The sequence below is a fragment of the Aquirufa ecclesiirivi genome, assembly GCF_011250515.1.
GTDB lineage: Bacteria > Bacteroidota > Bacteroidia > Cytophagales > Spirosomataceae > Aquirufa > Aquirufa ecclesiirivi.
The window spans coordinates 57,672-109,365 of record NZ_JAANOP010000010.1; the positions used below are offsets into that span (position 1 = coordinate 57,672).

The 51,694-nt window shown below is 39.2% G+C and carries 46 protein-coding genes (1 of these 46 running past the window's edge); 21 read left to right on the forward strand and 25 right to left on the reverse strand.

Translation table 11 applies throughout. The annotated features are described in order from the left end of the window. Positions 1-1,059: the 3' portion of a zinc-dependent metalloprotease gene (locus G9H65_RS12350; protein WP_166375644.1), read on the forward strand. Its footprint begins 1,326 nt before the window's first position; 1,059 of the gene's 2,385 nt are visible here — the last part of the coding sequence; the start codon falls outside the window, past its left edge; its stop codon occupies positions 1,057-1,059. Positions 1,060-1,225: 166 nt separating this feature from the next. On the opposite strand, the gene G9H65_RS12355 is transcribed toward G9H65_RS12350, so the two are convergent. From G9H65_RS12355 to G9H65_RS12440, 18 genes are all read right to left on the reverse strand, one after another. Then, positions 1,226-1,897 carry a TetR/AcrR family transcriptional regulator gene (locus G9H65_RS12355; RefSeq protein WP_166375645.1) on the reverse strand — a complete coding sequence of 224 codons (672 nt, stop codon included), beginning with the start codon at positions 1,895-1,897 and terminating at the stop codon, positions 1,226-1,228. Positions 1,898-2,094: 197 nt separating this feature from the next. Then, the gene (locus G9H65_RS12360; RefSeq protein WP_166375646.1) at positions 2,095-2,616 is read right to left on the reverse strand and encodes a hypothetical protein; all 522 of its coding nucleotides are present in this window, start codon (positions 2,614-2,616) and stop codon (positions 2,095-2,097) included. A gap of 13 nt (positions 2,617-2,629) precedes the next feature. Beyond that, the gene (locus G9H65_RS12365) at positions 2,630-4,057 is read right to left on the reverse strand and encodes an amidohydrolase (protein ID WP_166375647.1); all 1,428 of its coding nucleotides are present in this window, start codon (positions 4,055-4,057) and stop codon (positions 2,630-2,632) included. A gap of 19 nt (positions 4,058-4,076) precedes the next feature. Further along, on the reverse strand, positions 4,077-4,964 hold the full coding sequence (locus tag G9H65_RS12370; protein ID WP_166375648.1) for a hypothetical protein: 888 nt from the start codon (positions 4,962-4,964) through the stop codon (positions 4,077-4,079). A gap of 166 nt (positions 4,965-5,130) precedes the next feature. Then, entirely contained in the window at positions 5,131-5,496 is a 366-nt protein-coding gene (locus G9H65_RS12375; protein ID WP_166375649.1) for a hypothetical protein, read from the reverse strand. A gap of 139 nt (positions 5,497-5,635) precedes the next feature. Beyond that, a complete protein-coding gene (locus G9H65_RS12380) occupies positions 5,636-6,880 on the reverse strand; it encodes a glucuronyl esterase domain-containing protein (protein WP_166375650.1) in 1,245 nt (414 codons plus the stop codon). Positions 6,881-6,907: 27 nt separating this feature from the next. Further along, the gene (locus G9H65_RS12385) at positions 6,908-7,816 is read right to left on the reverse strand and encodes a substrate-binding domain-containing protein (protein WP_166375651.1); all 909 of its coding nucleotides are present in this window, start codon (positions 7,814-7,816) and stop codon (positions 6,908-6,910) included. A 1-nt stretch (position 7,817) separates the two neighbouring features. Then, positions 7,818-8,765, reverse strand: a complete 948-nt coding sequence (locus G9H65_RS12390; RefSeq protein WP_166375652.1) for an ABC transporter permease — start codon at positions 8,763-8,765, stop codon at positions 7,818-7,820. Positions 8,766-8,772: 7 nt separating this feature from the next. Beyond that, a complete protein-coding gene (locus G9H65_RS12395; RefSeq protein ID WP_166375653.1) occupies positions 8,773-10,266 on the reverse strand; it encodes a sugar ABC transporter ATP-binding protein in 1,494 nt (497 codons plus the stop codon). A 20-nt stretch (positions 10,267-10,286) separates the two neighbouring features. After that, positions 10,287-11,444: a Gfo/Idh/MocA family protein gene (locus G9H65_RS12400; RefSeq protein ID WP_166375654.1), complete on the reverse strand. Its 1,158-nt coding sequence runs from the start codon at positions 11,442-11,444 to the stop codon at positions 10,287-10,289. Positions 11,445-11,465: 21 nt separating this feature from the next. Continuing rightward, a complete protein-coding gene (locus G9H65_RS12405) occupies positions 11,466-12,497 on the reverse strand; it encodes a sugar phosphate isomerase/epimerase family protein (protein ID WP_166375655.1) in 1,032 nt (343 codons plus the stop codon). A 22-nt stretch (positions 12,498-12,519) separates the two neighbouring features. Then, positions 12,520-13,728, reverse strand: coding sequence for a class I mannose-6-phosphate isomerase (locus G9H65_RS12410; RefSeq protein WP_166375656.1), 1,209 nt, complete (start codon positions 13,726-13,728; stop codon positions 12,520-12,522). Positions 13,729-13,744: 16 nt separating this feature from the next. Next, positions 13,745-14,806: an aldose 1-epimerase family protein gene (locus G9H65_RS12415; RefSeq protein WP_166375657.1), complete on the reverse strand. Its 1,062-nt coding sequence runs from the start codon at positions 14,804-14,806 to the stop codon at positions 13,745-13,747. A gap of 14 nt (positions 14,807-14,820) precedes the next feature. Beyond that, positions 14,821-17,559: a c-type cytochrome gene (locus G9H65_RS12420; protein WP_235927513.1), complete on the reverse strand. Its 2,739-nt coding sequence runs from the start codon at positions 17,557-17,559 to the stop codon at positions 14,821-14,823. A gap of 14 nt (positions 17,560-17,573) precedes the next feature. Further along, positions 17,574-18,317 (reverse strand): 3-keto-disaccharide hydrolase, encoded by a 744-nt coding sequence (locus G9H65_RS12425; protein WP_235927515.1) that lies wholly within the window; start codon positions 18,315-18,317, stop codon positions 17,574-17,576. Positions 18,318-18,422: 105 nt separating this feature from the next. Then, on the reverse strand, positions 18,423-19,628 hold the full coding sequence (locus tag G9H65_RS12430) for an FG-GAP repeat domain-containing protein (RefSeq protein WP_166375659.1): 1,206 nt from the start codon (positions 19,626-19,628) through the stop codon (positions 18,423-18,425). Positions 19,629-19,691: 63 nt separating this feature from the next. Next, a complete protein-coding gene (locus tag G9H65_RS12435) occupies positions 19,692-21,203 on the reverse strand; it encodes a RagB/SusD family nutrient uptake outer membrane protein (RefSeq protein ID WP_166375660.1) in 1,512 nt (503 codons plus the stop codon). Between the two features lie 33 nt (positions 21,204-21,236). Further along, on the reverse strand, positions 21,237-24,344 hold the full coding sequence (locus G9H65_RS12440; RefSeq protein ID WP_166375661.1) for a SusC/RagA family TonB-linked outer membrane protein: 3,108 nt from the start codon (positions 24,342-24,344) through the stop codon (positions 21,237-21,239). A gap of 352 nt (positions 24,345-24,696) precedes the next feature. On the opposite strand from G9H65_RS12440, the gene G9H65_RS12445 reads away from it, so the two are divergent. After that, positions 24,697-25,926: a M24 family metallopeptidase gene (locus G9H65_RS12445; protein ID WP_166375662.1), complete on the forward strand. Its 1,230-nt coding sequence runs from the start codon at positions 24,697-24,699 to the stop codon at positions 25,924-25,926. 349 nt (positions 25,927-26,275) lie between these two features. Here G9H65_RS12445 and G9H65_RS12455 read toward each other — a convergent pair whose 3' ends face one another. Genes G9H65_RS12455 through G9H65_RS12470 form a run of 4 tightly spaced genes read right to left on the reverse strand, consistent with a single transcriptional unit; the run spans position 26,276 to position 31,431 of the window. Further along, positions 26,276-27,703, reverse strand: coding sequence for an ATP-binding cassette domain-containing protein (locus G9H65_RS12455; protein WP_166375663.1), 1,428 nt, complete (start codon positions 27,701-27,703; stop codon positions 26,276-26,278). Position 27,704: 1 nt separating this feature from the next. Continuing rightward, positions 27,705-29,612, reverse strand: a complete 1,908-nt coding sequence (gene acs, locus G9H65_RS12460) for an acetate--CoA ligase (RefSeq protein WP_166375664.1) — start codon at positions 29,610-29,612, stop codon at positions 27,705-27,707. Between the two features lie 18 nt (positions 29,613-29,630). Beyond that, positions 29,631-29,849 (reverse strand): DUF6814 family protein, encoded by a 219-nt coding sequence (locus tag G9H65_RS12465; protein ID WP_109322643.1) that lies wholly within the window; start codon positions 29,847-29,849, stop codon positions 29,631-29,633. Between the two features lies 1 nt (position 29,850). Continuing rightward, positions 29,851-31,431 (reverse strand): MFS transporter, encoded by a 1,581-nt coding sequence (locus G9H65_RS12470; protein ID WP_205753313.1) that lies wholly within the window; start codon positions 31,429-31,431, stop codon positions 29,851-29,853. Positions 31,432-31,575: 144 nt separating this feature from the next. Here G9H65_RS12470 and G9H65_RS12475 point away from each other — a divergent pair, with 144 nt between their 5' ends. Both G9H65_RS12475 and G9H65_RS12480 read left to right on the forward strand, forming a co-directional pair. Beyond that, positions 31,576-33,120 (forward strand): serine hydrolase domain-containing protein, encoded by a 1,545-nt coding sequence (locus G9H65_RS12475; protein WP_166375666.1) that lies wholly within the window; start codon positions 31,576-31,578, stop codon positions 33,118-33,120. A gap of 121 nt (positions 33,121-33,241) precedes the next feature. Continuing rightward, the gene (locus tag G9H65_RS12480) at positions 33,242-34,270 is read left to right on the forward strand and encodes a sugar phosphate isomerase/epimerase family protein (protein WP_166375667.1); all 1,029 of its coding nucleotides are present in this window, start codon (positions 33,242-33,244) and stop codon (positions 34,268-34,270) included. A 226-nt stretch (positions 34,271-34,496) separates the two neighbouring features. Here G9H65_RS12480 and G9H65_RS12485 read toward each other — a convergent pair whose 3' ends face one another. Next, positions 34,497-35,330, reverse strand: a complete 834-nt coding sequence (locus tag G9H65_RS12485; RefSeq protein WP_166375668.1) for an NAD(P)H-hydrate dehydratase — start codon at positions 35,328-35,330, stop codon at positions 34,497-34,499. Between the two features lie 107 nt (positions 35,331-35,437). On the opposite strand from G9H65_RS12485, the gene G9H65_RS12490 reads away from it, so the two are divergent. The 12 genes from G9H65_RS12490 (at position 35,438) to G9H65_RS12545 (ending at position 47,913) form a co-directional block, all read left to right on the forward strand. Beyond that, the gene (locus G9H65_RS12490) at positions 35,438-37,084 is read left to right on the forward strand and encodes a carboxylesterase/lipase family protein (RefSeq protein ID WP_166375669.1); all 1,647 of its coding nucleotides are present in this window, start codon (positions 35,438-35,440) and stop codon (positions 37,082-37,084) included. 38 nt (positions 37,085-37,122) lie between these two features. Further along, positions 37,123-38,172 (forward strand): Gfo/Idh/MocA family oxidoreductase, encoded by a 1,050-nt coding sequence (locus tag G9H65_RS12495; RefSeq protein WP_166375670.1) that lies wholly within the window; start codon positions 37,123-37,125, stop codon positions 38,170-38,172. Between the two features lies 1 nt (position 38,173). Further along, positions 38,174-38,815: a Crp/Fnr family transcriptional regulator gene (locus G9H65_RS12500; protein WP_166375671.1), complete on the forward strand. Its 642-nt coding sequence runs from the start codon at positions 38,174-38,176 to the stop codon at positions 38,813-38,815. 218 nt (positions 38,816-39,033) lie between these two features. Next, positions 39,034-40,428 (forward strand): OprD family outer membrane porin, encoded by a 1,395-nt coding sequence (locus G9H65_RS12505; protein WP_166375672.1) that lies wholly within the window; start codon positions 39,034-39,036, stop codon positions 40,426-40,428. Between the two features lie 720 nt (positions 40,429-41,148). Next, on the forward strand, positions 41,149-41,970 hold the full coding sequence (locus G9H65_RS12510) for a sulfite exporter TauE/SafE family protein (protein WP_166375673.1): 822 nt from the start codon (positions 41,149-41,151) through the stop codon (positions 41,968-41,970). A 48-nt stretch (positions 41,971-42,018) separates the two neighbouring features. Next, positions 42,019-43,437 carry an MBL fold metallo-hydrolase gene (locus G9H65_RS12515; RefSeq protein ID WP_166375674.1) on the forward strand — a complete coding sequence of 473 codons (1,419 nt, stop codon included), beginning with the start codon at positions 42,019-42,021 and terminating at the stop codon, positions 43,435-43,437. A 2-nt stretch (positions 43,438-43,439) separates the two neighbouring features. Beyond that, a complete protein-coding gene (locus G9H65_RS12520) occupies positions 43,440-43,721 on the forward strand; it encodes a rhodanese-like domain-containing protein (protein WP_166375675.1) in 282 nt (93 codons plus the stop codon). A gap of 58 nt (positions 43,722-43,779) precedes the next feature. Next, entirely contained in the window at positions 43,780-43,977 is a 198-nt protein-coding gene (locus tag G9H65_RS12525; protein ID WP_235927514.1) for a hypothetical protein, read from the forward strand. Then, the gene (locus G9H65_RS12530; protein ID WP_166375677.1) at positions 43,952-44,161 is read left to right on the forward strand and encodes a DUF6132 family protein; all 210 of its coding nucleotides are present in this window, start codon (positions 43,952-43,954) and stop codon (positions 44,159-44,161) included. Before G9H65_RS12525 ends, G9H65_RS12530 begins: the two co-directional genes overlap by 26 nt. A gap of 125 nt (positions 44,162-44,286) precedes the next feature. Beyond that, positions 44,287-44,850, forward strand: a complete 564-nt coding sequence (locus tag G9H65_RS12535) for a YeeE/YedE family protein (RefSeq protein WP_166375678.1) — start codon at positions 44,287-44,289, stop codon at positions 44,848-44,850. 68 nt (positions 44,851-44,918) lie between these two features. Beyond that, positions 44,919-45,365, forward strand: coding sequence for a DUF6691 family protein (locus tag G9H65_RS12540; RefSeq protein WP_205753314.1), 447 nt, complete (start codon positions 44,919-44,921; stop codon positions 45,363-45,365). A 1,354-nt stretch (positions 45,366-46,719) separates the two neighbouring features. Continuing rightward, positions 46,720-47,913: an NAD(P)/FAD-dependent oxidoreductase gene (locus G9H65_RS12545; protein ID WP_166375680.1), complete on the forward strand. Its 1,194-nt coding sequence runs from the start codon at positions 46,720-46,722 to the stop codon at positions 47,911-47,913. 50 nt (positions 47,914-47,963) lie between these two features. On the opposite strand, the gene G9H65_RS12550 is transcribed toward G9H65_RS12545, so the two are convergent. Continuing rightward, complete coding sequence (locus G9H65_RS12550; RefSeq protein ID WP_166375681.1) at positions 47,964-48,374, reverse strand: DsrE family protein; 411 nt, start codon at positions 48,372-48,374, stop codon at positions 47,964-47,966. Positions 48,375-48,408: 34 nt separating this feature from the next. Here G9H65_RS12550 and G9H65_RS12555 point away from each other — a divergent pair, with 34 nt between their 5' ends. The 4 genes from G9H65_RS12555 to G9H65_RS12570 all read left to right on the forward strand — a co-directional run bounded on the left by G9H65_RS12555 (position 48,409) and on the right by G9H65_RS12570 (position 50,605). Beyond that, the gene (locus tag G9H65_RS12555) at positions 48,409-49,011 is read left to right on the forward strand and encodes a class I SAM-dependent methyltransferase (protein ID WP_166375682.1); all 603 of its coding nucleotides are present in this window, start codon (positions 48,409-48,411) and stop codon (positions 49,009-49,011) included. Between the two features lie 74 nt (positions 49,012-49,085). Next, positions 49,086-49,388: a rhodanese-like domain-containing protein gene (locus G9H65_RS12560; RefSeq protein WP_166375683.1), complete on the forward strand. Its 303-nt coding sequence runs from the start codon at positions 49,086-49,088 to the stop codon at positions 49,386-49,388. Between the two features lie 25 nt (positions 49,389-49,413). Then, entirely contained in the window at positions 49,414-49,710 is a 297-nt protein-coding gene (gene trxA, locus G9H65_RS12565; protein WP_166375684.1) for a thioredoxin, read from the forward strand. 190 nt (positions 49,711-49,900) lie between these two features. Continuing rightward, positions 49,901-50,605 carry a thioredoxin domain-containing protein gene (locus tag G9H65_RS12570; protein WP_166375685.1) on the forward strand — a complete coding sequence of 235 codons (705 nt, stop codon included), beginning with the start codon at positions 49,901-49,903 and terminating at the stop codon, positions 50,603-50,605. Positions 50,606-50,710: 105 nt separating this feature from the next. Here the strand turns inward: G9H65_RS12570 and msrB are convergent, their stop codons facing one another. Then, positions 50,711-51,196: a peptide-methionine (R)-S-oxide reductase MsrB gene (msrB, locus tag G9H65_RS12575; RefSeq protein WP_166375686.1), complete on the reverse strand. Its 486-nt coding sequence runs from the start codon at positions 51,194-51,196 to the stop codon at positions 50,711-50,713. A gap of 296 nt (positions 51,197-51,492) precedes the next feature. On the opposite strand from msrB, the gene G9H65_RS12580 reads away from it, so the two are divergent. Further along, positions 51,493-51,694: transposase (locus G9H65_RS12580; protein ID WP_205753310.1), on the forward strand; the 202-nt coding region annotated here is incomplete at its 3' end.

A 51,694-nucleotide genomic window follows, 5' to 3' on the forward strand; every position in this document is an offset into this window, starting at 1 on the left:
GCATTTATTGGAAATGAAATTGATCTTTCTAAAGCCTATGACCGCAATATAGGAGAATGGGATAAGGTCTCTGTAGATTATGCTTATGGACAACATCAAGAGGAAGAACTTCCACTTATCTTAAATAATGCTTATGAAAAAGGTTTGAGATTCATCACGGATTTTGATGCTCGTAATCCAGGGGGAGCACATATATATGCCCATTTATGGGATAATGGAACTACTGTTGTCGATGAATTACAACGTTTGCTAGGAGTCAGAAAACAAGCCATCAAACAGTTTTCGGCTGATAACATGCGCCAAGGGGAAAGCTACTCAAAATTAGAAGACATGTTTGTCCCATTATATTTTATGCACCGTTATCAAACAGAGGCAGTCAGTAAAATAGTGGGTGGCTATGAGTATAATTATGCGGTCAAAGGTGGAAAAGAATTGGTACTCAAGCCCGCCTCCAAAAAACTTCAGCTTGCGGCTTTACAGCAAATAATGAAAACATTACAAGCCGATGAACTGGCCATTCCAAAAGATAAACTGAGTCTATTTCCCCCTCGAGCCTTTGGCTTTCCTAGAACTAGGGAATCCTTTAAAAGTAAAACGGGTTTAACTTTTGATGCCTTGGGAGCAGTAGAAACTGCAGCTGAATTCACGTTGGATTTCTTATTACATCCTGATAGAATTTCTAGAATTCAACAAAATCATGCGATAGATGTCTCCAATTTGGGCCTAAATGAACTCTTACAAAATATAAGCCAACAAACCATCGAAAAAAGCTGGTCGGACTCATATTTAAACGCAGCTCAAGAAACCATCAACTATAAAGTATGTGAAGCAGTAATAAACACCTTACAAGCACCCGCGTTGGCACCTTTGGCCAAGGTAGAACTCTACGCTAGTATCAAAAAGTGGCAGCAATTCTATGCACAAAAGGGAAAAACAAGTTCATTTGCTCTTTACATGCATCAATTCATTCAAGAATCTCTAGACCATCCCAAAGAATGGAAAGCTTTGGCTAGTCCCAGTATTCCTGATGGCGCTCCGATTGGAATGGATTGCTATTAATCAATAAAGCTTTATTTCCTGAAGATTAAGAGAAAAATAAAGAGGAAATAAAACCATTAATTATAGAACATAGGATTGCAATTAGCTCTTATTCATTGAATAAGAGCTTTTTTTATGTTCTTACAATCAAAAAATCATTCCCCTTTTTTGATAACGATACTTTGATCTATGATGATCTGGTTTTTAGAAATTCTACTAAATCCACTGATTCAAATTCTGCCAATCCTTTAGCCGTTAAATAGGGTTTATAAATTTCAATGGTTCCGGCTAAATAATTCGGTTTAACTTCTTGAAAACTTTTTCGATAATCGAATAAAAGATATGTATTCAACCAATGAACTCCCAAAACGGCATGCTGATGATAAAATATCTTAAATTTATTCTCATCAAAAATGGATTCCAATAAATATTTTTCTTGAATTAATTTTTCAAACAAACCAATCATACTTTTTTTCCGAAGTTTAAAAGATTCATGTATGACCAACATAAATGCTTCATTTTTAAAACAACCTGTCCAAATAAACATGATGGCACAACGATACTTAAATTGAATATCCATGATGTCGGAAAGAATTCCAATATAATCCTTCCAGGTAAATGGATCTGAAAAAATAATGGAATCAAAATATTGCTGAATATCACGGATGTAAAGCTCTGTAATGGCAATATATAAGTTTTCTTTCGTAGAAAAGTGATTGGTTATTTTACTTTTAGAGATTTCAGTATAACGGGCAATCTCATCAATGGTGATGGATGAGCCATAGGTATTTAGCACTTCTGATGCTTGTAAAATAATATTTTCACGACTTCTCTCCCCTTTTCTTTGGTATATATTCATGATTATATTATATTTTTTCCCTAAAATAAAAATATATTTTTTTTATTACAAATCAATGTATAATTTTGATACAATAATTAAAAAAAATACCTGACACCTAAAACAAAAACTTCAAAAGCATAGTTATTAAAGAAAATTATAGAACACAGGAATGTAATTAGCTCTTATTTTTTAAATAGGAGCTTTTTTGTTTTCCATCAATTCTTGGAAAATATGACTGTAGTAGACCAAATAGCCCAAGTCCTTCCTACTCGATCTTCCGAATCTGATTCTAATTTGATCCCCACACGAATAACATTGGACGATTTTACTTGAAGAGGTGGTAGTTTATACCAAGTCATCCCCCCTTGATCCCTTGATACGATTGCCTTTCTGGCATTTAATGCTTGTTCCAATTGTTGGATTAGATGGAGCTTCGTTGGTGAAAATATAAATTGAACTTGGTTCTTTTCCTTTCTAATCAATCGCAATTGGTTAATACGACTGCTTGGCGCTAAAAATTCTAGCTCGAAGCCGCGATGAAATTCTTGATAATGGAATTGTTTCATCAATTCTTGAAACCTCTCTATATCGGCCTCCAATAAAATTAATCCTGTTTCTAGATTGGGAATTAAATAGGTGGAATAATCATCTGATTCACGCTGCAAAGGCGGAATTGTTTGCGCCCAAATGGATTGACAATAACAAAAAACCAACAAGAAACCTGCCCAATATTTCATATACCATAAAGCATTAATCACGGTAATTCAATGCTGGGGGCCTATTTCCTAAAAGTGATTTATACACAAAATTAGGACCTCTTCTTTGATCAAATTCGGCTTTTGACTCTTTTACCCACTCAGGGTGCTTGAATAAATCGATGGCGGTAGAAGCTAAGGTTTTAGCAGCTACCATCATGCCTTTCCGACCAATGGAAGTACCTCCTGCCGCTACTGCTTGCCAGCTATGAGCACTGGTTCCTGGAACCCAGGCGGCTGTTCCTAATCCAATGGTGGGAACAGTCCAACTGACATCCGCTACATCGGTAGAGCCTGTAGCTAAATTATCAACTTCATTCAATCCCTTAATTTGATTAGTCGTAGCCAAATCCACTATTTCCATACCCTCCGACTGTTGGATTTGTTTAGCAAAAGCCAATTCGCTGGGATTCAAAGTATAACCACCCACGGCTTGTAAGTTCGCATGCATGATTTTAGCTAATCGATCATTCGGTAGCATTTCATACACCCCACCAATGACTTCCGCTTCATATTTAGTACCTGTTCCTAATGCTGCTCCTTTGGCAGCATTTTCTAAACGATCCCAAACGTCCAACACAATATCTCTTTTAGGGGAACGAACATAGTAATAGACTTCCGCAAAATCGGGTACAATATTGGGGGCTTTACCACCATGGGTAATAACATAATGCATACGGGTAGTCGAAGGAATATGTTCACGCATCATATTAGCCATGTAATTCATGGCTTCAACAGCATCCAAGGCTGATCTACCTCTTTCTGGTGTGGCGGCAGCATGTGAGGATAATCCGTAAAACCGAAATTTCCCAGCCTTATTAGCCAAGGAATTACTCATAGAAATTACATGTTGATTGTTGGGATGCCAGTGTAACATCACATCTGCTTGAGAAAACAAACCTTCTCGTACCATATACACTTTACCAGAGCCACCTTCTTCGGCCGGACAACCATACAACTTAATTGTTCCTTTTTGACCTGTTTCTTGCATCCATTCTTTCACGGCAATGGCAGCTGCAACGGAACCCGTTCCAAATAAATGGTGACCACAGGCATGTCCTGCCAAATTACCTAGGCTCCGTTTGGTAGGTATTGAATCTTGTGACATTCCTGGTAATGCATCGTACTCACCCATGATACCAATGACCGGTTTTCCTTGTCCAAAAGTGGCCACAAAAGCCGTCGGAATATCGGCCACGCCAGATTCAATGGTAAATCCCGCTTTTCTCAATGTTTCTTGCAAAAGCGATGAACTTTGCTTTTCCTTATATCCCACTTCCGCAAATCGCCAAATTTGATTGGCCAATTGTCCGTATTGATGCTCTTTTTGTTGTATCCTTTGAATGACTTTTTTCTTATCAGCCTCTTGGGCTAACATGGTAAAACATAAAATAAACAAAACACAGGTTAAAATAGGTTTCATAGGATTAGTATTGATGTTGTTAATTCCTCCATTTGGCTAACTCAAATTTCGCCATTTCCTCTTCCCTATCATACATATTTTTATCAAATAAGGAAGCATGTCCACAGTCCGTATCATTGGTCCAAGCATGTTTAGCAAATGGCATATAGGACTCATTGACCATTTTATAACCTTTTAAGGTCATCGCTTGAAACCATGGAATTCCATTGTCTAAGCTATTTTTCAATCCTATAGGAGGCACAGGCCCTAAAGGGCTTGTTAATGGACGTGCCAATTCTAAATTGATCAAAGCGGCATGTTCATTTAGTCGACATTCTGGCAATGGCCAGCTCAGTTGACCATCTACTACCAATCCATGTGAAATCGCTCTGCCATCAGGTCTAGCTTGGTATAAAGTTTTTAACTCATTCATTGATGGACGGTAGTCCCAATAACGATTCCCATCGCACAAGTCCCCAAAGGCAGGACAATTCCAACATTGTCCAACTTGACCTATCCCGACTGAATCTCCAATTTTACTCAAATAATGACCAATTAAATCATCATTAAAAAGCATATCATTGTGCATTAAAAATAACCAAGAAGCTTGACTATTTTCCCAAGGATACTGGCTTCGAATGGAATAGCGATAGTCCTTTACATGCAATAATATTCTATTAAGCAGACCTTTTCGCCTACCTTCCCACCAGCCAAAGAAAAATTTTGGGGTAAAGTATGTAATAGGCAGACCTTCCAAAAGAGACCGTAATAAGGATTCATCAAAACCCTCTGGCTGCCTTTTTTCTAATGTCACATATATTTGCTGGATATGCTTCCCAGAATTTTTCACTAATGACCATATACTTACCGCAGTTTGGTAAGGTTTTCCATACACATTAATGGCAACATCTACTTTTTGAACTAACATAGGCTTATAATTAGCGTAAATTTAGTGGTAAATGGTGAATGATTAATTGTTAATGGTAAATTGTTAATGGTGAATTGTGAATGGGACATGGTGTCTTGTCCTGAAATAGGTTGACTTGGGGTTTATTAATAACTCATTTTATAATTTATAATTCACCATTTACAATTTAAAATGGTTCATATTTAGCCTGAATGATATAATAATTTCCATTTTTGCCCTGAATTATGGAATTTCCTAGATCATCTATGTCATTGATTTCCAAAGTATCTTGATGGAATTTTGAGCCTTTGGGAAAACGAATACCTATCACAAAACAGCCTTCTATTTCCACGGCAATTCGTTCAAATACAGTAGAATCTTTCGTGATGGAATTCCTTTGAATTACTGTAGCAGGATATGCCCCATCCTCAAAAATGCAGGCATAAGGCAAATGAGCATTCTTTTTTTCAGGCAAAGGCTTTTTCTCCTTAGTCTGTTGTGAATAACCTAAAGTCGGGATCAATAAACCCAGAAATATAAGTAGACGAAGCAAAGCGGTTATTAAATGAAGAATGTAGATTGAAAAATGTAGAATGTAGAATGAAGAATGTAGAATGAAGAATGTAGAATGAAGAATTAGATATTAAAGGGGAACCCAAAACGATTAAAATTCACCATTTATAATTTATAATTTATTTAACTTCTTCTTTTCCAAATTTAATATACTGTTCCCAATCATATTCATTGATATCATGTTTTCCATCACGAATGTGGTAACGAATGTGCTTCCCGACTGGTTGATTTAGGCCAGGCATATCGATATTCCCTAAACCTTTTTTACCATACAAAGCATATACTTTTTCCATTTCTTTGGTACTTAAAAATTCCCCTTTAGGATCAGACCATTGATCTCCGAAAGCGGAAGCCACATAGACTGGTCGTGGAGCCATTAAGCTTAATAAAATATGCTGGTCAAATGGCAATTCATTTTCACGGTCAGCATAAGTAGCATATTTGGGTAAAAACCAATGCGGAAAGCTATTGGTAATACGCCAAATGGTTTCCCCATAAATCCTTCTACTTAAAGCAGCTCCGCCTTCTCCTGATTCATTGGAAATAATGGCGGCAAATCGACGGTCATTAGCGCCTGCCCATAAAGCTGCTTTCCCTAAGCGGGAATGCCCATGCAATATCACTTTCTTTCCATCAATTTCTTGGATACTTTGTGCCAAATCTAACATACGACTCAGACCCCAAGCCCAGGCTCCATTGGCAGTCCATTCTTCTGACTTAAGGCCTAATTCGCTTGCCAACTTTGTTCTAAGGCCATTTTTGTAACCCGTAGCAAAATCTTCCTCAAAATCACCACAAGCAGCTGTTATGGTTCCAAAACCAGCATCAATGACTTTTTCGATCTGCCAGCGACTAGCCCATTCTCCCCTTGATGCAGCTTGAGAAATGTTGTTAATGAATTTTGGATCATTGTTACAAACAACATATTTATCAAATATCGGAATCCCGTCATCTGTACTGATGGTTTGATTTCCACAAAAATTCAAGCCCATAAAGACAGGCGCCTTCTTGTTTGATTTGGGCAATATGACCACCACTGTGGCTTGAACTTTTCCAGCAAAATCCATTTTCCAGATCGACTGCACGGCTTTTCCTCCTAAAATTTCTTTCTGAGAAACTAAGGTGTTCGTTTGCTTAACAGATTTTTTAGGCATTTGACCATACATATGGTCTGCAAACAGCGTTAACCAGCTAGCCCTATTCTTCTCCCAATCGGCTTGGCTATTCATTTTCTTTGAACCAATAAGTAAAGGATCCGGTAAGGTAAATTGACCTACCTTACTTTCATCATAATTCGCTACAAAAGGTTTTTGTTGGGCCATCATCGTAGTACTTATCAAACAAAAAAAGAGAAATTTTTTCATCGTATAGATTTATTAAAAAGCTGTAAACTATTTTGATTTAACCTGAAAAGGAATCAAGACCTGTGTTTCTTTGATTGGCTTTTTGTGAATTAAATCCAAAGCCAGAGCAATCGCTTGGGCTCCTTGTTGTTCCGCATTTTGTAATATAGTTGCGTCTAATGTTCCTGCATCCACAGCTTTTAAGGCATCCCCAATTCCGTCCACACTGACCACCACCACTTGACCATTTTTCTTGGCATCCAACAATGCCTGCATGGCTCCAAGCCCCATTTCATCATTGTGGGCAAATACGCCTTGAATTTGATCACCATAAGATTGAATCCAATTCTCCATCAATGACATCGATTTGGCACGATCCCACTCTCCTGTTTGCGTAGCTAATAATTTCAAGTTTGGATAAGCTTTCAAAGCCTCTACAGCTCCGCGCTCACGATCTATCTGAGCGGCTTGTCCCATATAACCTTGAATGATCAATATATTGCCTTTGCCATTCAATTTCTTCGCCAAAAAGTCAATCGCCATTTTAGCTGATTCAGCGTCATCTGATCCAACCCAAGCATCCGGCTTTTCTTTAGTGGAAGAATTGACATTAACAATGGGAATACCCGCTTTTTTGGCACGCAAAACCGCAGGAGAGCTAGCCTCAAATTCAGCAGGATTTAAGATAATGGCGTCCACTTGCTGACTAATAAAATTCTCAACTTGTTCTACTTGCTTCAATGCTGAGCGTTCCGCATCCACCACAATTAATTCCACATCGGCGTCCTTGGCGTGTTTTTCTAAAGATGCACTTACTTGCTGAATGAACTCATTTTGTAAACTCAACATGGAAACCCCTATGACAATTTTCTTCTTTCCCCCAGATTCTTTACTTCCACAAGCCCAGACCAAGGCTACCACCAAAACTGCCCATAAAATGCGTAAACTAATTTTCATATCAACGTTTCATTTTTTGATAAACACTATCCAATACTACTGCTAATATAATGATTCCACCCATGACAACTTGTTGCCAGTAGGCAGAAACATTTAATAAATCTAGTCCATTATTAATTACTCCAATGAATAAAACACCCAAAAGCGTTCCAGTCATACTTCCTTTTCCTCCTCGCGTACTCGTTCCTCCAATGATTACCGCAGCTATAGCGTCTAATTCAAAGCCTAATCCAGCATTGGGTTGACCTGTGTTAATCCTGGCTGATAGTAATATGCCACCTAACGCAGCGAATATTCCGCTAAGCGTATACACCCACCATTTAACTTTGGCTACAGGAATACCAGCCACCCAGGCGGCTGTTTCATTACCCCCAATGGCTGTAACATAACGACCAAATACCGTTTGGGTCAACACAAAATGACATACGACATAGGTACCAACCAAGAATAAGATAGGAATAGGTACACCCAACAAATCACCATTTCCCAAATAATTAAAGGAATCGGATAAATCAGATACAGGTCTACCTGAGGATATGATCAATGCTGTACCACGAGCGATGGTCATGGTACCTAAGGTCACGATAAAAGGCGGAACTTTGGATAATATAACCGTAAAGCCATTCATGGCACCCATGAAAGCCCCTACTCCTAAAGCCGTCAATAAGGCGACAAACACATTTCCTCCATCTGATTTGGCAAATAGGGCTGCCACCACACCCGCTACCGCTAACATGGAACCCAAAGACAAATCGATCCCACCTGAAATTATCACAAAAGTGACACCAAATGCTAAAATGGCATTGACCGAAACTTGATTCAAGATGACCAAAAGATTGGTATCCGTTAAAAAACGAGGCGTCAAACTTGTGATTAACACACACATCAAAATCAAGGCAAGGAAGATTCCTCCCGACTGACTCCCAATAAGTATTTTTTTCAAATTCATGTGCTTACTATTTCATAGCATAAGACATTATCTCTGCTGGGTTGGTCTCTTCTTTGTTCAAAATCGCCGTTTGCTTTCCCTTAGAAACAACTAAAATACGGTCACTCATGTGCATCAACTCAGGTAAATCAGATGATATTAAAATGATGGATTTCCCTTGTCGACTTAATTCCGCCATCAAGGTATAAATCTCAAACTTGGCCTGAACATCAATGCCTCGTGTAGGTTCATCTAATATTAGTACTTCTGGAAGATGTTGCAATACACGGCCAAAAACGACTTTTTGTTGGTTCCCACCACTTAAATTCATCACCTGCTGATCTGCTCCTTTGGACTTAATCTTAAGTCGGGATATATGACCAACAGCTATTTCTTTTTCTTTAGATTTATCCAACATCCCCCAGCGTTGAAATTCTAATAAGGAGGACAAAGTCAAATTATTCTGAATAGAAAATTCGGGAATAAACCCCATCTCTTTCCTATCTTCACTCACATAGCCAATTCCCTGTGAGATGGCATCTTGTGGACTTTTAAACTTGACCGATTGATTCTTCCATAAGATATCTCCTGTTTGGGGAATCAACAAGCCTGCTAAAGCCTTACCTATATCTGTCCGACCTGCACCAACCAGTCCGCCAAAACCTAAAATTTCTCCTTGATGTAATTCAAATTCAATATCTTGAAACAAGCCAGGAATCCCTAATCCTTTAACTTTCAGGCAAATATCGCCCTTCATCACCTCTCGATGTGGAAAAAACTGATTCATTTCACGACCAACCATTTGTTGGACTACCTCCTGTTCTGTACATTCATCCCGATTTTGGGATGAAATCAAATAACCATCTCGTAAAACAGAGATTCGATCGGAGAAGCCAAATATCTCCTCCATTTTGTGGGAGGTAAATAAAATACTAACTCCTTCGTTTTTTAATTTATTAATCAGACGCCTAAACAAGGTTATTTCCTTTTCAGATAAAGATGATGTGGGTTCATCCATCAAAATCAAATGGGCCCGCTGAGAAATAGCCCGTAAAATTTCTACTAATTGTTGTTCGGCAATCGACAAATTCTTGATCAAAGTGCTTGGATCTAAGGGAATTTCGCAATCCGCCAATAATTCCAAGGTTTGTAATTGGGCATTTTTCTTTCTTTCCCAAGGCCAGAATCCCAATTCATTCTCTCTTCCTAAAAATATATTTTCTGCTACGCTCAATTCGGGAATCAGCATCAATTCTTGATGGATCATGGATATTCCCGCATCCATGATTTGTTTCAAACTTTGCTGTTCACGTTTTTGACCAAAAAAAATCACCTCCCCCTGATCGGGAGAGATGATTCCTAACAAAGTCTTCATTAAGGTTGATTTACCCGCCCCATTTTCCCCCACTAAAGCGTGGATTTCACCTGGATACAAGGTTAAATCAATGGAATGTAAAATGGGAGTTCCCGAATAAGCGATAGATACTTGTTTGAGCTCTAAAACTGGTTTCTCTCCTTCCACCCTACATTCCATTTAAAATATTAACAAGGCCACTCGACGTTGGTGTCTTTCCACTGCTTTTGCTTCGCTGAATCAATCACAGCCTCACATACTTTTTGTGTTTGCAATGCTTCACGGAAAGTAGGTGAACAAGGCTCTCCTGTCTCCAATGATTTCAAGAAATCAGCAGCTTGGTGTACAAAACTATGCTCATAACCGATGGATAATCCTGGAACCCACCATTTGTCCATGTAAGGTTGATCTCCATCTGTTACTAAAATAGATTTCCAACCACGTACAATCGACTCGTCCGCATGATCATACATTTCCAAGCGGTTTAGATCATGTAAATCCCAACGAAGAGAAGCATGCTCTCCGTTGATTTCAAAAGTATAAAGGGCCTTGTGTCCACGTGCATAGCGAGTCGACTCAAATAAGCCCAATGAACCGTTTTCAAAGTGACAATGAAACAAACATGCATCATCGATACCTACTTTTTGTACTTGTCCAGATTCAGTATGTACACGCTCTTTAATGAAAGTCTCCGTCATGGCAGAAACATCCGTAATTCCACCATTGATCCATAGGGCAGTATCAATGCAGTGTGCAAGCAAGTCGCCCGTCACACCAGAACCAGCAGCTTCTACATCTAAACGCCATGTTCCTGCTCCACCTTGAGGTAAATCAGGACTTATAGTCCAGTCTTGTAAGAAGTTAGCACGGTAATGAAAAATTCGGCCTAACTTACCTGAATCAACGATTTGCTTAGCTAAAGTAACGGCCGGTAAACGACGGTAGTTATACCAAGTCGTGTTTTTCACACCAGCGGCTTCAATTTCCTTCACCATTTCTTCCCCTTCAGCCAATGTTCTAGACAAAGGTTTTTCACAAAGAATCATTTTGCCAGCTTTAGCTGCAGCGATGGAGATTTCAGCATGTGTATCGTTTGGTGTACAAATATCTACCGCATCGATATCGTCACGGGCGATTAATTTACGCCAATCAGTTTCATAAGAAGCATAGCCCCATTGTTCAGCAAATGCTTTCACTTTTTCCTCATTACGCGAGCAAACAGCCTGCATCACAGGCTCATAAGCTAGGTTAGGGAAAAAGTTAGTAATTCGGTTAAAACCGTTGGAGTGGGTTCTTCCCATGAAGCCCGTTCCGATCAATCCTATTCTTAATTTTTTCTTTTCCATTGTCAAATTTATTTCAAAATTTTAAGACCAACCATGGGCATTTCGCACCTTTATCATGGTAGCTAAAATATCGTTCCAAGTTTTTTGTTGTAACATCACTTCATTGCTGAACATACAACCATCCCAACAAATGTGTTTGAATGCTTTGGTTAATTCCCCTTTTTCATCACGAAGCCAGAATCCAGCGTCTTCAGCCACCACTAATTTCCCGTTAGGATCAGTAGCTTGGCAGTGTCTACCTGTTTTGTCGTGGCTACCTGTTCCATGAACAGTACCATCATTTTGTGCTACGTGGAAGTCGATGGTCCAAGGACGAAGCGCCGCGGTAATTTGACGTAAAGCATCTTTCAATACTTCACGATCAGACCAATCATAGCCTTCTGGTAAAATACGATCTTCCGGAGCATTGTAACCCATGGTGTACAATAGAGTATGTGACATATCCGCTTGAAAACCGATGTTTTTACGATCTACCGCTTCTAATGTGGCAACCATGTGACGCCATGAGTGCATACCACCCCAGCAAATTTCACCTTCGGCAGCTAGGCTTTCGCCATAATCAGCCGCAACATCACAAGCGCGTTGGAAAGTCTCTACAATTTTTTTTGAATTAGCCACTGGATCTTTAGCCCAATCAGACACGCCGCTAGCGGAGTCAATACGAACGATACCGTTCGGACGAATGCCCATTTCACGTAATGTTTGACCAATTTCACATGATTTTTTCACCATGTCAACGAAAGTATCTTGGTCCGCTTTAGAACCAATAGCTGGTCCACCCCAGATAGGAGCCACCAAACTACCAATTTCTAAACCATGAGCAGCTACTTTTTCAGCCAATCTTTTCGCGCCTTCTTTACCTGAATTAATGTCAAAATGTGGATCAAACAAACCCACGTCAACTCCATCAAATTTCACACCATCCACTTCTGCCGCAGCAGTCATTTCAAGCATTTGATCTAAAGAAATAACGGGTTCTGAATCGGGACCCTTACCCACGATGCCAGGCCAAGTGGCATTGTGCAATTTTGGATAATGATGTATTTGTGTCATTTGTTCAAATGGTTTATATCTATTATAATTTTAAATCTGGGTTGTTAGGGCCAAAGTGCTTCAACATCACGATTGGGTCAGTAGAAGAGTGGTTTGTAATTACGACACCTTCTTGCGCAGCTTTTTCAGTCACGAAAAATTCATCATTGGTCAATTGTCCATAACGAATCATGGCAGGAGTTTCCACATTCCAAACACCCAATTTACCGTGACCTTGCATCATGATTAAGCCGTATGCGGCTGCATCTTTAATGGTCACCGTTTGACCAGGGAATACGGTTAATTCTTTTGCTGAGAATGCTTCTGAACGGTAGCAAACCCACTTCTCAGAATATCCTTCTTGAGCCATTTCAGCCTCATCCTTCACAGGAATTGGCGCCATAAAACGTGTTTCCAATAAATTGGGATTGGTATTCAAATCCCAGTCGATCACTTCCATCAATTGGTCATAATTACCAATTTCTTCTTTTGGAGTACCGTTCCACAATAATTCTTCTGGAATGATTGCTTCGTTCACTAAAGATTGATACATCGCAAAAACGTCAGAAGCTTTCTGAGGCTCGTAGGTACAAAGGCTACCAGGAGCATGTAGCATTCCCGGAGGCACATCCCATCCTGTTCCAGGAATTAAAGGAAATGCTTGTGAGAACATCGTAATCTTGTTATCACCTTTGGTAAAGTTCTGCAAACATTCTTTGATTTGCTCTTTGGTAGTACCTGGAGCTATTCCAAAGAAAGTATAAGGAAAATCTCCGCCATGGTTATTCAATTGAGGAGGGAAATAATAGGCTTCAGGCTTACCCAATTGACCTATTTTAGCTGCGTGCTCATCATTGTGGTGAATGTGGTGAGGTAAAGGTCCCATGTTATCAAAAAACTTGGAATACATAGGCCACGACTTATATTCATTCCAAAGACGATCTCCAATAATTTGGCCACCTAATTCTTCAATGACATCCTTTAATAGGATTTGTTCTTCCTTTCCACCTTCAGAATAAACGACAGCACTAAGACCTTCATTTTCGCCTGTTAATGGACCATTTTTAGCAGGGGTTGTAGATGATAACCAACGCTCATCAATTCCTCCTCGTACTCCACCGAGTACATAATAATCATCTGGATGCAATTTAATACGACGACCTGGAACACAAAATGATCTGGGTACCCAAGTTGGCGCTAAACGCAATATACCCTTTCCTTGCTCCAGGGCTTTTTCTGCTTTGTTTTTCATAAGAATAGGCAATCTTTTATTGTATAAAATTAGTTAATTTCTCTGGTTGTTTTTGTTGATCTAAGACTTCTAAAGTCACAGAAAAACGTTTCTTATCTCTAGGGGCTAAAAATAATAATGAGCCTTCTTCACGAGCTGCTTTTTGACCAATGGGTGGATTTGTTCCAGGTTCAATCCCTGTCACATATTCATCCTTTCCCCAATGTTGCCAATTGGTTAAGCTAGGCAATTCTCTTTTGTCGTACGACATCTTCACGCCTAGTCCTAGCTGTTCATTATAAAGTCCGCAAGCTACTTGATGCTGGGCATCAATGACTGCATCAATAAATGCGACTTCTTCACCACCTCCTAAATGGATATCCAATGGGGCTGGGCAAGTCTTGTAATCATTTCCTTCCTTGAAAATCAAGGCATCTTGAGTTCCCTCAAAACGGTATTTCCAAATTCCATCCGCCACAATCTTGGTTCCTTCGTCAACAAAGGGCCAGCCAAAATTAAAATGATATAATAACATCAAAGGGGCATCTGTATTGCCTTCATTGATAATTTCATCTTCAATTTTCAGAAATGCTTCACCTAATCGACCAGAAATTGTTCTTTTTAATGTCAAACATGGTCCAAAAATCACATGCTGACGAATAATACCTGTAATACTCATGTCTAATTGACCTGAATGAATATCAGGTTGTACAATGGAAGTAATTTCAGCGATTTGATTACTGATTTTTCCATGAATACCACGACTACCGAACTCATCTTGTTCTGGGCCACCTACGTGGTCTAGACCACAAGTGGTCAGCAGTCCTCCTCCAAAGGTGCGTAACCAGTGCAGCCCCTGATCTGACAGGGGCTGTGGACTGGTAATGCCTGCATGGGAAATCCATGCTAAACTTTTCTCTTGGTAAAAGGCCTCGGCAATATCCATACCGCGATCTAGTACAATTTTGTAGCGAAATCCCGCTCCCGTATCCATCCAAGCTATTCGAACGCCTCTACCAGCTCCGTTATCTAAAGTGGAGGTTTCAATGCCTCCGAGTTGCTTGTGATTGGATATTTTATCTTTCCAAGGATACGTCATCTTTTTCTATTCAATTATTTAGCAGCTGGTTTAGCAAACATGGCATTCGCCTCACTACCACCTGACATTAAATAAGCCATTAAATCTTTCAATTCTTCTGGATTCAAACTATTGATCAAACCAGCAAGCATAGGAGATACTCCTGAATACTTCACAGAAGTTACATTTTTCTTCAATACTTTTTCAACTTGATCTGGTGCATAAGGATTTTGAGAAACATAGAATGCCACTTTGTCTTGGTTGGTAATACGACCTACCACAGACGTTCCATTTCTCAACATCAACTGCGAAGCTGCATACTGATCTGAAACCGTTTTGTTAGGATCGATAATTGCTTCCAAAATATCCTTCTTAGAGAAACGAGTTCCTAAATTAGTCAAGTCTGGACCAACATTACCACCGCCATCAGAACCTACTGCGTGACAGTTTCTACATGTGGTAGCAGCAAACATCGATTTACCATTTTGGAAATCACGATTTGTTAAAGGGGCATCCAAAAGTGCTACGGCATCATCTACTTTCCAGTTTCTACCTGGACCTTTAGGAGCATTCACTTTCACTAAATCATTACCATTAGCTGTTAATAAATCAGCACCTGACATTTTATCGTATTTAGCACGTTGAGACTCAGCTACATTTTTCAAAGCTAATTTACGAGCACGGTCAATGAAACCAACATAACTACGTCCACCTTGAAACTCAAATCCTTTACGGAACCAAGCGAAATAACGATCGTGTAATTCAGGAGTCCAATTGTTCTTAGCTGCACTTAACATAGTAGCCAAATAAGTTTGTTGCGCTGGTGGAATTTTTTCCAACATACGTGCGATATCCGTTCCATACTGAGGGTTACGCATGATTAAGTCTGCAGAAGAAGTTGCCGTTTCAGCACGGTAAGCAGCTACTGAGGCAGTATCTTTTGTTTCTAACAATCTCAAGGTACGAGGAATGATGTTGGGTGCTTCCAAAGTTACCAAAATACGGCTCAATGAACGAGTTAAGTTCATTTGTCTTGCTGGATATAATGCATCAAACTTCGCAACAATCGCTGAGGATTGAGAAGCATCTGGCAATCCGTTTCTTAGGATATTCAATTCAAAGGCACGGATGTAATCAATCTGTAATGCTTCATTGAAACCTTTGTTATCAATTTTCAATAATGCTGCATTGATGGCATTTTTGTTTTCAGGCTTATCCATACGAATCAATCCAATCAAAGCATTAATAGCCGATACTGGATCTTTTTCATTCAATGCTTTCTCTTTCCAAGAATCAGCTGGATTATGTTCTAGAGCTATACGAGCTGCATAACGAACAAAGCGATCTGGGCTATTTAAATGTGGCCAAACTGTTGCCACAGCAGCAGGATTAGGACCATTGTGGAATACCTCTAATTTACGACGTAATTCATTCAATGGAGTAATCTGAGATACTACTTGCTTGGTAGAGGCTTCTTCAGGACCTGTGTAATACACACGGTATAAATCAGATTCCAAACGACGACCTCCAATCAAGAAATACAAGGCACCATCAGGACCAATTTGACCATCAGTCAATGGCAATGGAATACCTGATAAGAATTCTTCACGATCTGCAGAATATGACGAACCTTGTGGCTTCAACTTAATTAAGTGAGCTATACCAAATGTCCAGTCGAACGCCAATAATGATTTTTTGTATTTCGCAGGGAATTTAGCATCGCGCAATGATAATAAACTGGTGGGTGAACCTTGACCGATATTCAATACAGGAGGTAAGTTATCCGGTAAAGAGGGTGACCATTTGCTATTACCTGTTCTCCATCCATGCTCAGAACCTGAAGTTACATGGTTGATACGAGTTGGGCGGTACCAAGGTAAACCAAAGTCCCACTCCATGTCAGCATCATATGCGAATAAATCACCTACTTCATTGAAAGCAATATCAAATGCGTTTCTATATCCTGCACTGATTAGTTCCCATTTTTTACCATCTGGATCAATGTTTACTACATATCCACCTGGAGCATAACGGTCGTTAGCATGTCCTCTTGGATCTTTGATCAAAGGGAATAAGTTATCCTCATGCCAGTTTTTCGGCAAACGGTAAGCATCCATTGGAGGCACATCGGTGTGGTTACCATTGATTAAAAAGATGGATTTTTTATCAGGTGATAAAATGATCGAGTGAGGACCATGTTCTCCTTCACCTTTGAATTCTTTCATCAACGTGATTTTGTCGAATTGGTCATCTCCATCCAAATCTTGTACACGATACAAGCCACTACCACGAGGGGCATAGCTAGGTGCGAAGTTTGGATTACGGCCTGGAGTGGCTGCTGGGGGATTCACAGGAGCCACACGTGCATTCACCATGACGTACAAGCTATTGAACGCATACAGCAAACCGTGTGCATTGCCAATTCCTAAAGTATCTGCTCCTTTACCAAATTTCAATTTCTCAATTTTTGGCGTATTGTCTTTTGATCCAATCGCTGGAATAGTTAATCTAAACAATCCACCATATTGGTCAGAAGCGATCATTCTTCCCTTATCATCAAAACACATCGCTACCCATGAACCAATTTTGGCATCGGAAGGACTAAATAAATGTTCAACTTTAAATCCTGGTTGCAAACGAATCTTGTCCGTTTTAGGATTAGCCCCTTCTGCCAGGGCGGGTTGTACTTTGTGGAGTGAATTGTAGCCAAAACTGCCCAAAGCAATGACGGCTGCAAACACCATTCCAAGTTTAACTAGAGGTCTCATTTTCATATAATTAACTGTGTTTATTTAAGAGTTTTCAATCGAATGTTTTTGTATTCTACTTTCATGGGAGGTCCTACGTGTACTTGCATGCCTAACCAACCAGCAGCTTTTCCATTAATTTTATCTAAATCCGTTACATCACTCATCAAAACACCATTGATGTAATGCAACAAATGATTGCCTTTGGCCACAATATGTAGTTCGTTCCAATCTTCAGATTTAATCGAAGTTTTTAATGAATCGGAATGACCTAAAGATCCTTTTACTTGGCGTGCAGTCCAGTTATTTCTTTGCGCCAAGGTGCGTAAGTTATTTTTCAATTCTGGATCTGTTTGCTCATTGATCACGGATACTTCTCCACGGTATGCCAAGGTAGTACGCGCACGTTCTTCGTAATTTTGACCCGTATAGCGATTATTACCATCGATATCTGCTTGATAGCCCTTTAAAGCAAAGGGTAAATCAGGCAATAATTCTTCTGAACGGTAGTTTACACCCGTGTTTCCTGCTTTCGTAATTTTAACATCAGCTTTAAACTCAAAATCAGCAGGTTGTCCGCCTCTCCAAATTAAGAAATGGTTTCGTTTCAATACCGTTGCTGGAGTAATTTCTCCGACAATCGAGCCATTTTCAACACGCCAATAGGCTGGATCTCCCTCCCATCCTTTTAAGCTCTTTCCATCAAAGATTTTCTTGAATCCTTTTTCCTTAGGCTTGTCCTGTAGGCCTACCGAGGGATTGCGAAATGCAAAGAAAGGAAGCATTAGCCCCACGAGGCCTAGGTACAATAATTGTTTTTTCATAGGTAATAATAGATTTATGTAAAAATTAGTGAAAAAATCTGCATTTATATAATGTTTTATAGGGTTTTAAGCCTTTTTCTTCGAATAATGAAAAAAGACAAAAACTCCTTTTTTATTCGAAATGACAATGTCTTTCATCCCATCCTGATTCATGTCTTCAATCACGATATGGATACCTGCTCCTGAATCATCATCTATGTCATGACTCATCCAAGTTGGGGTTTTACCTGGTTTAAATTCATACCAACGCAATAGAGATTTTTCAAATTCTCCTGGATCTTTACCATTATGTGCCATAAAGCGCTTACCTACCACAAAATCAGGATGTTTATCTCCATTCAAATCGGCCAACGCCATGGCATGTGTTTGAGAAAGATCTTTTTGTATAACTTGTGTTTCTACACCCGTAGCTGTCCGGCGGTGCCACCAAATGCCATAATCATGTGCGGAGGAATTGAGCAAATCCACTAATCCATCTCCATCCAAATCCAATACCATAATGTGCGCACTATCAAAACTTAAAGCGAGTGGATGATAAGTCCATTCGTTAGCCAACACATCTTGTGGACATTCCCACCAACCTTCTTTGAAAATGATGTCTTTTCGACCATCTCCGTTCATGTCGCCATGACCTAAACCATGCGTGTATTTATGTGTCCCTAAACTTGGGTTGGAGGAAATCACGTGTGCTTTCCAAATGGTATCTTTTTTAGTGCTAGGTGCTTGTAGCCAAACCATTTGTTTTGATTTGGAATCATTGCCAATAATATCTTTTAAACCATCACCATTGACATCTTCAAATAGTGGTGATTCATTCCCGATAGAGGCATATAAAAAATGTCTTTTCCAAAGCTCAGCTTTGTTTTTGGGATTCTCAAACCAAAAAACTGCTTCACCCGGCAATCCCACTTTAATCAAATCAACCCAGCCGTCGTGGTTTACGTCCTGAGCAAAGTTTAAAAATGAATTACTGTATCCTTCATCCACTTTAAATATGTGGTCTTTCGGGAATACTTTTAATGATTTATCGTAACGAATATCATCGTCACTGATTACATGTTTCGTCCATTTGGGTGCTTCAAACCAAAAAGCACCGGCTAAAACGTCCTTTTTCCCATCATGATTGACATCTCCTACACATACGCCCTCAGAAAGGAAAGTTGAACTCAAAGTAACTTTCTTAAAATCTGGAGTATGAGAAGCAGCTATGCTTTGCCCGATAATCATCAAGCTCAACAGTATTGCCTTAGTTTTCAATGTAAACGTTTTCATGACGAAAGGAGAAAAAAATAGCTGTCCTGCTAATCTAGGACAGCTATTTTACTAATTAGAAAATTACTTAATATTAGGATTCAATGCTGCTTCATCAGCTGGCAATGGATAGTATTTCTCAATAACACTAAATGAGTTACTACGTAAGGTATATCCTCTTTCATAATAATGAGCAAATGGATCAGCTTTAATTGCATTTCCTTTGGCAGTTATTCTCTCTTTATATGTATCTGTACGAACTAAATCATGCCAACGCTTATTTTCGAAAGCTAACTCCCAACGACGCTCATTCATTAAAGCAGTACGGAATTCAACTTGTGAAGTAGCTGTCGTATTTGGTAAACCAGCACGCTTACGCACCATGTTCATGTAAGTAGCAGCTTCAACCGTTTTTCCTTGCTCGTTTAAAGCTTCCGCTAAGAACAATAAAACTTCAGAATAACGGAAAATAGGCCAGTTCATACCATGGTTACCATTTAATGAGTGTGTTCTCATAAACTTTTTGATGATTGGGTATGTTTTTCCTTGCCATAAAGTTGTGGAACAAGTAATATATCCAATGGATGCATCCTTACGCAAGTCTCCAGCTTCGTATGAATTAATTAACTCAGGCATAGGTGCATTATTCCCTTCACCTGTTTGAGGCTGAGGGTTTGAAGTACCTGAAAGCGTAAATAATTCAGCAGAAGTCATAGGTCTAGGTAAGAAATTATACATAAAAGAGCCTTGAAATCCATTAGCACCTTCTTGATACTGAACTTCAAAAACACTTTCTGCATTATTCTTATTACCTGTACTCGTTGTAAATGCATTGTTGTAATCAGGCATTAAGGAATAAGAGCCTTCAGCAATTACCTCTCGACATAACTTTTCTGCACCAGCCCAGTTTTTTTGAATAAGGTACAAGTTAGCTAAAAGTGTTTTAGCCGCACCAGAGGTAGCGCGACCCGGTTCTTGCGTTGCTTTTGGTTTTAACCCAGCAATAGCTCCAGTCAAATCACCAATGATAATTTTAGAGATATCATCAGCAGTTCCCAATTTGGCTGCAGCAGCCTCACGAGTCGTTACTGGAGTCAATTGCAAAGGTCCTTTATTGAAATATCGATAAATTTCAAAATAGGCAAATGCGCGCATGAATTGAGCCTGTCCTTTTAGATTTGCTTTAGTAGCAGCATCAAAATCAGCTTTATCGATCAATGCTAAAATTTGATTAGCACGAGCAATAATCAAATAATCTTGACGGTACTGATTTAAAACGTGTGTGTTGGTTGTTAAATTATTCGATACAGGAATCGAAAAATCTGCCAAATCCTCTTGTTGCTCTGTCGCACCAAATGCCGTATTACGATAGTAATAGGTATTGTCTGAGTGCATTTCAGATAACAAATACGAACGATCATTGTAAATAGTTCGTAATGGAACATAACAAGCATTTACTGCTTGAGTAAAATCGGCTTCAGTCTTAAAAAACGTAACTGAACTTAAACTTGTTTCTGGAGTAATTTCCAAGAAACTATCTGTGCAACCTGTCAATCCGACAGCCAGCAAACAGCTTAATATTATTTTATTTTTCATTGTTTCTAAAAATAAACGTGATTATCTGGCTAATTAAAAGTTAAAGTTGGCTCCCACTGTGAAAGTACGTGGAACTGGGTAGTTGGATAAATCCACACCTGGACTCAAGTTACCACCGTCACCTTGTCCGTTTCCTTGTGCACTTGTTTCAGGATTTGGTCCACCCCAATAATTAGTAAACACGTAAGCTTGTTGACATGAAGCATACACACGTACCGACTTGTAAACCTTGGTTGGCTTAGCAAATGTATAGCCCAATGTGATGTTTCGAATCGTGAAATAAGAAGCATCCGCTACAAAACGACTGTTCATCCAGTCACGCTCGATACCTGTTACGTTACCACCACCAACAGTAGTTCCATACATACCCATTCCTGGATTAGCCTCAGAACGGAAACGATATTTAGCACCGTCAACCATATTAAACACACCATCTAAGTTGGCAGTTGAATAGATATGGCGTACTAACAATTGGTTACCATAAGATCCAGAACCAATGATATTGAAATCCCAATTCTGGTATGTTACGTTGTTCGTGATACCATAAACGAAATCTGGGAATGGATTACCCATGATTGTACGGTCATCCGCATTTCCACCGTAATCTATAACACCGTTTCCATTGAAATCCTTAAGTTTAATACTTCCTACAGTTGAACGTCCTGGAACTTTAGGTGAATTTGCCAAATCAGCTGCATTTTTATACACACCATCAGCAATCACACCATAAAATTGACCAAATGGTTGACCTACCTTAGTGATGTGAAATGATCCATACACACGGTCAATACCAGGAGCTAAAGCTACTACTACGTTACGGTTAAATGAAATGTTCGCATTAGTAGTCCATTTAACTTTACCCGTTGTATTTGTTGTATTTAAAGAAAATTCATGCCCCCAGAATTTGATTTCTCCGATGTTATCATTGAAATTACCAAAACCTGACTCTTGAGCAATTTGTACTGCATATAACAAGTTGGTTGTATTCTTAGTGTAATAATCATATGCGAAATTGATACGGTTATTAAATAAGTTTAAATCCAAACCTAAATCCAATTGCTGAGTAGTTTCCCAACCTAAATTTGGATTAGCTAAGGAACTTACAGCAGCACCTGTGGCCACAGTATTTCCAAACACACCATTCACTGTATTGTTAATCAAGGCATATGAAGTATAGTTACCTAGGTTGTTATTTCCAATAATACCCCAGCTACCTCTTAATTTCATGAATGAAACAACTGGTAATTCTGACATAAATGCTTCATCAGAAACAACCCAACCAGCACCTACTGAAGGGAAAGTACCCCAACGGTTGTTAGCACCAAAACGAGACGATCCATCACTACGAATAGCCGCATTAAATAAATACTTTCCTTTGTAGTTGTAATTCAAACGGGCTAAATATGACGTTAATGACCACTCTTGTACACCAGAGTTAGTCCCACCTCTTGCGATATTAATCGCCCCCTGAATAGTAGGAAGACGATCATCAGCATAAGTATCAGCCTGAATACGAGTTGATTCCTGACGGAAATATTGGTTGGTATAACCTCCTAATAATTCAACTTTATGATCTTCATTGATAGTCTTGTTATAGGTTACTGTATTTTCATTCAACCAAGATAAATTTTCAAAATTCTCACGAATCGAAACTGCTGTAGTTGGAATAGGTGTATTAATCGCAGAAGTTGCATTGGAAGGATTAAAGAAGAAAAACTTCGTTCTCAAAATCTCACCATTCATGGATGATTTAAATTTTAATCCTTTGATAGGTTCAAACTCAACAAAAGCGTTTGATAACAAATTAGTAGTGGTTGTTTCATTGATTAACTCATCCGCTGAGCGTACCCAGTTGGCATAAGCAAAAATGTTACCCGTACTAGCTGGGAAGCGATTGAATTTGGTCAAAGTTTTTCCATCAGCCTCATAAATAGGCATGATTGGCCACGTGTGTAAGGCATTAAACAAAATACCTGTTCCACGATCGCCATCAGTTCTTGGTGTGTTATCATAGACCATTTGTGGTGCTACGTTAAAACCAATAGTCACTTTATCCGAAATATCATATGTTGAATTCAAACGCAATGAATACCGCTGATAATCTGTATTTCTAACTACACCTTTTTGTTGTAATACACCAGCTACTAATGAAGTTCTAGCACGCTCTTTATTTGAAGTAATAGATAAAGTATAACTAGAAATTGGTGCATCTTTATTTAGCAAGGCATCATACCAATCATTGTTTTTACCTTTATACTGGGCTGGATTTTGGAATTCAGCAGGAACAGGTTGCTTCGCATCTTCGAAAGATTCTTTCTTGAATTGTGCAAATTCCTCAGCATCCATCATATCTAAACGACCTTTCATCGGTACATTCTGCACACCCGTAAATGCGCTAAAACTTACATTCATTCCTGCACCTTTACCTTTCTTTGTGGTAATCAAAACAACACCATTCGCTGCACGAGAACCATAAAGTGATGTTGAAGACGCATCTTTCAATACGGAAATGTCTTCAATCTCATCTGGATTCATCGCACCAATCGATCCTGTAATCGGGAAACCATCTACTACGTATAAGGGATCAGAACCTGCCGAAACTGACAATTGACCACGAATACGGATGTTCATACCTTTACCAGGTTGACCAGTAGTTTGGTTGATTTGAACACCTGCTAATTGACCTTGTAATTTCTGGCCAATTTGAGTTACTGGCAAATCTTTTAATTCTTTGTAACTAATGGTTTGTACAGCACCTGTGATTTCTTTCTTCACTTGACTACCATAACCAACGACAATGATTTCATTCAAAGTCTTGTTATCCGCGGCTAAGGAGATATTCAAAGTCTTTTGACCAGAATAAACAACATCTTTGGATATAAACCCTACTGAACTAAATCGCAAAGTTTCATTGTTTTTAACATCGATGGCATAGTTACCTGAACCATCCGTAGAAGCTCCACGAGTGGTACCTACTATAGTAACGGCAGCACCAATTAAAGGCTCCCCGTCGGAACCACTTACTTTACCTCGTAGATTCTGGGCTTGTGCCATTGCTACCGAGGACAAAAAGAAAATCAGCGCTAGAAGCAAGCCTCCAGTCCGATTTCCCATTCGTAGGTCGTAAAATTTGTTTTTCATAAAGAAAAATTTAAAGGTTAAAAATGTGTGATTTTGATTAATTCAGAAGCTGAGTTTTAAAGCAACATGATTAATAACTATCGAAATTTAGAATATACCTCTACCCTAACCGTCCTTATCTATCCTTATGAAAAAAATAAAAAATTTCTAGATTTCATCAAAAAAGTACTATTTCATGTATTTAATGGTAATTAAAAATCTATTAAATAGCACTTTAACTGCATTATTTTGAAAATTTCCTACCCACTCTGTTTTATACTGACTTGACCTGAAAACTGATGAAAATCATCATTGAAATACGGACTTTCAAGAAAAAAGAAAGAAATTAGAATATACATTTCAATTCTATCCCATGATTCATCGACGACAATTTCTACAATCTTCCTCCCTAGCTTTATTGGCACCTAGTATATTAACCCAATCCAACCCTTCCTTACTTCCTCTCTCCTTTAATCCAATTGGTTTGGAAGAAAGAAAACAAAGGATAGAAAAGGCTCAAACTTTATTACTAAAAAATAAAATGAGGGCTTTGATTTTGGATGCAGGTACGAGCATGGAATATTTCACTGGAATTAAATGGTACCCTAGTGAAAGATCTTTGTTGGCCATCATTCCTGACCGAGGAGAAATAAGTTTTATTTGCCCGGCCTTTGAAGAAGATCGATTTCAAGAAATAAATGTCATTAGCCAACAAGTCCGTACTTGGGAGGAGCATGAAAATCCTTTCGCCATGACGATTCAATGGTTGAAAGATCAAGGAATTCGCTCTGGAAAATTAGCGATCGAAGAAAGAACTCGATTTTTCATCTTTGATGGATTAAGGAAAGCGGGGGCTACTTTTCAACTTGTCAGTGGTGATCCTATAAGTATTCCTTGTCGCATTATAAAGTCTCCAGCAGAAATAGCTTTAATGCAAAGAGCAAATGATATCACAGTGGAAGCAATCAAAGCTGGTATGGCAAGTTTAAAAGAAGGTATGACACCTGTGGAGGTTGCTACCAAAATTGCTCAAGTACACAGGAGCCAAGGGGCGGTACATGATTTTGCTTTGGTGAATATGGGTGTAGCTACTTCCTATCCTCATGGAAGCAATAAACCCCAAATTTTAAAACAAGGGGATGTCGTATTAATGGATGTAGGGTGTGTGGTTGGAGGATATAGCTCAGATATCACCCGAACTATTGTTTTTGGAAAACCGACCGAAAAACAAAGGAAAATTTGGGATTTAGAGAAAAAATCACAGGCTGCTGGTTTTGCTGCGGCACAATTAGGTCGCCCCTGTGAAGAAGTAGACAGAGCGTCCCGAAAAGTTTTGGAAGATGCAGGGTTTGGTCCTGGTTATCGACTACCGGGTTTACCTCATCGAACGGGACATGGAATTGGCATGAATGGACATGAATGGGGAAATATGGTAAAAGGAAATAAAGATCCATTGCAAGTAGGGATGTGTTTCAGTATTGAACCAACTATTGCCATTCCGGGTGAATTTGGGATTCGACTAGAAGATTGTGTGTATATGACTCAGGATGGTCCTCGCTGGTTTTCTCAACCTAGTCCGTCCGTTGATATTCCATTTCAATAATTAAACAATTTTCTAAGTAACTGTTTTATAAATATTGAGTTTTCTTTTTACTATAACCTATTTAGTATGAAAAGGTGTAGTATCTTGGGATTAATGAATTGATTGAGAGGTAGTTTGGGTTGGAAAAAATTAGGGTGAGGGTGAGGGTGAGGGTACGGTGAGGGTGACGGTGAGGGTAACGGTGAGGGTAACTGTGAGGGTAACTGTGAGGGTAACTGTGAGGGTAGATTTGACAACTTTCAAAAAGTTGTCAAATCTAAGTGGCAAACCTAAGTGTCAAATCTAATCCTCTCCCTCCAAAATCCACATGAATATCTTGATAATCTAAATCAATTGACTGATAAATAGACTAAAGCATATTCTTTCTTTGGGTAACACAGCTAGGCACATCCTGTTCATAATGAGAAACATATAGTAAGGTGAATTCGTCTTGTTCTGACATAAAGTCCAACAATTCTTTGACATGCCGTATTTGTTCTTCATCCAAGCCCTGACAAGGTTCATCCAAAATCAATAAGGGGGGATTCTTCACTAAGGCCCGGGTCAATAATACCAATCGCTGTTCTCCCGTCGAAATCTGTTGGAAATTCCTTTCACACAAATGCGCCAATCCCATTACCTCCATCCATGCCTCCACCCTTCCGCTTTGGTCCACACTCATTCTCTTCCCCAAGCCCATGATGTCAAATAACCCAGATGATATGACCTCCCTCACAGTACCCGGTGCTCGAAAATACAAATGCAATTCAGGACTTACATAACCTATGCGTTTCTTGATATCCCAAATACTCTCACCACTGCCTCGTTTCTTATCAAATAAGAGCAAGTTTTGAGCATAAGCCTGCGGATTATCCGCCGAAATCAAACTTAACATTGTGGATTTCCCTGCTCCATTTGGTCCCGAAATCAACCATTTATCACCTTGCTTTACTTCCCAATTAAATCCTGTCAAAACTAACTTTTCTCCGTACTTAACCCGTACATCTTTCATTTGAATGGCCCATTGGAATGAAGGAAAAACTTCTTTCGTCGTACTCAGCTCCTTTAGTTTAGCTTTCCAATCATCCACCCTAGATTTGATAAAAAGCTGTTTTCGCTGTTCATAAGCTTGTTTGTCCCCTTGCCAAATAGATTGCCCAGCCTCTAATACCATGATATGAGTCACCGTTTCGGGTAATTCCATGGCTGAACTAATCAAAATAAAATGAATACCTAACTCAGGTAATTTGGCCAAACACTGACTTAATATTTCTCGACCTTGAGCATCTAATCCTAAAAATGGATTATCTAAGATCAGCCAATCAGGTTGTTTTAATAAGGCCTTCACCAATTGCAATCGCTTATTTTCACCATTTGACAATTGAATCAAGGGCTTGTTGGCCAATGCTGCTAAATGAAAGACATCTAACCACGCATTAATTGCAACAGAATCTTCCTCTGCCAGCTCTTCCAAAATGGTATAGGCATCCTCTGAATCTTGTGAATTAAAGCGTTGCTGTAGATAAAAATCAGATACATTGCTACGGTTCTTAAAACGATGCTGCTGCTCAATCCAGTACACTTTTGAGCTAGGTGAGCCATCTTGAAAAAAGCTAACTGTTCCTTTTCGAAATAATCTACCTGTCAAGGCTTTCGCTAAAGTCGTTTTTCCAGCACCCATCGAACCAACAATAGCCCAATGCTGCCCCTCCAATACTTGAAAGCTAATATCACTCAATACTTGAGTACTCCCATAAGAAGCACTCAAATGTTGAATATCGGCTAAAATCTTTGCCATACTAAAGCCTCTCCTCCTTGATTTTGTCCACAACTGAAGGATCTAATAAAGTGGACGTATCCCCCAAATTATTGATATCTCCTTCCGCTATTTTTCGCAAAATCCGGCGCATGATTTTTCCTGAACGTGTCTTAGGTAAACCCGTCACAAATTGAATTTTATCTGGTCTGGCAATGGCTCCAATAATCTGACTAACCGTAGCCGCAATGTCTTTACGTGCCATCACAGGATCCTTGGGCGTTGAAGCCATAATGACATAAGCATAAATGCCTTGCCCTTTAATATCGTGTGGGTAACCCACCACGGCTGATTCAATGACATCCGTAAACATATTGATGGCATTTTCCACTTCAGCCGTCCCAATGCGATGGCCTGAAATATTCATCACATCATCTACTCGACCAGTAATGCGGTAATTCCCATCCTCGTCGCGCATACAACCATCACCCGTAAAATACAAGTTCTCATAAGTAGCAAAATAGTTGGTCCGACAACGCTCGTGATCTCCATAAGTAGTCCTTAAAATTCCCGGCCAAGGAAACTTAATGCAAAGATTTCCTGAAACACCATTACCTATTATTTCCTCCCCTTTTTCATCAACCAAAATGGGCTGCACTCCTGGTAATGGCAATGTCGCATAACATGGTTTAGTCGGAGTAATATTAGCCAAGGGAGAAATCAAAATACCTCCCGTTTCAGTTTGCCACCAGGTATCCACGATCGGACAATTCCCTTTTCCAATATGTTCATTATACCAATTCCACGCCTCCTCATTAATCGGTTCTCCTACCGATCCCAAAACACGTAAACTACTTAAATCTTTGTCTTTGACATAATCCAATCCAAACTGCATTAAGGAACGAATTGCCGTAGGAGCTGTATATAAAATATTGACATCATGCTTATCGACAATATCCCAAAAACGACCTGCATCTGGGTAAGTCGGAATACCTTCAAAAATCAAACTAGTTGCTCCCTGAATCAATGGTCCATAAACAATGTAAGAATGGCCCGTAATCCAACCAATATCTGCAGTACAGAAATACATTTCCCCAGGCTGATATTGAAAAATATTTTGAAAAGTATATGCCGTAAAGACCATATAGCCTCCACATGTATGCACCACACCCTTAGGCTTACCTGTTGACCCTGAGGTATATAGGATAAACAAAGGATCTTCAGCATCCATTTCTTCGGCTAGACAATCCGTCAATCCTAAGCTACGCATACGATCCATTTCTGAGTTCCAAAAAAGATCGCGGCCTTTGATCATACTTACGGGCGACTTAGATCGCTCCAGTACTAACACCTTTTTCACACAAGGACAAGAGATAATAGCCTCGTCCATGATGTGTTTTAGGAAAATCTCTTTATTGCCCCGATGTGAACCATCGGCAGTAATGACCATGGAACACTGTGCATCTTGAATACGGTCGGCAATAGACTGTGCTGAAAACCCTCCAAACACCACCGAATGTATCGCACCAATACGCGCACAAGCTAAAACCGCTATGGCCAATTCTGGTACCATAGGCATGTATAAACAAATCCTATCCCCTTTCTTCGCACCATTTTGTTTTAGAACATTCGCAAATGTGCATACTTCTTGATGCAATTCTCGATAGGTATAAGTTCTATTCGCTTCATTGGGGTCATTGGATTCCCACACGATGGCAGGCTGATCGGCTTTATCGGCCAAATGTCGATCTAAGCAATTTTCAGTAATGTTCAAAGTAGCACCTTGATACCAGGCTATTTTAGGCTCTTTGAAATTCCAATCTAAAACTTTATTCCATTTTTTCTTCCAAACAAAATTTTCAGCTATTTCACCCCAAAATCCCTCTGGATTTTCGACACTATATTGGTACGCTTTTTCGTATTCTTCAAAATTTTCTACTTGTAATTTCATGCGGATTTTGTTTTTAATCTATAATTCATATTCGTTTTGTAAGGCATAAAGACCAAATACACACATCCCACCGGTGATGATGGGTGATAATATAAAGGTGTAAATGATGGCGGGAACTAAACTCTCCATGTCGCCTTTCGCAAACAAGGGAATCGCTTGCTCAACAATCAAAAAATAAGCTGCGGCAATTCCCAATAGGATCCAAATAGCCCCAGCTATACGTCTAATGTTATTCATCTCAATCATTGATCTCTCGATCTTTTCCGTTAATGTATAATAATCCAATCACAAAACAGACCCCACCTATGATGATAGGATACCATAAACCTTCTAAATAAGGCTTTGCATAAGGCAGGCTTTGTCCTGCTGCTGCGGCAACTTCATTCGCTGTATTCGCTTTGGCAGCCAAATAAGTGGCTACCGCCGGAAGTAATCCACCAAAAATACCATTCCCTATGTGGTATGGTAAAGACATGGATGTATATCGAATGGCCGTAGGAAACATTTCAACCAAGAAAGCAGCTATAGGCCCATACACCATGGTCACATACAATACTTGTATAAAAACCAGCAATATCAACATCCAAAATGCGTGCTGACCCACATGAACTGTTTTTTTCAATACGGCTTTTTCTCTTTGAATGGATGGCAAATGAGACACTTTTTCTGTCTTTTCCTCCAATAATTGCGTTCCATCTGTATAGCTATATATGGTGCGCGTCACCTTAGATAAGGTTACGGTTCCATCGATCATGTGATAATCCGTTTGAACTTGACGTGAATTCGCTTTCTCCGTCTTTAAATTAACATCGGCGAGCTCATACATGGCCTGATAGATTGGACGGTAGGTACAAATTGCAATGAGCATACCTGCCAACATGATACCTTTACGACCAATCTTATCGGATAACCATCCAAAAAATATAAAGAATCCCGTACCTGCTGCTAAAGAAATAGCAATAATGTAATTGCTTTGTTCAAATTCAATATTCGCTACTTTTTGAAGAAATGAAAGGGCATAAAATTGACCCGTATACCAAACAACCCCTTGTCCCATGGTGGCGCCAAAAAGAGCTAACAGCACAAACTTGAAATTCAATTTCTTCCCAAAAGATTCTTTCAAGGGATTCGCCACAATCTTACCTTCTTGTTTAGCTTGGGCAAACAAGGGAGATTCATCCATGTTTTTACGGATGAAATAGGAAATCCCTACCATCACAATAGAAATCAAAAAAGGTATTCGCCAGCCCCAATCATTGAATGCTTCTAGGCTCATCGACTTCTTGGTGGCTAAAATCACTAACAAAGAAATGAATAAACCCAATGACGCTGTGGTTTGAATCCAGGCTGTCCTTAGACCTCGTTTATTAGGTTCTGCATGCTCTGCGACATAGGTAGCTGCCCCTCCATATTCTCCTCCCAAGGCTAATCCTTGTAATAAGCGTAAGGTTAAGACCAAGATGGGAGCTAAAAAGCCAATACTAGAATAAGAAGGGATCAAACCAATGGCAAACGTGGAAAAACCCATGATTAAAAGGGTTACCAGGAAGGTGTATTTTCTTCCTAATAAATCCCCTAAACGACCAAAGAATAAGGCGCCAAAAGGACGTACGACAAAACCCGCAGCAAAGGTGGCTAAGGTTGATAAAAAGGCAGCTGTAGGATTATCCGAAGGAAAAAACTTAGTGGCTATGATGACGGACAAACTCCCAAAAATATAGAAATCGTACCATTCAATCAATGTACCTACGGAAGAGGCGGCAATTACTTTACGCAATTTATTTCCATCAAAGCTCTCGCTTTTTTCATGTTGTAACATAGTTGTATTCATAGGTTGAAATCCATGTCTTAGCCCCACAATACCTATCACTAAAACATGAAAGTCTAAATTACTGATAATTTCATTATTTTTAGAAATCTTTAGACAATAGAATTGTAAAAAATCACTCCATACCAATTAACCATGAAAAAATTAACGCTGTTTATTTATATTGTCGGGATTTGGTGCCTCAGTATCGGTCAAAATCTAGCACAAAGCCTTTTTAGAAGTACACCCGAGGCTGAGGGCGTTTCTTCTGCAGCCATCGAACAATTCATTGATTCCTTTGATGCCAAAAAACATGAACTACATTCGGTCATGATCCTTCGGCACGGAAAAGTGATCGCTGAAGCGTGGTGGAGTCCTTATGCCGCCAATTTGAAACACAGCATGTATTCGGTGTCAAAAAGCTGGACTTCCACAGCCATCGGTTTTGCCGTTGCTGAGAAAAAAATTCAAGTGAGTGATAAAGTCATGACATTTTTCCCTGAATATAGCGAACTAGCGAAGAAGCCCTACATCGCGGATTTGACCATTCAACACCTATTAACCATGTCAGTTGGGCATGAAGTAGAACCCTTGCGCGGAGTGGTAGCCACACAGAATGATTGGATAAAAGGATTCCTCTCAGCAAATATTGCACATCAACCCGGCACTAAATTCTTGTACAATACCTTAGCTACCTACATGCTTTCTGCCATCATTCAAAAAGTAAGTGGACAAAAAGTAGTGGATTACCTGAGTCCTCGACTATTCAAAACCTTGGGTATACAAGGTGTTGACTGGGAAGTGGATCCCAAAGGCATCAATACTGGAGGTTGGGGAATTCGAGTGAAAACGGAAGATATGGCCAAGCTGGGTCAATTATACCTTCAACAAGGTAAATGGAAAGGAAAGCAAATACTTCCTGCTGCTTGGGTTGCTGAGGCTACATCCAAACATATCGACCAAGATCCTAGTGCAAGTGCAGAGAAAAGAGCCAATTCTGATTGGTTACAAGGCTATGGTTATCAGTTTTGGCGCTGTAGAAATGGGGCATTTAGAGCTGATGGAGCCTATGGACAGTACATTGTGATGATGCCAGAACAGGATGCTGTAGTTATCATCACCTCAGAATCGCATGAATTACAAGATGATCTAAACATGGTTTGGAAGCATTTACTTCCTGCCTTCGAGAAAAAACCTTTAGCTCCAAACCTGGCAGCGCAAATCCATTTAAAAAACAAACTAGCTCACTTAGGATTAACTGCTCCCACTCAGGACAAGGCCATGTCATCTTCAAACTGGAGTAATCCGTCGGTTCAGTTAGAAAAGAATGCATTGAATATAGAGCAAATTGGATTTCAGTTTGAGGGTAAAAAATTAAACCTTCAATTAACAGACAATAAGCAACAAAAGCATCTAATCCCTGCTGGTCATGGAACATGGGCTTCAACAAGTACAGAAATGCCTGGGCCTTATTTATTAAGAGCTGCTAAGGCGAATTTAGAAGGTCAATCACCTTTTAAAGTAGCATCATCCTACCGCTGGATCAATCAAAACACGTTGGAAATCACCTTACGTTTTTATGAGAGTCCTCACCATTGGGTATGGACATGTCAATTAGACCAAAGTCAATTTAAGATGGACATTAAAAACTCGTTCGATCGACTAAATACGATCAAAGTAAGCGGTAATCTGAAACTTTAACCTACGTAATACCCTACTCGTCGCAAAATAGGGAATGCCGTATAAGAATATTGAAAACTTTTTATAACATTGTACAATAGCAAAATTATTGCAAACAAGATTCCATTTAAATCGTATATCTATGTCAACTTATTTACCAAAAAACTCATCTCGTCGTCAATTTTTACTTTCGGGATCCTTGGCCACGATGGGCCTATTTTTGGCGGGAAAAGCCAATGCTTCTTCCTTACTCTTAGCCGCTAAACCAGATTCAAAATTTGCTGGTGTACAAATTGGAGCAATAACATATTCCTACCGCAGTTTACCAGGTAGTATCGAGCAGGTATTGCAATATTGCATCGACAGTAACATTTCTGCCATTGAATTAATGGGTGATGCGGCTGAGGATTTTGCAGGAAAGCCTAAAAACCCAAATCCAAGACCTATGATGGGGCCTCCAGCTCCTGGCCAAGCACGTCCACAAATGACGGATGAGCAAAGAGCTAAAATGGCGGCTTATCAAAAAGAAGTAGCAGAATGGAGAGCATCTGTTTCTATGGATAAGTTCAAAGAAGTGAAAAAAATGTTTGATAAAGCAGGTATTGATATTTATGCCTTCAAACCGAATGCTTTAGGACCAAACAATACCGACGCAGAAGTAGAATATGCATTAAAAGCGGCAAAGGCTTTAGGAGCAAAATCGGTAACGATTGAATTACCAACAGATCCTGCACAATCGCAGCGTTTAGGTGATTTAGGAGCTAAGCATAAAATGTACATTGGCTATCACTTACACACTACAGCTACTGATACAGCTTGGGATGTTGCCTTAGGCCAGTCGCCATACAACTCCATGAACTTGGATTGCGGTCACTACATCGCAGCAGGAGGAAATAATACAACGGCAAGTTTATTGAAATTAATCGAATCCAAAGCTGATCGTATTACTTCGATGCACATCAAGGATAGAAAGAACAAAGATAATGGTGGTCAAAATCAAGTTTGGGGACAAGGAAATACGCCTTTGAAAGAGATTCTTACTTTGATGAAAGAGAAAAAATACAAATTCCCAGCTACCATCGAATTAGAATATGATATCCCTGCTGGTTCTGATCCAGTTTCAGAAGTGAAGAAATGTGTTGCTTACGCAAAAAACATTTTGGTCGGATAGAAATAAAATCTGGCATGAAAAATGCCAGATTTTAAAATTATAAATGGTGAATGGTAAATGGTAAATTATGCTATTTCATTTCGCTATTAAAAAAACAATCATTGAATTGAATTGAATAGGTGGATAAAACGAAAGTTTTGTTCACCTATTTTTTTAATTTAAAATTGGCAAAAACCAACCCATGGTAACACTTTTGAATCCTCCATTTACCATTCAAAACTTACCATTACATTTTAATTTGCTTGAGCATCTCAATCAAATCCCCAGCAATCAAACTGGATTTGGAATGGTTACTTGCGTACAAGTCACCCGCCAATCCATGATAATAGACTCCTAAGCAAGTCGCCAAACCAGGAGCATAAGATTGCGCTGCCAAAGAAGCAATGATGCCAGCCAGTACATCTCCACTCCCAGCGGTAGCCATCCCATCATTTCCCGTACTATTCATCCATACCTTAGTATCCGAAGTAAAAACATGGGAATTCTTGCCCTTGACCACCAACTGAACTGGATAGTGTTGGACAAATTTTTGTGCCTCCTCTAATGCAGATTCAGCATCAACTGTTTTCCCTACAAGTCTACTTAATTCTCCCAAATGAGGTGTTAATATATGATTCTCTCGCAGCAAGGCATACCATTCTGGATGTTGTGCCAGTAAGCTTAAACCATCTGCATCAATCACCGTGGGAGATTTAACATGTTCCAATAAATACTGTAGTTCTTCTTCAGCAGACTCACTCAAACCTAGCCCAGGTCCAAAAACAATGGCCGAATGCTCTTTCTGCCAAGGTAAATTCTCCAACACAGATTTCCCCTCATTGATTTCATACATGATTTCTGGATTATTGGCCAACAAAGGAGTCACTCCTTCTTTTGGAATAATGGCCGTCACTAAACCACAACCTGCCCGTAAGGCGGCTCGAGAACATAATATCGAGGCCCCAATGGTACCTTCACTCCCAGCAATTACCCAGACTTGACCAAAGCTTCGCTTATGGCCATCCAATGCTCTTTCTTTACGGTGGCTTTGCACCCAATCTTCTTGCAGGACTGTTATCATTTTTATTCTATTTTATCGTCAAATAATAAAATTTATAAGCAAATTTGCAATTCTAACAATCGAGAATTACTATTGTAACAAACTGATACAATAATTATTCAATACACATGAAAAGAATCTTACAACTAGCTGCAGGCTGCCTTTTCAGCCTATCCCTGTTTACTATGCATGCACAAGGACCCAAAAACTCCTATGGTATCGATGTACAAGTAAAAACCAAAAACGGAACGGTAGAAGGTGAACTTGACACTCGATCTAAAATCGTAAGTTTCAAAGGCATTCCCTTTGCTCAAGCTCCTGTAGGAGAATTGCGCTGGAAAGCTCCTCAAGAACCAAAATCTTGGAATGGAGTATTGCAAGCTAAACAATTTGGTCCAAAAGCCGTACAGACTCCCATCTTTGGTGATATGGGATTCCGAAGCAACGGCATGAGCGAAGATTGCTTATACTTAAACGTTTGGACTCCTAAAGTAGAATCAGGAGCTAAACTACCCGTATTGGTCTATTTTTATGGCGGCGGTTTTATGGCTGGAGATGGCTCTGAACCACGCTACGATGGAGAATCCATGGCAAAAAAAGGCGTAGTTTCCGTAACCATCAATTACCGCTTGAACCTATTTGGTTTCTTCTCACATCCAGAATTAACGCAAGAGTCGCCGAATAAAGCCTCTGGAAATTATGGCTACATGGACATGGTGGCTGCATTAAAATGGGTCAAAGCGAACATTGCACAATTCGGTGGAGATCCCAATCACGTGACTATTGCAGGAGAATCTGCTGGCTCTATTGCCGTTTCCGCACAAATGGCCTCTCCTTTAGCAAAAGGCCTATTTCAAGGGGCTATCGGTGAAAGTGGCGGTTGGTTAAGTAATACCTTAGCACCCATGAGCCTAAAAGATTCAGAAAAATATGGAGCAGATTGGGTTAAGAAAATTGGAGCTACTTCCTTGAAAGAATTGAGAGCTATGTCGACCTACGAATTATATCAAAAAATGGTTGATTCTAAGACCTTAAGCTTCCCAGGTAATATTGATGGCTATTTCATGCCAAAAACAGTTCGTGAGATTTTCGAAGCAGGAGAACAATCCCAAGTACCTTTATTGGTAGGTTGGAATTCCGAAGAAATGAACTTCCGTGCTATTACCAAAGGAAAAGCTGCATCTCCAGAAGTTTTCAAAGAAGTAGTTAAAGAATTGTACAAAGACAAAGCCGATCAAATTTTGCAATTATACCCTGCCAATACGGCGGAAGAAGCAGAGCAATCCGCTACCGACTTAGCTGGAGATCGTTTCTTAGGTTTCTCAACTTGGAAATGGTTTGATTTACATCGCAGACATAGCCAACAACCAGTATATCGTTATTATTTCGCTCGTGCAAGACCGGATATGGTACAAAAAGACGTAGAGGCAGCACTTGCTGGTGGTGTAGTAAAAAGAGACCCGAATGCACCCAAAGCCCCTAAACCAAAAGGTGCTGTTCACTCAGCTGAAATTGAATATGCATTAGGCAATTTATCGACAAATCTAACTTATGCATGGACCCCAGAAGATTATAAAGTATCCCAAGTCATGCAGGAATATTTTGCCAATTTCATCAAAAACTGGAACCCGAATGGAGGAAATTTAGCCAATTGGCCAGCAGCCAAAATTGAGGCTAAACCAGAATTGATGCTGTTGGACGTAGAGTCTAAAGTTATTCGTGGCGAAAAAGATGCCCGATATGAATTTTTAGATCAAGATTCAGGTAAAAAATAAATTGCTTATTTTTACTTAATCTAACGTAAACCTATCACATGCAATCGAACTTATTTCACACGGCCATACTTTCTTACGGAATGTCTGGCCGTGTTTTTCATGCCCCTTTCTTAGCAACTCATCCTGGATTTCATTTAGTAGGTTGCTGGGAAAGATCCCAAAAAAACATTCAATCCAGATATCCAGAGGTGATCAGTTATAATTCTTTGGAAGAAGTTTTAACCAATGATCAAATCCAATTGGTGGTAGTCAATACCCCCATTGCTACACACTTTGACTATACGTTAAAGTGTTTAGAAGCTGGAAAGCATGTTTTAGTAGAAAAATGCTTTACCCGCACGGCTGAAGAAGCCATTCTATTAAAGGCAGCCATGGAGAAAGCTGGTAAGCAATTATTTGTCTTTCAAAACCGTCGCTGGGATTCTGATTTTTTGACCGTAAAAAAAGTAAAAGAATCCGGTGTTTTAGGCGAATTAGTGGAAGCTGAATTCCATTATGACCGCTTCGACGGAAATCTGTCTTACAAGGCACACAAAGAAATTGCAGGTGTAGGTGTTGGAGTCGTTACCGACCTAGGTCCGCACATCATAGACCAAGCCATTTCCTTATTTGGTATGCCAGAGCGTGTGTTTGCGGATTTACGTAAAACGAGAAAAAACACGCAAGTGGATGATTACTTTGAAATTCTTTTATACTACCCCAATTTACGTGTACGTTTGAAGGCCGGTTATTTTGTCAAATTGCCTGTTCCTTCTTTTCAATTGCACGGTAAACAAGGTAGTTTTTTAAAGAATCGTTCTGATCGACAAGAGGCTGATTTGCAGTTAGCTATACTTCCCAATTCTCCCAATTGGGGACAAGATTCCGAACAGGATTTTGGTCAAATTTGGATAGACGGAGAAGATAAACCACGTGCTATTCCATCAGAAACGGGAAATTACATGGCTTTCTTTGAAAATGTATATCAAACCCTTTTAGGGAACGAAAAGCCTGCCGTATCCGTTGAAGATGGAATTCGTAGTATGCGCATCGTAGATGCGGCTTATGAAAGTAATCGTCAACAAGCTATTATTTCGCTTTCCTACTAATATGGCAACAACTGAAACTACCCAGAAATTATTTCAACAATTTGAACCTGAGTTACTAAAAAAAATACAACAGGTGGGATTGGTTCGTAAGTTTAAAACGGATGAATATTTAATGCAAACAGGCCAACAAATCCGTTCGGCTGTATTGGTATTGGACGGCGTGGTCAAAGTATTTAGAGAAGACGATGAAGGCAATGAAGTCTTTATGTACAACTTGCATCCCGGAGAAGCTTGTGCTATTTCCATGACTTGTGCTGCTCGCCAGCTTTCTAGTCAAATCATGGCAAAAGCCTTAGTAGATACGGAAGTATTGGTTATTCCTGTAGAATTAATGGATGAATGGGCGCTTAAATACCGTTCTTGGTACCAATTTGTCTTAGAAACCTATCGTGCTCGTTTTGAAGAGCTATTAGATACACTGGATCATATTGCCTTCCGAAATCTAGATGAGCGCCTACTTTGGTATTTAAAACAACATCAAAAGAGCCTGAAAAGTAATTTCATCAAAACATCATTCACGGACATCGCTTTAGAGCTCAATTCCTCTCGTGAAGTCATTTCCCGCCTGATGAAAAAACTTGCCGAAAAAGGCCATGTCAAATTGCATAAGAACGAAGTGGAGATTTTACATTTGAAAATGTAGAATGTAGAATGTAGAATTGAAAATAAAATGCTTACTGGTTTTTGTACCAATTCTTCATTCTACATTCTTCATTCTACATTCTTCATTCTACATTCTTCATTCTACATTCTACATTCTTCATTCTACATTCTTCATTCTACATTCTTAATCCCCCATGTGATGCTTATCACGCCAGAAGCTATAGATGTGCCAGAAATTTGTGTTATAAATAACACACGATGCCTGCAAAAAACATATATTCCCTAATTCTGGTCTGTTCATTATTTGTTTTGCCTATTGCTACAGCAAATTCCACCGCTTCCAATAAACCAGATTCTAGTTCGGTTTGGCATGTATTGACCAAAGGGAAAATTCATCCCAATTTGCGCTATTTTTACATGAATACAGATAATGTAGGCACCTCATACGATGCTTACGCTCATGGATTAGGCGTGGGCATTTCTTATGAATCCGCTCCTTGGAAGCATATTAGCTTGGGCATCAGTGGCCAATGGATGAACATGGTTAATACCAGTTCTTTTGTACCTGACCCTAAATTCCCGATCCTCAACCGATATGAAATAGGCTTAGTTGACCTGATCCATCCGCAATCAAATGCTCTTTTGAGCCGATTAGAAAAATTATATGTTGCCTATTCCATTCAAAAATCCAGTATCAAAATGGGCCGTCAAGTGATCAATACCCCATTCATCAATCCACAAGATGGCAGAATGAGGCCTACAGCTGTGTCTGGAATTTGGGTAGATTGGAATAACATTTCTAACACAAAAGTGGAAGTAGGATATATTCATGCCATTTCTCCTAGAAGCACCACACAATGGTTTGGTATCGGAGAATCCATGGGGATTTATCCACAGGGTCTGAATCCAGACGGGTCTAAATCAAATTACTTGGGTAACATTAAGTCACAAGGCATCGGAATGATAGGGATAACCTTAAAGCAATGGAAACCTTGGAGTATTCAAGTTTGGAATATGTATGTGGACCAGGTCATGTACACAGGCTTGCTACAAGCAGATGCACAATGGCCCACAAATCAAAAAAGTCAGTGGGTTGCAGGAGTTCAATACATCGAGCAACATGCCATTCAAGACGGCGGTAATCCAGATCCATCCAAAACCTACATGAATCCTGGAGCCATGTCAAGAACATTCGGTGCGAAATTTGGCTGGGAAAATAAACAATGGAAAAGCTCCATCAATTACAATCAAATAACAGGAGAAGGACGCTATTTAATGCCCAGAGAATGGGGAAAAGATCCTTTCTTCACCTTCATGCCTAGAGAAAGAAATGAAGGTTTTGGCGATGTGGAAGCATTGGTAGCGAAAGTTGCTTATCAATGGAAAAAAACTCCATTAAAAGCTCAATTGGCTCAAGGATATTTTCGTCTACCCCCGGTGAATGAGGTTGCTTTAAATAAATACGCTATGCCTTCGTATTCACAAAGTAATATAGAGGTAACTTTTGAGCCAAAAGGAAAATGGAAGGGATCGAGCTTTTCTCTGATTTATGTGCATAAAAGCGGATTGGAAAACGATATTCTGGCCGATAAATTCATCATCAATAAAGTGAATATGAGCCAAGTAAACTTTATTGTAAATTATAATTTATAAATGATGAATTATAAATTGTGAATGCCTGAATGACGTTGACCGTTTTATCAATTTTTGAATTCTACATGCTATATTTTACATGCTACATTGAGAGTTTAGCTGAAGGGTCATGTTTCATAATAAGAAATGATTAAGCATAGAACTCTAAGGCATTTCTTTTTTTTCATAAAAAAAGAAACAAAAAAAACAGAAGAAAGGCGGTTAATCCTAAGACGAATTCTGCTACGCAGAACCGATTTTCTCTCCGCTTACGGCTTTAATATTTGACGCTTTAGCACATGGCCTATGCGCTGGGTCAAATATCCGCCTGCCGCTTCGCTCAAGCTACGTTCCAATCTTTCGTTGGGATTAACCGTTCAATGTAAAATGTAGAATTTTTGATAGAACATACCGTCGTACAGCCCTGCGAAATGTGATGAACGCAGCGGTAGACGAGGTTTTGACCTCAGCATAGGTGATGTGCGTCGGCGTCAAAAATATAGGCTATAGCGAAGTGAATCACGGTTCGCAGGGCTGTACGACAAAAAAAGGAGGTTTTGGTGCAGATTTTATAATATTTAAAATGAGTTTTTAATAAGCTCAATTGTCAACCTAATTAAGGACAAGACATTACCCGACTAATAAAAAACCCTAAAACTATTTTTTCCTCTTGTGATAAAAATCACGAATTAGACCAAAATATTGCTTGACATTTGTATCAACAAAAAAGAAAAACACGACATGGAAATTATCGGATACTTTGCCTCTTTACTGATTGGAATCTCGCTGGGACTCATTGGTGGTGGTGGATCCATTTTAACAGTACCTGTGTTGGTTTATTTATTTGGCATCAATCCTATTTTAGCCACCGCTTATTCCCTATTCATTGTGGGTGCAAGTAGCTTGGTTGGAGCGTTTCCAAAATACCAACAAGGTTTAGTCAATATGAAAACAGCCATCATTTTTGGCATACCTTCTATCATCTCTGTCTATGCTACCCGTAAGTTCATTGTGCCATTAATTCCATCAGAAATATTCCAATTAGGGGATTTAGTCATTACCAAGTCAATCTTAATGATGGTGTTATTTGCCATCCTAATGGTAGCCGCCTCCATCTCTATGATTCGCGGAACCTGTGAGAATTGTGGGAAAGAAGGAACAGGGGAACTAGAAGTGGTGCCACAGACGTTTAACTATCCTATCATTTTACTAGAAGGTTCTGTGGTTGGTTTATTAACTGGATTGGTCGGTGCAGGAGGAGGATTTTTAATTATTCCAGCTTTGGTCGTACTTTCTAAATTACCTATGAAACAGGCCGTTGGGACTTCCCTACTCATCATAGCCATGAAATCGTTAATAGGTTTCACGGGAGATTTAGGGCATCAAAGCATCGACTGGACCTTGTTAGTAACCATTACAGCCTTAGCGATTGCAGGAATATTTGTAGGAGATAAATTCAGTAAAAACGTCGACAGCGACAAATTAAAAAAAGGTTTTGGTTGGTTTGTACTCATCATGGGCCTTTATATCTTAATTCAACAATTAGCATTCCCTTTAAAATAAGCATTAACTACCTTAAAACAACACATTAACAACATACTATCTAAGAAAATGAAAGTAGAACAAATTTATACCGGATGTTTAGCACAAGGTGCCTATTACATTGAAAACAATGGCGAAGCAGCCATCATCGATCCCTTACGTGAAGTTGAACCTTATATCCAAAAGGCTGAACGCAATGGAGCCAAAATCAAGTACGTGTTTGAAACACACTTTCATGCCGACTTCGTTTCTGGACACATTGATTTATCCGCTAAAACGGGTGCACCAATTGTTTATGGACCCAATGCAGCTTGTGCCTTTGATTGTATTTCAGCTACAGACGGACAAGAATTCCCATTAGGAAATGCCACGATTCGCGTGATTCATACGCCAGGTCACACCATGGAAAGTACTTGTTTCTTGTTGATTGATGAGCATGGAAAAGAAACTAGTTTATTCTCTGGAGACACCTTATTCATCGGAGATGTGGGTCGTCCAGATTTAGCTCAAAAAGTAAAGGCTGATTTAACAGAAGATATTTTGGCAGGTCACTTATTTGATTCATTACGAAACAAAATCATGCCATTAGCAGATGATATCATCGTATATCCAGCACATGGCGCTGGTTCAGCTTGTGGAAAAAACATGAGCAAGGAAACCTCGGATACCTTGGGCAACCAGAAGAAAACCAATTATGCCTTGAATCTGAATTTGACTAAAGAAGAATTCAAAAAAGAAGTATTAACGGGTTTGGTTGCTCCTCCATCCTACTTCCCATTAAACGTATTGATGAACATTCAAGGATACGATAGCATTGATAAAGTATTGGAAAGAGGCCAGCATGCCCTATCTCCAGAGGCCTTTGAAGTAGCTGCTAATGAAACAGGTGCTTTGATTTTAGATACTCGTGACCCTCAGACATTTACGAAAGGATTTGTCCCTAATTCCATCAATATTGGAATCGATGGTTCTTTCGCCCCATGGGTAGGTGCTATGATTCCAGACATCAAACAAGAAATCTTGTTGATCACGGATGAAGGACGTGAAGAGGAAGTGATTACACGTTTAGCCCGTGTGGGTTACGATTTTACTATCGGATTTTTAAAAGGAGGATTTGACGCGTGGAAAGCAGCAGGAAAAGAAGTGGATAGCATTGAATCCATCTCCGCCGATGAAGTTGCGCAGCGAATTGAAGCAGGAGAAGGTGAAATCTTGGACGTGCGTAAGCATTCTGAATATTTAAGTGAGCATGTAAAAGAAGCAGAAAATGCGCCTTTGGACTTCATCAACGACAGTATGTTGAAGATCGACAAGAACAAAACCTATTTCGTACACTGTGCCGGAGGTTACCGTTCCATGATTTTCAACTCAACGCTGAGAGCCCGCGGATACCATAACTTAATTGATGTCAACGGAGGTTTCAAAGCCATCAAAGAATCAGAGAAATTTCACATCACGGACTATGTTTGTCCATCAACTTTATTGTAATCATGAATTTACAAGCATTAATTGATAACCCGAAAACCAGTATTGTGGATGTGCGTGAAGTCGGAGAGTTCATGCAAGGCCACTACGATGGAGCCATTAACATCCCCTTGGGAACCATTCCCAACCAATTGGATAAATTCAAAGCCATGGACGGCCCCATCATTGTGTATTGTCGCAGTGGTAACCGCTCTGGACTAGCCTTAACCATGTTAAAGCAAATGGGCTACCAAGAAGTTTACAACGGTGGTGCTTTGCAGGATATGTTGGTCTATGCAAACAACTAATCCAATGTGGAACACACTAAGACAACCGTGGGATCTAATGCGCATAGCTCGCCTAATAATGGGCAGCTATGCGTTATATGAGTCCATTAAAACGCAAGAAGTTTTTTTAGGACTTTTAGCTGGAATATTATTGATCCAAGCTTTGTTTAATATAGGCTGTGGAGCACAGGGATGCGGAATTCCAACAAGTACGAAGAAATCATCCTCTAAAAACATAGAAGAAACGGAATATGAAGAAGTTCATTCAAAACCATAAATTAGCACTAATTGGAACCTTTTTAGGTGGAATCGCAGGCTATTTCTATTGGCAACAAATTGGATGTAGTACGGGCACTTGTCCACTCACTTCCAAGCCTCTGAATAGCACCTTGTATTTTGCCTTTCTGGGTTATATTTTTAGTGGGTTTTTCAATAATAAAAAAACAGTCAATAGTGATTAGGGGTTATATATTAGTTATTAGGGATTTATATAAATTAAAGTCAAAGCTCCACTATTCTACTATTTCAAAAACTTTCCTAATAACTAACACCTAATAACTAAAAAAAAGCTTACCATAATAAAACGATGATAGAAACAATTTCACAACCTTGGCCATGGTACGTGGCGGGGGCCATAATCGGTTTAATAGTACCTGCTTTATTGTTATTGGGCAATAAGCATTTTGGCATATCGTCTAATTTAAGACATATTTGCGCGGCATGTTTTCCAAGTAATATCCCCTTTTTCAAGTATGACTGGAAGAAAGAATCTTGGAATTTATTCTTTGTAGGTGGAATTTTATTGGGTGGTTTTTTGTCTGCTCAATACCTAGGTTCCAATGAACCTATCCAAATTCATCCCGATTTAGCTCAGGAATTAGCGGCCTATGGCATCACTGATTTCTCTGGCTTGGTTCCCGTTCAACTTTTCTCTTTTGACGCCTTGTTTTCAGCCAAAGGATTGATCATGATGATTGGCGGAGGATTCTTGGTAGGATTCGGCACGCGATATGCTGGTGGATGTACTTCAGGACATGCCATCATGGGTTTGAGCAATTTGCAATGGCCTTCTTTGGTAGCTACTATCTGTTTTATGGTCGGAGGATTTATCATGGCCAATTTCATTTTACCTTACATCCTTAGCCTTTAAACAACATGGAAAATAAGACAATCGTACATAGTAATCCTGCTGATTATCAAGCAAGATCATTGGATACCATGTGTATCAATGAATCGGAATTAAAGCACCCATGGTGGTATAACTTCAAGTACTTGGCTGTAGGTTTGGTTTTTGGCGTGGTATTCGTCAAAGCAGAAATCATTTCTTGGTTCAGAATACAGGAAATGTTCCGTTTACAAAGTTTTCACATGTATGGCGTGATAGGCACAGCCGTAGTCGTGGGAGCTATTTCGGTATTTTTGATCAAAAAATGGAAAGTCAAAACCATCCACGGGGAAGAGATCACGTTTGCGGATAAGAAATTCAACAAAGGTCAGATTTACGGAGGCTTAATGTTCGGCTTTGGCTGGGCCATCACGGGAGCCTGCCCAGGACCACTCTTTGCTCAATTAGGCACGGGAGTATTATCCATTTCTGTAGTGATCTTAAGCGCCATTGCTGGCACTTGGACCTACGGGTACTTACGCGAAAAATTACCGCATTAATAACCAATATATATAAGATGATACGAAGACCATCACCGGGAGGTGGTGGTTTTTTGTATGTTGAAACTATAGAATCAAACTACGGCAGATAAAAAAATGATCTATTATATGAGATAGTTGATTTTGTTAGATAATTCTATTGAAATATTAAACTTTGTTAGGAATGCTCAACGAACTGTGTCAATGTTTAATAATCTATCTGCGAAGTTTTCTGCACCAAAAAATTTAACAATTTTCAAAATTGTCCAGTTTTTTTACTAATAAACTGGACATTTGGAAAACAACATATACTTGTAATGGCCTCAATTATAGTATTTTACATCGATGATATAAAAATTACCTGTTAAGATTTTGCAACCATGGTGATAAAATTTTAGAGTTTGCCTGAATCTCAGAACATCGAATACAAACAATCTTGGCACTCAGACCATAGCCATGTTACTTATATGTAAAAAAGCATATATTTCCATGAAAAATGGAAGCAGTAATAACAGCTGATATAATCAATTCAAGAGGTGTACCTTCAGGTACATGGTTGCCTACATTGTAGAATGTTGTATATGCCTGAATGATGTTGAACGTTTAATCTATTTTGGAATCGACATTCTACATTTTTCATTCTACATTCTACATTTTTCATTCTTCATTCTCCCCTTCTAATACCTAAACCCAAATCACTAAAATTGCCGGTATTCGCGATCACACAAATTCTACATTTTTCATTCTACATTAAAAGGTTAATCCCAACGAAAGATTGGAACGTAGCTTGAGCGAAGCGGAAGGCGGATATTTGACTCTACGCACAGGCCTTGTGCGATGGCGTCAAATATTAAAGCCGTAAGCGGAGAGACAATCGGTTCTGCGCAGCAGAATTCGTCTTAGGATTAACCGTATTACTTCAGTTTTTTTTGTTTCTTTTTTTATAAAAAAAAAGAAATGCCAAAGAAAGTTAAGCTCCAGAAAATTGATGAATTCAAAAAAAATTATCATACTTTTCATTTAAAATCAAGCACTTTTTCGTTTCATAAATTCAAATGGATTTTCTTTTTTGAAAAAAAAGAAACAAAAAAACTTCTTTTTTTGTCGTTCAGCCAAGGCGAATTCCGCTTTGCGGAACCGTGATTCACTTCGCTATCGCCTATATTTTTGACGCCGACGCTCATCGCCTATGCTGAGGTCAAAACCTCGTCTACCGCTGCGTTCATCCCCTTTCGCAGGCCTGCACGACGTAATTCTCGTTCCCATAAATTCTACATTTTTCATTCTACATGCTACATTCTCCCCCCTAGTGACAAATATCACGAATTACTAGGCTTGAATCTCATAATATTACATTCAGTTAAACGAAAACCACATGAGAATTCATCATCAAATCATCATCATTGGTGGAGGGAATGCCGGAATATCAGTAGCTAGCCAGCTATTACGACAAGATTCTTCCTTGGATATTGGCCTAATTGATGCTGCAGACAAGCATTATTACCAGCCCGCATGGACTTTAGTAGGTGGTGGGGTTTTTGATATACAAAAAACCGTTCGAGATGAGGCATCTGTCATGCCCAATAAGGTGAGTTGGATCAAAGCCATGGTTACGGAGATTCAAGCAGAAAAAAATAAATTAACATTGAGTAATGGGGAGTCTATTTATTACGACTATCTCGTAGTAAGTCCAGGAATTCAATTGAATTGGTCTGCCATCAAAGGTCTTCAAGAAAGCTTAGGCAAAAACGGAGTTTGCTCCAATTACAGTTTTGAAACAGCACCCTATACTTGGGAATGCGTACAAGCGCTCCCCAAAGGAGGAAAAGCTATTTTTACCAATCCTCCTACTCCGGTTAAATGTGGAGGTGCTCCTCAAAAGGCCATGTACCTCTCCGCTGATTATTTCAAAAAACATCACAAAGCTGCCGATGTTCAATTTTGGAGTGGAGGAACTCGGGTATTTGGTGTGGAGAAATATGAAAAAACATTAAAACAAGTTATACATCGCTATGGCATCAAGACTCAATTTTTTGTCCAATTGGTAGAAATTGATGGTCCTGCTAAAAAAGCTAAATTCGTGGGAATAGGTGAGGCAAATAAAGACCAAGAATATTGGGTAGATTATGACATGATCCACGTTACTCCTCCCCAAACAGCCCCTGACTTTATTCAAAAAAGTAGTTTAGCCAATGCCACAGGTTGGGTAGAAGTGGATAAACATAGCTTACAACATGTGCGTTTCCCTAATGTGTTTTCATGTGGCGACGTGGCTGGTTTACCCGTCTCTAGAACGGGGGCGGCTATACGTAAGCAAGCGCCTGTCTTGGTGGCCAACCTATTGTCGCTGTTGAAAGGTGAAGCGATGCAGGCATCCTACAACGGCTATTCATCTTGCCCCATTGTGACAGGATATGGTAAATTAATTTTAGCGGAGTTTGATTATGATAACGTACCCACAGAAACTTTTCCTTTTGACCAATCCCAAGAAAGGTGGTCGATGTACCAATTAAAAACCAAAATATTGCCTTGGTTGTATTGGAATGAGATTTTACCCGGTAAAATGTAAAAAAGCTGGAAGCATGTTGTTGCCTCCAGCTCTACTAAAAATGTATGGGACTAGGGCTTTAAATAAGACCAACCCGCTTCTTGCTTTAAAATAACTTCTGCAACTCCAGAAGGAACAAAGCCCGATTGCGGTAATAAAGTAGCTTTATCAATTTTATTCATACGAATGGTATTTTCACAAGCAACAAAAGAAACCCCTTTAGCCGCCAATTCAGCGATTTTAGCCTTTTGAGTTGTTTTTGAATCAATTAATAAACCTATACCTGATCCATGCGCTACCACTTCAATGGAAGTATTTGGCCCTAGGGCAGATTGAAGATTTCCGATATTACGTACCACACCATGCCATGCCGTGGTATCAGAAGTATTCACCTGAATCACAATTTTATGTGCAGGCGACTGCGCTAAGGCATGAAAGCCCAATAGTAGCGCAAAGACAGAAGTAACAAGTATTTTTTTCATTTTCAAAATTTTTCCCAAAGTACGCAATCTATACATGAAAGCAAATTGGAATTCTCGATATGATTCAAAAGAATATCAATACGGCATAGAGCCTAATGATTTCTTAAAAAAGACCATAAGCAAACTAGTGGTTGGTAGACTCTTAGTTCCTGCAGCTGGTGAAGGCAGAGATGCTGTTTTTGCGGCACAATTAGGTTGGGAAGTACATGCATTTGACAGTAGTGACACCGCCCAAGCAAAAGCGAACAAACTCGCTGGAGAAAGAACCGTCAATTTGCATTACGAATGCATCGATGCTGCCAGTGTGCGCTATCCTTTAGAATCCTTTGATGCCATCGCTTTGATCTTTTTCCACCAAATACCCGAGGAAAGGCGTAAATTTCATCAACAATGCATCAAATGGTTAAAACCGGGAGGTAAAATTATCTTGGAAGGATTTCATAAAGACCAGTTGGTTCGAGATTCAGGCGGACCTAAGGATTTAGATATGCTGTTTAACAAAGATGAACTCAGCCAAGATTTTAAAGGTTTACAGATCGACTATATAAAAGAAAAGGAATGTGTCTTAAATGAAGGACCATTACATCAAGGAAAGGCTTTTGTGATAGATTTAGTGGCAACAAAATCCATCAGTTAATCTGAACTCAGGAGACAATTGTCACGCCTTCAGAGATAAATCCATACTACCTTTGTACTATAAAAATCAAAAACATGTTTGAATTTATTAAAAATTTATTGGGCATTGGCCCTAGCGTAGACGTGAAAGCACTTATACAAGCTGGAGCAAAAGTTATTGATGTTCGTACACCCTCAGAATACAAACAAGGGCATGTCAAAGGTTCAATCAATCTACCTTTGCAGACTTTGTCCAGTAATGTAAGCAAATTGAAAAAAGAGGATGTAATCATCACGTGCTGTGCCTCCGGTATGCGTAGCGGTGCTGCCAAAAGATTGTTAAAATCGCATGGATTTCAACAAGTGCACAATGGTGGAACTTGGATGTCCTTACAATAGTTAAGCCTATATAAAAGCCAATATCATGAGCAATTTTTCAGAATTATTGAAATCAGAGCAGCCTGTTCTCGTCGACTTTTCGGCAGAGTGGTGCGGCCCTTGTAAGCAATTGAAGCCTATTTTGGAACAGGTCAAAGCCAAAATTGGAGATAGCGCAAAAATCATCAAGGTTGATGTGGATAAAAACCGTAAAACGGCTGAAAAATACCAGATTCGCTCCGTACCTACCATGATTTTATTCAAAAATGGTAAATCCGTCTGGCGACAATCAGGCGTCATTCCCGCCCATACCTTGGTAGGAATAATTCAGCAGTATAGCTAAGTCAATGTAGAATTAAGGATTTTTGAGCCATTTTTAATTCTTAACTTGACAAATTTTATTCTACATTCTACATTCTACATTCTACATTCTACATTCTACATTCTACATTCTACATTCTACATTCTACATTCTACATTCTACATTCTACATTCTACATTCTACATTCTACATTCTACATTCTACATTAAATATGAAAGCTTTTCTCATCTCTTCACTGATCGCACTGACTATTTTTTCTTGCTCCAAGCCTGCGGAAAATGGATTACAGGATGTTGCAGCTACAGAATTTCAACAGGCCATTCAAACCAATGCATCCAATCAAGTATTGGATGTTAGGACACCAGATGAATATGCAGGTGGACATATAGCTGGGGCTATTTCGGCGGATATCAGTTCAGGTGCATTCCAGCAGGCAACAGAGTCCTTGGATAAAAACAAAGCGGTGTATGTCTATTGTTTGTCGGGAGGTAGATCCTCTCAAGCAGCCCAGCAACTCGTTGCCATGGGCTTCAAAGAGGTCTATAATTTAGGCGGAGGAATCTTAGCCTGGAATGCAGCCAACTTACCATTATCCATGGAAGAGGGAGCTGCTAGTCAACAAGCTGGCATGACCTTGGCTACATTTGAAACCCAAATAAAGGGAAAGAAAAAGGTTATTATTGACTACAATGCCACTTGGTGTGGTCCTTGCAAAACATTAAGCCCAATCTTAGAAGCCTATGTAAAAGATCAAAAAGGTGCCGTTGAATTGATTAAAATTGACGTTGATGCGAATCCTGAATTAGCCAAAGCTAAAAACATTGAAGCCATCCCCTATTTGGAACTATACCAAGACGGAAAATTAACTTGGAAAAATGTAGGTTTGATTGGAAGAGCAGAGCTAAATAAATTATAAATTATGGATTATAAATTATGGATCATAAATGAGTAGTCGGTTATGTCCAATTCTAAACAAATAACATCAATAATCTATAATTTATAATCCATAATTTATAATTCTTTATTTGCTTGCCTCAAAACCCAAGGAAACGGAATTGACGCAATAGCGCAGACCGGTTTCGGTAGGACCATCGTCGAAAACGTGGCCTAAATGACCTCCGCATTTTCCGCAGGTAATTTCAATGCGGCGCATGCCTAGTGTATTATCAACTGTTTCCTTGATGACACCTGCCTTAATTTCTTTGTCAAAACTAGGCCATCCACAATGCGCATCGAATTTTGAATTAGAAGCAAACAAATGAGCGCCACAGCCTCTACAAGTATATACTCCTTTTTCGTTATGCATTAAAAATTTTCCAGTGAAGGGTCTTTCCGTACCTTTTTGACGCAAAATATAATACTCATCTGGAGTTAATTTGGCCTTCCATTCAGCCTCTGACTTAGGTAAATCTTTCATAGGTATATTTGCTTGAGCAGCATCCTTGGGTCTTTGACCACAAGCTTGAAAACATAAAAAAACGATACAAGAAATAAATAGAGATTTCATAAATATTCTTTTTACAAATAACGAGAAAAAAAGGAGATTGTTTCAATTACACTCACAAAGTAGTCTTTGGAGAATAGCAAATTATAAATGGGGAATGATATATGGTGAATTGTTAAATAAAAAATATGAATAAATAGAAACTTAAAAAATGAAAGAATAATGAGGATTATATTTCAAATAGAATTAATAAATAAAAGATACTAAATTGGAAAGATAATTTACCATTCGTCATTTGTCAATGCCTGAAATAGGTTGACCGTTTAAAAGTAAAATTTTAAACATAAAATCTATTATCCATGGCAAACAAAAAATCGTTTCTTCAAAGTGTGTCGCAAAGACGCCTTCGTCATTTTAGTGACAGTTTTAAAATTGAGAAAGTTCGAGAAATAGAACAAGGTCGAACTCGTGTTTCAGAAATTTGTAAACAATACGAAGTATCAGGCACCAATGTGTACAAATGGATTTCTAAATTCGGCACTATGAAAACCAATAAAACGC

Bases quoted from the DNA above. Each gene is read 5' to 3' on its own strand.
- G9H65_RS12415 (WP_166375657.1), bottom strand. From the start codon at position 14,806: ATGACGTATCCTTGGAAAGATAAAATATCCAATCACAAGCAACTCGGA.
- G9H65_RS12490 (WP_166375669.1), top strand. From the start codon at position 35,438: ATGAAAAGAATCTTACAACTAGCTGCAGGCTGCCTTTTCAGCCTATCC.
- G9H65_RS12420 (WP_235927513.1), bottom strand. From the start codon at position 17,559: ATGAAAATGAGACCTCTAGTTAAACTTGGAATGGTGTTTGCAGCCGTC.
- G9H65_RS12410 (WP_166375656.1), bottom strand. From the start codon at position 13,728: ATGAAAAACAAAGCAGAAAAAGCCCTGGAGCAAGGAAAGGGTATATTG.
- G9H65_RS12455 (WP_166375663.1), bottom strand. From the start codon at position 27,703: ATGGCAAAGATTTTAGCCGATATTCAACATTTGAGTGCTTCTTATGGG.
- G9H65_RS12545 (WP_166375680.1), top strand. From the start codon at position 46,720: ATGAGAATTCATCATCAAATCATCATCATTGGTGGAGGGAATGCCGGA.
- G9H65_RS12515 (WP_166375674.1), top strand. From the start codon at position 42,019: ATGAAAGTAGAACAAATTTATACCGGATGTTTAGCACAAGGTGCCTAT.
- G9H65_RS12520 (WP_166375675.1), top strand. From the start codon at position 43,440: ATGAATTTACAAGCATTAATTGATAACCCGAAAACCAGTATTGTGGAT.
- G9H65_RS12390 (WP_166375652.1), bottom strand. From the start codon at position 8,765: ATGAATTTGAAAAAAATACTTATTGGGAGTCAGTCGGGAGGAATCTTC.
- G9H65_RS12475 (WP_166375666.1), top strand. From the start codon at position 31,576: ATGAAAAAATTAACGCTGTTTATTTATATTGTCGGGATTTGGTGCCTC.
- G9H65_RS12530 (WP_166375677.1), top strand. From the start codon at position 43,952: ATGAAGAAGTTCATTCAAAACCATAAATTAGCACTAATTGGAACCTTT.
- G9H65_RS12535 (WP_166375678.1), top strand. From the start codon at position 44,287: ATGATAGAAACAATTTCACAACCTTGGCCATGGTACGTGGCGGGGGCC.
- G9H65_RS12380 (WP_166375650.1), bottom strand. From the start codon at position 6,880: ATGAAAAAATTTCTCTTTTTTTGTTTGATAAGTACTACGATGATGGCC.
- G9H65_RS12445 (WP_166375662.1), top strand. From the start codon at position 24,697: ATGATTCATCGACGACAATTTCTACAATCTTCCTCCCTAGCTTTATTG.
- G9H65_RS12425 (WP_235927515.1), bottom strand. From the start codon at position 18,317: ATGCTTCCTTTCTTTGCATTTCGCAATCCCTCGGTAGGCCTACAGGAC.
- G9H65_RS12560 (WP_166375683.1), top strand. From the start codon at position 49,086: ATGTTTGAATTTATTAAAAATTTATTGGGCATTGGCCCTAGCGTAGAC.
- G9H65_RS12550 (WP_166375681.1), bottom strand. From the start codon at position 48,374: ATGAAAAAAATACTTGTTACTTCTGTCTTTGCGCTACTATTGGGCTTT.
- G9H65_RS12355 (WP_166375645.1), bottom strand. From the start codon at position 1,897: ATGAATATATACCAAAGAAAAGGGGAGAGAAGTCGTGAAAATATTATT.
- G9H65_RS12430 (WP_166375659.1), bottom strand. From the start codon at position 19,628: ATGAAAACGTTTACATTGAAAACTAAGGCAATACTGTTGAGCTTGATG.
- G9H65_RS12465 (WP_109322643.1), bottom strand. From the start codon at position 29,849: ATGAATAACATTAGACGTATAGCTGGGGCTATTTGGATCCTATTGGGA.
- G9H65_RS12440 (WP_166375661.1), bottom strand. From the start codon at position 24,344: ATGAAAAACAAATTTTACGACCTACGAATGGGAAATCGGACTGGAGGC.
- G9H65_RS12385 (WP_166375651.1), bottom strand. From the start codon at position 7,816: ATGAAAATTAGTTTACGCATTTTATGGGCAGTTTTGGTGGTAGCCTTG.
- G9H65_RS12400 (WP_166375654.1), bottom strand. From the start codon at position 11,444: ATGGAAAAGAAAAAATTAAGAATAGGATTGATCGGAACGGGCTTCATG.
- G9H65_RS12555 (WP_166375682.1), top strand. From the start codon at position 48,409: ATGAAAGCAAATTGGAATTCTCGATATGATTCAAAAGAATATCAATAC.
- acs (WP_166375664.1), bottom strand. From the start codon at position 29,612: ATGAAATTACAAGTAGAAAATTTTGAAGAATACGAAAAAGCGTACCAA.
- trxA (WP_166375684.1), top strand. From the start codon at position 49,414: ATGAGCAATTTTTCAGAATTATTGAAATCAGAGCAGCCTGTTCTCGTC.
- G9H65_RS12540 (WP_205753314.1), top strand. From the start codon at position 44,919: ATGTGTATCAATGAATCGGAATTAAAGCACCCATGGTGGTATAACTTC.
- G9H65_RS12485 (WP_166375668.1), bottom strand. From the start codon at position 35,330: ATGATAACAGTCCTGCAAGAAGATTGGGTGCAAAGCCACCGTAAAGAA.
- G9H65_RS12505 (WP_166375672.1), top strand. From the start codon at position 39,034: ATGCCTGCAAAAAACATATATTCCCTAATTCTGGTCTGTTCATTATTT.
- G9H65_RS12360 (WP_166375646.1), bottom strand. From the start codon at position 2,616: ATGAAATATTGGGCAGGTTTCTTGTTGGTTTTTTGTTATTGTCAATCC.
- G9H65_RS12570 (WP_166375685.1), top strand. From the start codon at position 49,901: ATGAAAGCTTTTCTCATCTCTTCACTGATCGCACTGACTATTTTTTCT.
- msrB (WP_166375686.1), bottom strand. From the start codon at position 51,196: ATGAAATCTCTATTTATTTCTTGTATCGTTTTTTTATGTTTTCAAGCT.
- G9H65_RS12525 (WP_235927514.1), top strand. From the start codon at position 43,780: ATGGGCAGCTATGCGTTATATGAGTCCATTAAAACGCAAGAAGTTTTT.
- G9H65_RS12510 (WP_166375673.1), top strand. From the start codon at position 41,149: ATGGAAATTATCGGATACTTTGCCTCTTTACTGATTGGAATCTCGCTG.
- G9H65_RS12370 (WP_166375648.1), bottom strand. From the start codon at position 4,964: ATGTTAGTTCAAAAAGTAGATGTTGCCATTAATGTGTATGGAAAACCT.
- G9H65_RS12365 (WP_166375647.1), bottom strand. From the start codon at position 4,057: ATGAAACCTATTTTAACCTGTGTTTTGTTTATTTTATGTTTTACCATG.
- G9H65_RS12500 (WP_166375671.1), top strand. From the start codon at position 38,174: ATGGCAACAACTGAAACTACCCAGAAATTATTTCAACAATTTGAACCT.
- G9H65_RS12495 (WP_166375670.1), top strand. From the start codon at position 37,123: ATGCAATCGAACTTATTTCACACGGCCATACTTTCTTACGGAATGTCT.
- G9H65_RS12435 (WP_166375660.1), bottom strand. From the start codon at position 21,203: ATGAAAAATAAAATAATATTAAGCTGTTTGCTGGCTGTCGGATTGACA.
- G9H65_RS12480 (WP_166375667.1), top strand. From the start codon at position 33,242: ATGTCAACTTATTTACCAAAAAACTCATCTCGTCGTCAATTTTTACTT.
- G9H65_RS12405 (WP_166375655.1), bottom strand. From the start codon at position 12,497: ATGACACAAATACATCATTATCCAAAATTGCACAATGCCACTTGGCCT.
- G9H65_RS12470 (WP_205753313.1), bottom strand. From the start codon at position 31,431: ATGTTACAACATGAAAAAAGCGAGAGCTTTGATGGAAATAAATTGCGT.